Here is a 57,439-nt window from a genome sequence, read left to right on the forward strand (position 1 = left end):
TCGCTGACCGCGCGCAGACGCTCTGCCGCTTGTTCTGCTGTGAGATCGCGCTGGGTTTCGGCCAGCATTTCGTAACCGACCATAAATTTACGGACGGTCGCGGAGCGTAGCAGCGGCGGATAAAAGTGCGCGTGTAGCTGCCAGTGTTCGTTCTCTGCACCGTTAAACGGCGCGCCGTGCCAGCCCATTGAATAGGGGAAAGAGCACTGGAACAAGTTGTCGTAACGACTGGTCAGTTTTTTCAACGCCAGCGCAAGGTCTGCACGCTGTTCGTCGGTCAAATCAGTAATGCGCAGCACATGTGCTTTCGGCAGTAATAGCGTTTCGAAGGGCCAGGCTGCCCAGTAAGGGACGACAGCCAGCCAGTGATCGGTTTCTACTACCGTACGGCTGCCGTCAGCCAGTTCACGCTGCACATAGTCAACCAGCATCGGCGACCCCTGCTCAGCAAAATAAGTTCTTTGCAGGCGATCTTCGCGTTCAGCTTCGTTTGGCAGGAAACTGTTGGCCCAAATCTGGCCGTGGGGGTGGGGATTCGAGCAGCCCATCGCAGTGCCTTTGTTTTCAAAGACCTGTACCCAGGGATAACGTTTCCCAAGATCAGCGGTTTGCTCTTGCCAGGTTTTCACTATTTCGGTCAGGGCAGGAATGCTAAGCTCCGGCAGGGTTTTACTGTGATCCGGTGAAAAGCAAATAACGCGACTGGTGCCGCGTGCGCTCTGGCAGCGTATCAGCGGGTCGTGACTGTCCGGCGCGTCAGGCGTATCCGTCATCAGCGCGGCAAAGTCGTTGGTGAACACAAACGTCCCACTGTAATCCGGATTCTTATCACCGGTGACACGGGTATTGCCCGCGCACAGGAAACAGTCGGGATCGTGTGCTGGCAGTACGTCACTAGAGGGCGTTTCTTGCGCCCCTTGCCAGGGACGTTTGGCACGATGCGGCGACACCAGAATCCACTGTCCGGTGAGCGGATTAAAACGACGATGCGGATGATCGACGGGGTTGAATTGACTCATGATATTTCTTAATCCTCGTATCCCTGCGGATGACGCGACTGCCAGTGCCAGGTGTCCTGCGCCATCTCATCAAGCGTGCGCGTGACACGCCAGTCCAGTTCGCGGTCGGCTTTGCTGGCATCTGCCCAGTAGGCTGGCAGGTCGCCATCACGACGCGGAGCAAAATGATAATTCACCGGTTTTCCGCAGGCTTTGCTGAAGGCATTGACCACGTCCAGCACGCTGCTGCCGACGCCTGCGCCGAGGTTGTAAATATGGACGCCCTGTTTGCCCGCCAGTTTTTCCATCGCGGCAACGTGACCATCAGCCAGATCCATCACGTGGATGTAATCGCGGACACCGGTACCGTCTTCGGTCGGATAATCGTTGCCAAAAATGGCGAGGGAGTCGCGACGGCCCACTGCAACCTGGGCGATGTAAGGCATCAGGTTATTCGGGATGCCCTGCGGGTCTTCGCCCATGTCCCCTGATGGATGCGCGCCGACCGGGTTGAAATAGCGCAGCAGCGCGATGCTCCATTCCGGCTGGGCTTTTTGCAGATCGGTGAGGATTTGCTCAACCATCAGCTTACTTTTGCCATAAGGACTTTGCGGCGTGCCGGTCGGGAAGCTTTCAACGTAAGGGATTTTCGGCTGGTCGCCGTAGACGGTGGCGGATGAGCTGAAAATGAAGTTTTTGACGCCGGCGGCGCGCATGGCACTAATCAGTCGCAGCGTTCCGTTGACATTGTTGTCATAGTATTCCAGCGGCTTTGCAACGGATTCGCCGACGGCCTTCAGTCCGGCAAAATGGATGACGGTGTCAATGGCGTGATCGTGCAGGATCTCCGTCATCAGCGCTTCGTTACGGATATCGCCTTCAACAAACGTTGGATGTTTGCCGCTCAGACGTTCAATAACAGGCAGTACGCTACGCTTACTGTTGCAGAGGTTATCAAGGATGATGACGTCATGACCGTTTTTCAGCAATTGTACACAAGTATGACTTCCTATGTAACCGCTACCACCGGTGACCAGAACTCTCATAATTCGCTCCGTTAAGCTTATGGTATGGAATTACCATAGCATAACAAAGATGCGAAAAGTGTGACATGGAATAAAATAGTGGAATCGTTTACATTCACGATTTCTCACGCTGAGTCATCAATTAATCGATTATAAATCATTAACTTTAAGAATGATTGCGCCTTTTATCCGAAAAAAAAGGGCGCTTTCGCGCCCACGGATGAAAACTAACGCAGCCGCGTTTGCTGATAGGTATAGGTCTCGCCTTCTGGCACAAATTCCAGACGATGGGTAATGCAGGCAGGCGCATCTTCAGCGTGATGGGAGACAAACAGCAGTTGCGTGTCGCCCTCGCTAATCAACACATCGACAAAGCGACGAATAAGCAGGCGGTTCAGCGGATCCAGCCCCTGTAAGGGTTCGTCGAGGATCAGCAGGGTCGGATGCTTAACCAGCGCACGGGCGATCAGCGCCAGTCGCTGTTGTCCCCAGGAAAGACTGTGAAACGGCGCGTCAGCGGTACGTTTGTCGAGTCCCAGAATGTCCAGCCACTGCTGTGCGAGTTTTTGTTGACGATCCGACACGGCCTGATAAATCCCGATGGAATCGAAATAGCCCGACAGAATCACATTGCGCACCGTGGTGCTCACCCGGTAGTCGAGATGCAGACTGCTACTGACGTAGCCAATGTGCTTTTTGATATCCCAGATAGTTTCCCCACTGCCGCGACGACGACCAAACAGCGTCAGATCGTTGCTGTAACCCTGCGGATGGTCGCCGGTGATCAGGCTGAGCAGCGTCGATTTTCCTGCCCCGTTGGGGCCGACAATCTGCCAGTGTTCGCCGGGATCGACCTGCCAGCTCAGACGATCGAGAATAGGGCGATCGTTATACGACACGACGCCATCCCGGAGGATGATCCGCGGCGCATCGGTGGCCAGAGCAGGCTGGGCGGCGGGTTCGTCGGCTTCAGGTAATGCCACCCCTTCCAGTCGCTCGCTATGCGCAAGTTGAGCGATCAGCGCCTGCTGGAGTAAATCGGCTTTCGCGCCGGTTTCCGTTAAGGTGCAGTCGACCAGCACACCGGCATACTGAATAAATGCCGGGATTTCATCAAAGCGGTTCAACACCAGCACCAGCGTGATACCTGACTGATGGAGCGTTTCAAGCAGTCCTGCCAGTTGCTGGCGGGAGGCGACGTCGAGACCGTCAAACGGCTCGTCGAGAATCAACAGGTCCGGCTCAGCCATCAGCGCCTGGCAGAGCAACGTCTTACGCGTTTCGCCGGTAGAGAGATATTTAAAGCGGCGATCGAGCAGGTGAGTGATACCAAACTGCTGCGCCAGCGTCGCGCAGCGGGCCGGGTTGTTCACTTCGTCCTGAATGATTTCCGCCGTGGTGCGTCCGGTATCCTCTTCGCCAGGACTGAGCATATCGGTGTTATTACGCTGCCATTCATCGCTGACCAGTTTCTGCAGTTGCTCGAAGGAGAGGCGTGTTATCCGCGAGAATGCGCACTGGCGTTCACCTTTGAGCAGCGACAATTCGCCGGCCAGCGCGCGTGCCAGCGCTGATTTCCCGCTTCCGTTCGAACCGACAAACGCCCAACTCTCACCCGCGTTTAACGTCACGGAATCCAGGTGAAGCGTTTTTGTGTCGCTAAGACGAAACGTGCCTTGCGAAATTTGCAACGATGACATTTTGTATCCCATTTTATGCAGCAATGAATGACAGGGATACGTGTTCTGCGGAGGAATGTCAATGTGATTAGCACGACTGCGGATAAAAAACAGCGCTTAAATATCGATGTCGATATCTGTGCCGTGCGGCGGTTGCGGCGACAGAACTATCGCTGTTTTGTGAACAACTGCAAAAAAGGGTGATGCGTTATCCAGTATTTTTTCGCAGCCAGTTGAGATGTCATGGCGATGAATAATGGAGTGTTTTATGGATGTTTTTATCTCGAAAAAAATGCGTAATTTCATCCTGTTGGCGCAAACCAATAATATCGCCAGAGCGGCTGAGAAAATACACATGACGGCATCGCCATTTGGTAAAAGCATTTCTGCGCTGGAAGATCAAATTGGCTATACGCTGTTTACCCGTAAAGACAACAGCATAAGCCTGAACAAGGCCGGGCAGGAGTTGTACCAGAAACTGTTTCCGATTTATCAGTCCTTGTCGGCAATCGATAATGAAATTCATCACGCTGCACGTGGTTCGCGCAACATAGTCATTGGCGTCGACAACACCTACCCAACGATTATTTTCGACCAGTTGATTAGCCTGGGCGATAAGTATGACGGCGTGACCGTAAAGTCCGTTGAGTTCAGCGAGAATGAAGTCATTGATGACCTGTTTAGCCGCCAGCTCGATTTTATCATTTCTCCACAGTATGTTTCGGCTCGCGTGCAGGAGCTGGACAATCTGACCATCAGTGAGTTGAAGCCTTTGCGTCTGGGGTTTCTTGTTTCCCGTCGCTATGAGGATAAACAGCCGCAGACGCTTTTGCGTGAACTGCCCTGGCTGCAAATGCGCTTTCAGAATCGGGCCAATTTTGAAGCGATACTGGAAGCGCATATGCGGCCATGCGGTATTAACCCAACGATCATCTATCGTCCCTACAGCTTTATGGCGAAGATAAGCGCGGTAGAGCGCGGGCAGTTTCTGACCGTGATCCCCTGGTTTGCCTGGCGTCTGGTGAATCCGGCAACGTTGAAGTATTTCGATGCGCCCGGCGGTACGATGTATATGCAGGAGTACCTTTACTCCCTGAAAAACCACCGCTATACCGCCACGATGCTTCAGCATATTGCGGAAGATCGTGGCGCAGAGATGGCTTAGCCGAGCATCGAACCGCGTTCAATCAGATTGCGGTGCAGATCGAACGCGTGGTTGAGATCGTGATGAATGTGCCCGCCAGGCGCACTGGCGAGATAGCGATGTAGATAGTCCTGATAGAGAGGATGCGCACAGTTGTCGATGATCGTGTGCGCCCGTTGTAGCGGTGAGAGTCCCCGCAGATCGGCGATCCCCTGTTCGGTGATGATCACCTTCACGCTGTGCTCGCTGTGATCAACGTGACTGCACATGGGGACGATAGTGGAAATCTTGCCGCCTTTGGCGATGGATGGCGCCATAAAGATAGACAGGTAGGCGTTGCGCTCAAAATCACCGCTGCCGCCAATGCCGTTCATTAGATTCACGCCAGCCACGTGCGTTGAGTTGGCATGGCCGTAGATATCAAACTCCAGCCCGACATTAAGGGCTATTACGCCAAGACGGCGAATAATTTCCGGATTATTCGAGATCTCCTGTGGGCGAAGCACAATACGGCTGGCGAAGAAGTCCATATTGTCATAAATCTTTCGCAAGGAATCGGCGGATACCGTCAGACTGGAGGCGCTGGCTCCGGTGATTTTTCCCGTTTCCAGTAGATGCACGACAGACTCCTGTAATACCTCCGAATACATCATAAAAGACGGAATATCCGGATTTTCACCCAGTCGCGCCATCACGGCATTATTGATATTACCCACCCCGCTTTGTAGCGGCAGAAACTCCGCGGGGATCCGCCCATGCGCCATTTCTTCCAGCAGAAACGTTACGACGTTATCGGCGATTTGCTGGCAGACAGGATTGGCGTTATCCAGCACGTTTCCGCCGTCGGGGAGTTCTGTATCGACCACCGCAATAATCTTGGTGGGATCAATCTGCACATACCGGGCGCCCACGCGATCCATCGCATGAAAAATGGGGACGCTGTTGCGACGCGGTGGCGCGCCGGGAATGACGATATCAGCCAGTTCAGCGACGCGTGGGTTATGGTAGTGATTCAGCTCAATGATGACTTTCTTCGCCCGCAGTAGCCAGGTGGGTGCATTGCCGATCCCGCTGGTAAGCCAGACCCGTCCGTCAGGCGCGATCGCCGAGGCTTCAATCACCGCGACGTCAATATCACCAAAGAAACCATAGTTTACCATCTGCGCCACTTCACTCAGATGCAGGTCTACAAATCGAACCTGACCCTGATTGATTTTTTGCCGAAGGCTGCCTGACGTCTGATAGGGCGCACGCCATGAAATGGCGTCAGCCTCAGACAGCGCATCATCGGCGGCAGCGCCAATAGACGCTCCCGTCAATAACCGAATCTGAAACGGTTGTTGCGCCTGATGCAGTTCGCTGGCGCGGCGGGCGATAGCCGCAGGGAGTGCTTTGGGCGAACCGGCGGGGGTAAAGCCGCTGAAAGCAACCATCGCATTGTGCTTAATGACCTGCGCGGCGTCGTCGGCGCTCATCCGTGTCCAGGGGTCTTTCATATCTTGTCCCTTCCTGGTATCAATGGCCCACAAAATTGGGTTTACGTTTATTCATAAACGCGTTCATCCCTTCCTGATAATCTTCGCTGTCGTAAACGGCGCGGCGCATCCCCTGAATACGTTCGAACTCATCGGAATTCATGGTGTGCGCTTCGCCAAGCACGCGTAGCTCTTCCTTGATCACGGCAATGGCCAGCGGCGCTTTTTCCGAGATATGGTGCGCCATCTGCAACGTGAAATCCTCCAGCTCTTCGGCGGCGACGACATGGTTGAGAATGCCGACCGCCATCGCGCGCTGTGCGGTGATAGGGGACGCGGTGAAGATCAGCTCTTTGACGATATGGAAACCCGCATCGCGGGTCAGGTTGTGGATCCCGACCAGATTGTATGGAACGCCAAGGTTGACCGGGGTCATGGAGAACGTGGAGGTACTGGCGGCGATGATCAGATCGGAGCTCATGATCATCTCAAACGCCCCTCCCCAGACGCTGCCTTCGACCATGGAGATCACCGGTTTGGGGTACTTCTGAATCATGCGGGTGATCTGGCGCAGCGGATCGTCATAAGAGAGCGGATCGCGACGTCCGGAGGGAAGTTCATGAATGTCATGACCGGCGGAGAAGACCTTCGCGCCGCTGGGCGCACGCAGGATAATACAGCGAATATCCGGGCGATTGAGATCGCTGAGCGCCAGCATGAGATCGTCAATAAAGACTTTGCTCAGGGCGTTCAGTTTGCGGGCATAGTTGAACTCAATGACCGCCACTTTACGGATGATAACAACATTAACGTATTGATAAGACATATTTTTCTCTTTATGCAAAGTAATGATTCTGAAGGTATTCGCTGATTCGCTGAAGGCCAGCGCGCGGCGAGAGACGGTTGTTTTTGACGGCCTGCTGCGTCAGGTGGTAGTAGCGGTCGAAGTCGTCACGGGAGAACAGCAATCGCAACGCCTCGGCTTCCGTCTGCTTTTTCAACCAGGCAATTTCCTGCAACTGGCGCACCTGTTGCAGCCGTCCGCTGGAGGTCATCTGTGTTCTGAAATCGCAGATGGTCTGCCAGACCTCGTCAATCCCGCGTTTTTCCAGCGCGCTACAGGTCAATACCTGCGGCTGCCACTCGGCATATTTATGCCGCACAATATGTAGTGCGCTTTTGTACATATGGCGGGCGATGGCGACACGGTTATGGTTTTCCCCGTCATCCTTGTTGATGACAATCACGTCCGCCATTTCCATGATCCCTTTTTTGATGCCCTGCAGGTCGTCGCCGCCGCCGGCTATCTGTAACGACACAAAGCAGTCCACGATCTGGGCAATTTCTGTTTCCGATTGTCCAACGCCGACGGTTTCGATAATCACAACGTCGAAGCCCGCCGCTTCGCACAACAGCCCCAGCTCTCGTGCATGCAGACAGGCTCCACCCAGATGCCCGCGGGAGGGGGCCGGACGGATGAAGGCGGCATCCGATCGCGCCAGTTCGGTCATCCGCGTTTTGTCGCCAAGGATGCTGCCACCGCTGATCGGACTGCTGGGGTCGACGGCAATCACCGCCACGCGCAGTCCGTCGCGGATCAGTCGCGTACCGAAAGCCTCCAGAAAGGTGCTTTTCCCGGCCCCCGGCGTACCCGTGATTCCCAGACGCAGCGCGTTGCCGGTGAAAGGCATTATGGCATCCAGCAGTTGTGTGCTCAGCGTCTGGTGACGAGGGTGCTGACTTTCAATCAGCGTCATGGCCTGGGCGAGCGTTGCCCGCTCGGCTTGGCGTAATCGCCGAACGGTGTCAGCCAGCGTGGATTCGCTAATCATGATGCTGACTTATCCGTTTCAGTACGTCGCGTACGCTTTCCAGCATTGGTGTGCCGGGTCCATAAATGGCCGCCACGCCGCGCTCCTCCAGGAAGGCATAATCCTGGGGAGGGATCACGCCGCCGGCGACCACGCAGATATCGTCGCGTCCCCATTTTTTCAACGCGTCGACCAGTTCCGGGATGAGTGTTTTATGACCGGCCGCGAGCGATGAGGCGCCGACGACGTGTACATCGTTTTCTACCGCCAGGCGGGCGATCTCTTCCGGAGTGGAGAACATCGGGCTGAGATCGACGTCGAAGCCGAGATCGGAATAGGCGCTGGCGATCACTTTTGCGCCGCGATCGTGACCATCCTGACCCATTTTGGCGATCAAAATGCGCGGACGACGACCGCGGTCTGCCAGGAACTGCTCTGTTTGCGCAACAATGGCGTCAAACTCGCAGGCCGATTGGTTGGACTGATGGTAGCTCTGCGCAATCACCCCAGTGACGCACTGGCTAGGCACCAGATAACGGTCAAACGCCGACTCCAGCGCGTCGGAGATCTCACCCAGCGTGGCGCGGACGCGTGCGGCGTTCACGGCGGCGGCCAACAGGTTTTCATGATGCAATGCGGCGTGAGTCAACGACGCCAGCGCCGCGTGAACGGCGGCATCATCGCGGGTCGCGCGGATCCGCGTCAGAGAGGCGATCTGCTCGTTGCGCACCTTGACGTTGTCGATCTCCAGGACGGTCGTGTCGTCCTCTTTTTCCAGCTTGTATTTGTTGACGCCGACAATGACGCGTTTGCCCTGGTCGATCAGTGATTGCTCGCGGGCAGACGCTTCTTCAATCATCCGTTTCGGTAACCCGGCTTCGATAGCCTTTGCCATCCCGCCCGCGTCGTCGATCTGCTGGATGATGGCCCGCGCCTGTTTAACAATGTGATCGGTCAACGACTCCACATAGTAAGAGCCAGCCAGCGGATCCACGGTGCGGCAGATTTCTGATTCCTCTTGCAGGATGATTTGCGTGTTACGCGCGATGCGGGCAGAAAAGTCGGTGGGTAGACCGAGTGCTTCGTCAAAGGCGTTGGTATGGAGTGACTGGGTGCCGCCAAGCGTGGCGCCGAGCGCTTCGATAGTGGTACGGATCACGTTGTTATAGGGATCCTGTTCGGTCAGGCTCCAGCCGGAAGTCTGGCAGTGGGTACGAAGGGCTAACGATTTCGGGTCTGCTGCGCCGAAGCCGCTCACCGCTTCGCTCCACAGATAACGCGCCGCGCGCAGCATGGCGACGTTCATGAACAGATCCATGCCGATGCCAAAGAAGAACGAAAGGCGGGGCGCAAAGTCATCAATGTTCAGCCCGGCTGAAAGGGCGGCTTTGATGTATTCAATACCATCCGCCAGGGTAAAAGCGACCTGTTGCACGCAGTTGGCGCCTGCTTCGCCCATATGGTAGCCGCTGATGCTGATGGTATTAAAGCGTGGCATGTTGCCCGAACACCAGGCGATGATGTCGGCGATAATGCGCATGGAGGGTTTCGGCGGGTAAATGTAAGTGTTACGGCACAGGTACTCTTTCAGAATATCGTTCTGAATGGTGCCGGTAAGCTGTTCCGGCGAAACGCCTTGCTCTTCCGCGGCCACGATATAAAAAGCCATTACTGGCAGCACCGCGCCGTTCATGGTCATTGATACCGACATCTTATCCAGCGGGATCTGGTCGAACAGTATCTTCATGTCTTCAACGGTATCGATAGCCACACCGGCCTTCCCGACATCGCCTGCGACGCGTGGATTATCGGAATCATAGCCGCGGTGGGTGGCGAGATCGAAGGCGACAGAAAGGCCTTTTTGCCCGGCGGCAAGGTTGCGACGATAGAAGGCGTTAGATTCTTTGGCGGTAGAGAAGCCAGCGTACTGACGAATGGTCCACGGTTGCGCGGTATACATGGTAGCGCGTGGGCCGCGAACGTAAGGCGGCAGGCCGGGAAGGGTGCCGGTAACCTCCAGTTTATCGAGGTCGGCTTCGGTGTACAGCGGCTTGATGGCAATGCCTTCCGCTGTCTGTGTGACCAGCGACTCGACGGTTTTATTCCGCCGGCTGAGCTCCTTGTTGGCGAGTGTCTGCCACTCTGATAAGTCTGACATATTTTGCTCCGTATTCCGCAATAAAAAGAGGGGATTGCGAGTACGATGAGCTTTTTACTGTTCTCTGTCGCCAGCAAAAAATAGCCAACGATGCGTCGTTTTTTGCCGGGTGGAATTATTCATCCTGTAATGAATTTCAAAGAAAAATTTACGGCGGGTAACATCCCGCCGTAATCACCGTGGTGGCGATACTTAGCACAATGTTGCGATAATTACCCTGTCGGCGTTGAAATACGCCGTCACGTTCGTGCCTTCCGTCAGCGTGGCGGCGGCGTCCAGCGGCACGGTGGCGCACAACGTCTGACCGTCCGGTAGCGCCATCAGTACTTCACACTGCTCTGTGCCGCGTTCAATATGATTGATAATGCCCTGGAGCTGGTTATCCGCCGCCTGGGCGATGGCGTCGTCCTGGGTAATCCCCACCCACGGCGCTTTCAGCAGCACGAGAACCTCTTTGCCTTCATCAAGCCCTAAACGCTCGCCGCTCTGGGCGGTAATGGCCACTTTCAGTCGTGTTTCACCATCGGCTAACAGCACGTCGACATGCTGCTGCACCTGATCGCGATCGCGGGCGGTAATGGTGCCAAACCACTGGTTGCGCGCACTGGTCTGCAGAGAAAAACGCGAGATGGCCGCCAGCAGGCTGTTGAGCGGCAGCGCGTCATCGTCGCTTAAAACATCGAAGGCTTTTTGCTGAATCTGTGCCAGTAGATCGTAGAGCTGGATCAGACGCTGACCGTAGCGGGTTAACACCGCTCCGCCGCCGCCTTTACCGCCTGTCGCACGCTCGACCAGCGTTTGCTCGCTGAGAAGATTCATTTCATTAATGGCGTCCCAGGCGCTCTTATAGCTGATGCCTGCGTCTTTCGCGCCCTGACTAATGGAACCGGAAAGCGCAATGTGCTTGAGCAAAGAGATGCGTCGGGGATCGGCGAACAGTTTTTGCTGAAGTTTCAGGGTAAGAAGGATTTCGGCTTGCATAACAAGATCCTGGCAAAAAGGGTATTGTGACGGAAAACTGCAGAGACGCAAAGCCGACCGCACAAAAGGGGAGTGCTTTTCTCAGTGATGCGGTTAGAATACTACAAGGACTATATCAGGAGTTGACCATGTTAGAGTTATTGAAAAGTCTGGTATTCGCCGTAATCATGGTACCTGTGGTGATGGCCATCATCCTGGGTCTGATTTACGGTCTCGGTGAAGTGTTCAACATTTTCTCCGGTATCGGTCAGAAAAACCAGTCCAGACAGAATCATTGATTTCCCAAACGCCCGCTCAGTCGGGCGTTTTTGTTTTCTCATCTTTCAAACCGTATCTTTGTTGGTCGCGCCTCAATGCAGTGCGCACCCCATTGGGATTGTTTCTCAAGTTCTCCTTATTCCTGCCGATATTTTCTTTGCGTAACCTCTTAGTGGTATCAATAACTTCTGGGAAAATCGTTGCTTTATCGTTATATTCATAAATACATAACGATATGCAAAGGAGTTACAAATGGCTCGTACCTGGTTACGCCTGTTTGCTGGGGCAACCTTATCATTGTCGGTTGCTGGACAAACGCTGGCGGATGAAGGGAAAATCACCGTGTTTGCCGCAGCGTCATTGACTAATGCGATGCAGGATATCGCGGCAGAGTATAAAAAAGAGAAGAATGTCGACGTGGTCTCCTCTTTTGCGTCGTCTTCCACGCTGGCTCGCCAGATAGAAGCCGGTGCGCCAGCAGATCTGTTCATTTCTGCCGATCAGAAATGGATGGATTACGCGGTAGATAAGAAAGCGATTGATACCGCAACGCGTCAGACGCTGCTGGGCAACAGCCTTGTGGTGGTGGCGCCAAAAGCCAGTGAGCAGAAAGCGTTTACGATTGACAATAATACCCGCTGGACGACGCTGCTGAACGGTGGACGTCTGGCGGTAGGCGACCCGGAACACGTTCCGGCGGGGATCTACGCGAAAGAAGCACTGCAGAAACTGGGGGCCTGGGAGACGCTGTCACCGAAACTGGCTCCGGCGGAAGATGTGCGCGGCGCGCTGGCGCTGGTCGAGCGTAACGAAGCGCCGTTGGGCATTGTTTACGGCTCTGATGCGGTTGCCAGTAAAGGCGTTAACGTCGTGGCCACCTTCCCGGAAGATTCGCACAAAAAAGTGGAGTACCCCATCGCGATTGTTGATGGACATAAAAACGCCACGGTCAGCGCGTTCTATGATTACCTGAAAGGACCGCAGGCTGCTGAAATCTTTAAACGTTACGGATTTACGACCAAGTAATGATATTGACCGATCCTGAATGGCAGGCCGTGCTTCTGAGCCTGAAAGTGTCTTCCCTGGCCGTGTTGTTTAGTTTGCCGTTTGGGATCTTCTTTGCCTGGCTGCTGGTGCGCTGCACTTTCCCAGGCAAAGCCCTGCTGGACAGCGTACTGCATCTGCCGCTGGTATTACCGCCGGTGGTGGTCGGTTATTTGCTGCTGATTTCGATGGGACGGCGCGGATTTATCGGCCAGTGGCTATACGACTGGTTCGGCATAACCTTTGCCTTCAGCTGGCGCGGCGCGGTACTGGCGGCGGCAGTGATGTCTTTTCCGCTGATGGTGCGGGCTATCCGACTTGCGCTGGAAGGGGTGGATCTTAAGCTTGAGCAGGCCGCCCGGACGCTAGGGGCGGGACGCTGGCGCGTCTTCTTCACCATTACCCTTCCGCTGACGCTGCCTGGCATTATCGTCGGGACGGTACTGGCATTTGCCCGTTCGCTCGGCGAGTTTGGCGCGACGATTACCTTCGTTTCCAATATTCCCGGCGAAACCCGCACCATTCCTTCGGCGATGTATACCCTGATTCAGACGCCGGGCGGTGAAAGCGCTGCGGCAAGGCTGTGTCTTATTTCCATCGTACTGGCGCTGATTTCGCTGTTAATTTCTGAATGGCTGGCGCGACTCAGCCGTGAGCGGACGGGGCGATAATTATGCTGGAACTCAATTTCTCTCAGACGCTGGGGACCCACTGCGTCTCGCTCAACGAAACGCTGCCCGCCAGCGGTATCACCGCGATATTTGGCGTCTCTGGTTCTGGAAAAACCTCGCTGATCAATGCCATCAGTGGCCTGACGCGACCGCAGAAAGGGCGCATTGTACTCAACGGACGGGTGCTGAATGACACGGAAAACCACATCTGTCTGACCCCGGAAAAACGCCGGATAGGCTACGTTTTTCAGGATGCGCGCCTGTTTCCCCATTATAAAGTGCGCGGCAACCTGCGTTACGGCATGGCGAAAAGTATGGCCGGCCAGTTCGATAAGCTGGTGGCGCTATTGGGTATTGAGCCTCTGCTCGACAGACTGCCGGGCGGCCTCTCCGGCGGTGAAAAACAACGTGTGGCGATTGGCCGGGCGCTGTTGACCGCGCCGGAACTGTTACTCCTGGATGAACCGCTCGCCTCGCTGGATATTCCGCGTAAGCGTGAACTGTTGCCCTATCTGCAACGGCTGGCGCGGGAGATCAATATTCCCATGCTCTATGTCAGTCACTCGCTCGATGAAATTCTCCATCTGGCCGATAACGTAATGGTGCTGGAAGACGGTCAGGTGAAGGCGTTTGGCGCGCTGGAAGAGGTCTGGGGGAGCAGCGTGATGCATCCATGGCTGCCGAAAGAACAGCAGAGCAGCATCCTGAAAGTGAGCGTACTGGAGCATCATCCGCATTACGCGATGACGGCGCTGGCGCTGGGTGATCAGCATCTATGGGTCAATAAGCTCAATGAGCCGCTGCAGGCCTCGCTGCGCATTCGCATTCAGGCGTCGGATGTCTCGCTGGTGCTACAGCCGCCGCAGCAGACCAGCATTCGTAATATCCTGCGCGCGAAGGTGATCCACTGCTACGACGATAACGGGCAAGTGGAAGTTCAGCTTGAGGTGGGAGGTAAAACGCTGTGGGCGCGCATTAGCCCATGGGCCAGGGATGAATTGGGGATCAAAGCTGGCCTCTGGCTGTATGCGCAGATTAAGAGTGTATCGATAACCGCCTGATTACAGCAGCTGGCTATAGATGAACTTCGCGATGCTGTCGGTGGTGTTATCGCCGATGACGACGTTGGCGCGTGCTTTGATTGCGTCGTCAGCATTGCCCATCGCCACGCCGGTACCAGCCGCTTCCAGCATACTGATGTCGTTGTAGTTATCCCCGAAGGCAATTACGTTTTCCATCGACCCGCCCTGAGATTCAACCCACTGGGTCAGGCGTTTGCCTTTGCTGTTACCCTGACGAGCGATATCGACCTGATCGTGCCAGGACCATTCGCACTCAAGGCCCAACAGCTCTTCGACATGCTTGCCAAATTGCTGCAGCTTAGGGATATCGTCGTCTGTCAGAGCGAACTTCCACACCGCGTTGACATCGTGCGCCGCCTGCGCCAGTGAAGGCACCTTGGTGAAGATCGGGCGCTGTTCGGGTGGCAACGTCTGCGCCCAGTTTGAGGTGCGAATGACATGGCCGGTCGGGTGCTCATACAGCATGGCGTCATCGACATACATCAGGCCGTGAATCTGATGCGCTTCCAGCAGCGTAATAAGCTGTAGCGCCTGGTTAACCGGCAAGGGATCGGCTGCGAGAACATTTTTTGCGTGATAATCATACAAATAGGTGCCATTACAGCAAATTGCAGGTGTATCCAGTGCCAGTGCCTGATAAAAAGGATGAATTGCGACGTGATGACGCCCGGTGACGATGATAAGTTGGTAGCCTGCCTCCCTGGCGCGCGACAGTGCTTCGACAGACGAGGGGAGCAGGGTTTTTTGCGGGGTTAGCAAGGTTCCATCTAAATCAAGGGCAATCACGCGAGCGGTCATATCGTCATCCCGATTAACATTGAAGTTTTGTCTGCCTGAATGGTACACCGGGACGGGGAGCAGGCAAAATTTTGTGCGTATATTCAGCATTCACCGTTAAAAGCGACTACGTTAAGCTGTATTCCATTTTTGCAGCCAGTTGCCTAAAGCAGAGGAGCATTCATGAAGCAAACCGTTTATACCGCCAGCCCTGAAAGCCAACAGATCCATGTCTGGAGCCTGAATCATGATGGCGCATTGAAGCTGGTACAGGTGGTTGATGTGCCCGGGCAGGTTCAGCCGATGGTGGTCAGCCCGGATAAACGTTATCTCTACGTGGGCGTGCGTCCTGAATTCCGCGTACTGGCTTACCGGATTGCGCCGGATGATGGTGCGCTGACGTTTGCCGCAGAATCCGCGCTGCCGGGTAGCCCGACACACATTTCAACCGATCATCATGGCCGTTTTGTTTTTGTTGGCTCCTATAACGCGGGTAACGTCAGCGTCACCCGTCTGGAAGACGGCCTGCCGGTTGGGGTGGTGGATGTGGTGGAGGGAATGGATGGCTGTCACTCCGCCAATATCTCCCCGGACAACCGCACCCTGTGGGTGCCTGCGCTGAAGCAGGATCGTATCTGCCTGTTTACCCTCAGCGATGACGGTAAGCTGGTGGCGCAAGAGCCTGCGGAAGTGACCACCGTTGAAGGGGCCGGTCCGCGCCATATGGCGTTCCACCCGAATCGGCAATACGCGTACTGCGTCAACGAGCTCAACAGCTCTGTGGACGTCTGGGAACTGAAAGATCCGCACGGTGATATCGAATGCGTGCAAACGCTGGACATGATGCCGGCTGATTTCTCCGACACCCGCTGGGCGGCGGACATTCACATTACGCCGGATGGTCGTCATCTGTATGCCTGTGACCGTACCGCCAGCCTGATTACCGTGTTCAGCGTTTCAGAAGATGGCAGCGTGTTGACCAAAGAAGGCTTCCAGCCAACCGAAACGCAGCCGCGTGGTTTCAACGTTGACCATAGCGGGAAATACCTGATTGCTGCCGGACAGAAGTCACACCATATCGCGGTGTACGAGATTGCCGGTGAGCAGGGGCTGTTAACGGAGAAGGGACGTTATGCGGTAGGCCAGGGCCCGATGTGGGTGGTGGTTAACGCGTATTAATAGGGGCGCTTATTAGCCAACCGATAAATAAAAACCGGCATCCTGTGATGCCGGTTTTTTTATGCTTACTGCTTCGGCGCAGCCACGACTTTGCTGCCCACACCGCGGTTATTGTATTCCCACATGCGGTTAAAGTTGGTGTCGTTCAGGTTACGCTGGGTTTCGCCTTTATCATCCTTCGCCCCGGTATTGCCCGCGAATGGACGTTTAGAGATCACGGCGTCAGCCCACGGCTGTGCCATGTTAAAGCCCTCGTTAATCACGCTATCACGGATCACGACCTGACCGTTGGTGTTGCCGTCGACATCCAGTGCGCGACCCAACTGCGCCACGCCGTCACCGGCGGCGGTAAAGCGGCTGTTGGTGGCGAGGAAACCGTAATAAATGTTCGCAAGCGTTGCAGGCGCGAAGACGTACGCTTCCTGTTGAGTACGCGAGTTCACTACGCGGAAGTCGGTGTTATCGAACACCACCGCGCCGCGACCGGAAACGATATCCACATCACCTTCGATATAGCTGTTGGTCACCAGGGTACGCGGTTGGCGATTATTTTCCAGACGGTTCTGCACGCCGCTGTTGGTCACAAAGAAGGTGTTCTGGCGGCCCAGAATGTTCACATTATTGATTTGAACTTTGTCACCGTCGGTGCGCAGCGCAACGGCCGGGTGGTTACCCGCATCCACGCTATCGCCAAGATTGTTTTCAACGGTCAGATTCTGTAACTGCAGGCCATTATTCTGTGACCACAATACCGCTGAACACATCACGCCGATAGTCGCGCCGCGTTTGCTCTGGCAGTTGTCAAACATGTACCAGGCCGGTTTACCAGGCATATATTTCCCGCCCGGATTCACTGTATGACGCCAGTCAGCGGTGCTCATTTCACCGTCAATTGCCGCGCCAATTTTCACGTCCAGCGGTTTCTCACCCGTTCCGTACAGCGTCAGGCTGCCTGGTGCCGCAGGGATATAGACAGTCCCCTGATACTCACCCGGCATAATCGCAATGTACTGACGTTTGTTGGTGCGCGTAGTGATCGCCGCATCCACCGCCGCCTGAATGGTGGTGTGGGTAACGCCTTGCGTACCGGCCGGGCCGACCACAAAGTCAGGCTGCGCAGGCAGAGAAATTGAAGATGGCGTCCACGGCGCGGTGTTCGGCGTCAGGGAAGAAAAATAGTTTTTAGCGACAAAATTCTGCGCTTCATTCGCCGATAAAATCGGGCGCGAGGAGGTTCCTGGCGCGGTTTGATCGGAAGGAATTTGATCCGGCGGGGTAGAGCTACAGGCGGTCAGCGTCACGCCAAAAGCCAGTGCCAGCGCCAGACGGGAAACTGATGATGTGTTCACGAGTTGCTCCGGGCTATAAAAGTATCCATTGAAGCCTGCTTTTTTATACTAAGTTGAGCAAAACAGAAAGGTGAAAAGCTAAAAAGTTGTTTTTAAACCCCTCCTCGCGGATTCGGGTACCGTCAAAGTCACAATTAAATAACATATTTGCCTGGGATGATTGACTTCCCGCGTGCGATCTCAAATAAATGTCTATACAACCTAAGACAAGCTGGAGAAAGCATGGAACCCCTGTTACCTGATGATACGCTCTGGCGAAACCTGCGCCTGGCGACGCTCGATCCGGCGCAGACGGCACCGTATGGCATGCTGGACCATCATGCGCTGATTATCCGTAAGGGAAGGGTGCTGGCGATTGTGCCAGAGGCTTCACTCCCGACTGCGCATGCCAATACGCATGACCTGCAAGGACGTCTGGTGACGCCTGGGTTGATTGATTGTCACACTCATCTGGTGTTTGGCGGCAATCGCGCCAGCGAGTGGGAGCAACGGTTGAACGGCGTTTCTTATCAGCAGATTAGTGCGCAGGGCGGCGGGATTAACGCCACCGTGACGGCGACGCGTGCCGCGACGGAGGAGGCGCTTTTAGCCTCTGCTCAGGCGCGGATCGCGCGTCTGATGCGCGAGGGCGTGACGCTACTGGAAGTGAAATCCGGCTATGGCCTGAATGCGACAGCCGAAGAAAAGATGCTGCGCGTCGCGGCCCGCCTGGCCGAAGAGAATCTTATCGAAATCAGCCCCACGCTGCTGGCGGCCCATGCCGTGCCGGTTGAGTATCGTGACAATCCTGACGGCTATATCACCCACGTCTGCGAAACGATACTGCCGCAGCTATGGGAAAAGGGGCTGTTTGAAGCGGTCGATCTGTTCTGTGAGAGCGTGGGCTTTACCCTGGCGCAAAGCGAGCGGGTATTGCGCGCGGCGCAGGCGGCGGGCATTCCGGTCAAAGGGCATGTCGAGCAGTTGTCTCTGCTGGGTGGAGCGCAACTGGTCAGTCGCTATCATGGGCTTTCTGCGGATCACATTGAATATCTTGATGAAGCGGGCGTGGCCGCGATGCGTCACAGCGGCACCGTTGGCGTACTGCTGCCGGGGGCGTTCTATTTCCTTAAAGAGACGCAGCATCCGCCCGTTGAGTTGCTGCGCCGTTACCAGATACCTATGGCGGTGGCGACCGATTTCAACCCCGGCACCAGTCCCTTTATCAGCTTGCATCTGGCGATGAACATGGCCTGCGTTCAGTTCGGACTGACGCCGGAAGAGGCATGGGCGGGCGTCACCCGTCATGCCGCTCAGGCGCTGGGCCGCCAGGCGACGCACGGACAGCTAAAGGCGGGTTACGTTGCCGATTTTAACGTCTGGGATGCGCAAAACCCGGTGGAGATCCTCTATGAGCCTGGGCGCAACCCGCTGTATCTACGCATATTTCGAGGACAAATCACATGACGCAATGGGAAGCGGCTGCCCCTGACCTGTGGCGGGGGCGAGATGACAGCGGCGAAGCCGCGAACGCGCTGCGCCTGTTTCAGACGATCGATCGCAGCCTGACGTTTTCGCCAGAGCGATACCGCGACAGGATAGCGCTGCTCGGCTTTGCCTGCGATGAGGGGGTCAAGCGTAATCATGGGCGTCCTGGTGCCGCCGGTGCGCCGGACGCGCTGCGTTCAGCGCTGGCTAACCTGGCGAGTCACGCGGGACACGAGCGACTGGTGGATATGGGGAATCTGCTGGCCCCGACAGCGGATCTGGAAGGGGCGCAGCAAGCACTACGTGATGCGGTCTGTCAATGTCAGCAGGCGGGGATGCGCACCTTCGTTCTTGGCGGCGGGCACGAAACGGCATTCGGTCATGGAGCGGGCATTTTCGATGCATTCCCTGGCGAGCGGGTAGGGATCATTAATCTCGACGCGCATCTGGATCTGCGTAACGCTGGGCGGGCAACCTCAGGCACGCCGTTTCGTCAACTGGCGCAGCTTTGCGACCAGCAGCAGCGTGAGTTCCGCTATGCGTGCATCGGCGTTAGCCGGGCGGCAAACACCCAGGCGCTGTGGGATGAGGCGCACAAGCGCAACGTGCTGGTGGTGGAAGATTTGCAGAGTAATGACGCCCACGCTCAACTGGCGGCGTTTATCAGCGAGGTGGATAAACTCTATCTGACTGTCGATCTCGACGTCCTGCCCGTTGGAGAGATGCCAGCCGTATCGGCGCCTGCGGCGCTGGGCGTACCGTTGGCGACCCTGCTGAAATTGATTGAACCTGTTTGCCGCAGCGGTAAGCTCCAGGCGGTGGATGTGGTTGAATTTAATCCGCGCTTTGATAATGATGGCAGGTCGGCACGCGTGGCGGCGCGGCTTGGCTGGCAAATCGCCCACTGGTGGCAGTAATCGATTGATAAGGTAAACATTCCCATGACACTTTCTCGCCCTCGTTCTGCTCCCGCGCCGTTTTATGAGACGGTTAAACGCGAGATTAGCGAAAAGATCGCCAGCGGCGTCTGGCAGCCGCACGATCGTATTCCGTCGGAAGCGGAGCTGGTGGCGCAGTACGGCTTCAGCCGGATGACCATCAACCGGGCGCTGCGTGAACTGACTGACGAAGGGATGCTGGTGCGCCTGCAGGGGGTGGGAACCTTTGTCGCGGAGCCGAAAGGCCAGTCCGCGCTGTTTGAAATTCGCAGTATTGCCGACGAAATTGCCGCACGGGCGCATCGGCATCACTGCGAGGTGCTGATTCTGGAAAAGAAACCGGCCAATGCGCGGCAGGCAGCGGCGCTGAAGGTGACGGAAGGTACGGCGATTTTTCATTCTGTGATAGTACATTTTGAAAACGACCAGCCGGTACAGATTGAAGATCGCTGTGTGAATGCCGACATTGTGCCGGAATATCTGGCGCAGGATTACAGCCAGACCACGCCGCATGCATATTTGTCGCTGATTGCCCCGTTGACGGAAGGGGAGCACATTGTTGAAGCGGTGCGCGCCACGACGCAAGAGTGCGCGTTACTCGACATCGGCGAGACCGATCCTTGCCTGCTCATTCGTCGTACCACATGGTCCGCCTCGCAGATCGTTTCTCACGCGCGGTTACTCTTTCCGGGCTCTCGTTACCGCTTGCAGGGCCACTTCTCCTCCTGACGCACGCGGACTGAAAGCGTGATTGCTGACGCAATATAACAAAAATGTATCTTATTTGTTAAATTGCATCTTGTTATGTCTTGTATAGACAAGTATATCTTTACCTCACACCCGATCATTCCCTTTGCCGGATAAACCTTTTCCGGCATGTCCGTGAGGAGTCGTTGTTATGTCTCATAGCAAGTTTCGTCAGCAAGATATCCGCGCCCCGCGAGGGACAACGCTGACGGCCAAATCCTGGCTGACCGAAGCGCCATTGCGCATGTTAATGAACAACCTGGACCCCGACGTCGCCGAGAACCCACATGAGCTGGTGGTGTATGGCGGTATAGGCCGCGCGGCCCGTAACTGGGAATGCTATGACGCGATTGTCAACGCCCTGACCCAACTGGAAGAGGACGAAACGCTGCTGGTCCAGTCTGGTAAACCGGTTGGTGTGTTCAGAACTCACCAGAACGCTCCGCGCGTGCTGATTGCCAACTCCAACCTCGTGCCTCACTGGGCGACCTGGGAGCATTTCAATGAACTGGATGCGAAAGGGTTGGCGATGTACGGACAGATGACGGCCGGAAGCTGGATCTATATCGGCAGTCAGGGAATTGTGCAGGGCACTTATGAAACATTTGTTGAAGCGGGACGGCAGCACTACGACGGCGACCTGCGCGGGCGTTGGGTGTTAACCGCCGGGCTCGGCGGCATGGGCGGCGCGCAGCCACTGGCGGCGACGCTGGCAGGCGCCTGTTCCCTGAACATTGAATGTCAGCAGAGTCGTATCGATTTTCGTCTGCGCACTCGTTATGTCGATGAACAGGCGACATCTCTTGATGATGCGCTGGCGCGTATCGAAAAATACACCCGCGAAGGTCAAGCCGTATCGATTGCTCTGTGCGCCAATGCGGCGGATGTGGTGCCCGAACTGGTGAAGCGCGGTGTGCGTCCGGACATGGTTACCGACCAGACCAGCGCTCATGACCCGCTGCACGGTTATCTGCCTTCCGGCTGGGACTGGGAAACCTATCAGCAAAAAGCGCTCGCCGATCCACAGGGTACGGTAGAGGCAGCGAAGCGCTCGATGGCAAAACACGTGGAGGCGATGCTGGCGTTCAACGACATGGGCGTACCGACGTTCGATTACGGCAACAACATTCGTCAGATGGCTAAAGAGATGGGCGTGGAAAACGCCTTCGCCTTTCCTGGCTTCGTACCGGCCTATATTCGCCCGCTGTTCTGCCGCGGCATTGGGCCGTTTCGCTGGGTGGCGCTTTCCGGCGATCCGCAGGATATTTATAAAACCGACGCCAAAGTGAAAGCGATCGTGGCGGATGACGAACATCTCCACCGCTGGCTGGACATGGCGCGGGAGCGCATTAATTTTCAGGGGCTGCCAGCGCGTATCTGCTGGGTGGGGCTCGAATGGCGGCAAAAACTGGGTCTGGCATTCAACGAAATGGTGCGCAGGGGGGAAGTGTCTGCGCCAATTGTGATCGGTCGCGACCACCTGGATTCCGGCTCTGTCGCCAGCCCCAACCGCGAAACCGAAGCGATGCGCGACGGTTCTGACGCCGTCTCCGACTGGCCGCTGCTCAATGCGCTACTCAACACGGCCAGCGGGGCGACCTGGGTATCGCTGCATCACGGCGGCGGTGTGGGAATGGGCTTCTCACAGCATGCCGGGATGGTCATTGTCTGTGACGGTAGCGATGAAGCCGCCGAGCGCATTGCCCGGGTTTTGCATAACGATCCGGCGACCGGCGTAATGCGTCATGCGGATGCGGGCTACGATATTGCCGTGGCGTGCGCTGTGGAACAAGGGCTGAATCTGCCGATGGTTGCGGCAACGCAGGGGAAACGCTGATATGAATACCATGACCTTAACGCCGGGCCATCTGAGTTTTTCACAACTACGCGAAGTCTGGCAGCAGCCGGTTAAACTGCGCCTCGATGCCAGCGCTATTGACGGCATTAACGCCAGCGTGGCCTGCGTCAACACCATTGTCGCTGAGGGCCGCACGGCCTACGGCATTAACACCGGCTTTGGTCTGCTGGCGCAGACGCGCATCGCCAATGAGGATCTGCAAAACCTGCAACGTTCGCTGGTGCTGTCCCATGCGGCAGGCGTGGGTGATGCCTTAGATGACGCACTGGTGCGCCTGATCATGGTGCTGAAGATAAACAGCCTTGCGCGCGGCTTCTCTGGTATTCGCCTTAGCGTGATAGAAGCGCTGATTGCGCTGGTGAACGCCGAAGTCTGGCCGCACATCCCGGCGAAAGGATCGGTAGGCGCCTCCGGTGATTTAGCGCCACTGGCCCATATGTCGCTCACGCTGCTGGGGGAAGGAAAGGCGCGTTGGCAGGGGGAATGGTTACCGGCGACGGAAGCGTTAAAAAAAGCCGGCCTGGAGCCGATTACGCTGGCGGCGAAAGAAGGGCTGGCGTTACTTAACGGCACACAGGCATCGACGGCGTTTGCGTTACGCGGACTGTTTGAAGCACAAGAGCTGTTCGCGTCGGCTGTCATGTGCGGATCGTTAACCACCGAAGCGGTGTTAGGGTCTCGCCGTCCGTTTGATGCGCGTATACACGCCGCGCGGGGGCAGCGTGGACAGATCGACGCGGCGGCGCTGTATCGCCATGTATTGACGGAGACCAGCGCGCTGTCTCAGTCGCACCACAATTGCGAAAAGGTGCAGGACCCGTATTCTCTGCGCTGTCAGCCGCAGGTGATGGGCGCATGTCTGACACAGATGCGTCAGGTGATGGACGTACTGCTGGCGGAAGCCAATGCGGTCTCCGATAATCCGCTGGTTTTTGCTGAGCAGGGAGACGTTATCTCAGGCGGTAATTTCCATGCTGAACCGGTGGCGATGGCGGCAGATAATCTGGCGCTGGCGATTGCTGAAATTGGCGCGTTGTCCGAACGCCGTATTGCGCTGATGATGGATAAGCATATGTCGCAGTTGCCGCCTTTCCTCGTCAAAAACGGGGGCGTGAACTCCGGCTTTATGATTGCCCAGGTGACGGCGGCGGCGCTTGCCAGCGAGAACAAAGCGCTGGCGCATCCGCACAGCGTGGACAGCCTGCCAACGTCGGCGAATCAGGAAGATCATGTCTCGATGGCACCGGCGGCAGGGCGCAGGTTGTGGGAAATGGCGGCGAATACTCGCGGCGTGCTGGCCGTCGAATGGCTGGCCGCGTGTCAGGGGATCGATTTGCGTGAAGGATTAACGTCAAGCCCGCTGCTGGAGCAGGCGCGAACGGTATTACGTGAGCAGGTTGCGCATTACACCCAGGACCGCTTCTTCGCCCCGGATATTGAGCGTGCGACAGAATTGCTTGCACAGGGGGCGTTGCGGCAGCTCGTGCCGGAATTTCTTTGAACCGCGCCGGATGGCGCTAACGCTTATCCGGTCTGTGAATCCCTCCCGTAGGCCGGATAAGACGCGTGAGCGTCGTCATCCGGCACAACAGCGATCAACTGAACATCGCGGTAATTGAGGCGCTGGCAAGCGAGTGGAAATGGACGTTAAATCCGACCATCGCCCCGCTGGCACCTTCATCGACGTCAATCCTGTCCACATCCAGCGCGTGAACGGTAAAGATATAGCGGTGGGTTTCGCCTTTTGGCGGCGCCGCGCCGCCATAGCCCGCTTTACCGAAATCGGTTCGTGTCTGGATAACGCCGTCTGGCACGGCGACCAGCCCGGAGCCATAGCCCTGGGTAAGAACACGGGTATCGGCCGGTAAATTAGCCACCACCCAGTGCCACCAGCCAGAGCCGGTCGGTGCATCGGGGTCGAAACAGGTCACCACGAAACTCTTCGTTCCGGCAGGCACTTCATCCCAGGCCAGATGCGGGGAAATATTATCCCCTTCATAACCCATACCGTTGAAGACATGGCGCAGGGGGAGTTTTTCCCCGTCGCGAAAATCGTTGCTGATTACTTTCATGCACTCTCCTTAATTCTCGCCAAAAAGTGTAGCCAGAAACCGCACAGCTTACCGCCAGTTACCCGTTAAAAAATGTTTCGTCGCGCACAGCGTCGTTCACGGACTGCGTCAGGCGGCGCAGTTGCTCTGGCTGGATGAGATACGGCGGCATCAGGTAGATGAGTTTGCCAAACGGGCGGATCCACACACCCTGTCGCACAAAGAATTTCTGCAGGGCCGCCATATTAACCGGATGCGTCGTCTCCACCACGCCAATCGCTCCCAGCACGCGGACATCAGCCACCCATGGCGATGTCTGCGCCGGGGCGAGTTCCTGGCGTAGCTGGGTTTCAATGGACGAGACCTGCGCCTGCCAGTCGCCGGATTCGAGTAGTGACAGGCTGGCGATCGCCACCGCGCAAGCCAGCGGATTGCCCATAAACGTCGGACCATGCATAAAACAGCCCGCCTCGCCGTTGCTGATGGTTTCCGCCACCTGGCGGGTGGTCAGGGTGGCTGAAAGGGTCATCGTTCCGCCGGTCAGCGCTTTTCCCAGACACAGAATGTCGGGCGCGATCCCGGCGTGTTCGCAGGCAAACAGTTTGCCCGTGCGGCCAAATCCGGTGGCGATTTCATCCGCAATCAGCAGAATGCCTTCACGGTCGCACATTTTGCGGATACGGCGCAGCCACTCCGGATGGTACATCCGCATTCCGCCCGCGCCCTGAACAATCGGCTCGAGAATCACTGCCGCAATGTCATGACGATGTGCGGCCATCAGGCGTGCAAAGGCCACCATATCGCGCTCATCCCACTCGCCGTCCATTCGACTTTGCGGCGCAGGGGCAAACAGGTTTTCAGGCAGATAGCCCTTCCACAGGCTGTGCATGGAGTTGTCCGGATCGCAGACCGACATCGCGCCGAAGGTATCGCCGTGATAGCCGTTACGGAACGTCAGGAAGCGCTGACGGGATTCCCCTTTGGCCTGCCAGTATTGCAGCGCCATTTTCATCGCCACTTCCACCGCGACGGAACCGGAATCGGCGAGGAACACGCATTCCAGCGACGCGGGCGTCATGGCGACCAGTTTACGGCACAGGTTGACGGCGGGGGCATGCGTGATCCCGCCAAACATCACATGCGACATGGCGTCTATCTGCGTTTTCATCGCCGCATTGAGCTGCGGATGGTTGTAGCCGTGAATCGCGGCCCACCACGACGACATGCCATCAATCAGGCGTTCACCGCTGGATAAAATCAGTTCGCAGCCCTCGGCCCGTTCAACAGGATAGACCGGTAGCGGGGAGGTCATAGAGGTGTAGGGGTGCCAGATGTGGCGCTGATCAAACGTGAGATCGTCCGTTGTCATAATCGACTTGTAAACCAAATTAAAAAGATTTAGGTTTACAAGTCTACACCCTTATCACCACAAAACGTATAAAATTATGACCACTCATTCTCGCTGGACGCTGTCGCAAGTCACCGAATTATTTGAAAAACCGCTGCTGGATCTGCTTTTCGAGGCGCAGCAAATCCACCGTCAGCATTTCGATCCTCGTCAGGTGCAGGTCAGCACACTGTTGTCGATCAAAACCGGCGCCTGCCCGGAAGACTGCAAATATTGTCCGCAAAGTTCGCGCTATAAAACCGGCCTTGAAGCTGAGCGGCTAATGGAAGTTGAGCAGGTGCTGGAGTCGGCGCGCCAGGCGAAGAACGCCGGTTCCACTCGTTTCTGCATGGGTGCGGCGTGGAAGAACCCGCACGAGCGCGACATGCCATATTTGCAGCAGATGGTTCAGGGGGTGAAAGCGCTGGGACTGGAAGCCTGCATGACGCTTGGCACACTTGATGAATCACAGGCGCAACGGCTGGCGGAGGCGGGGCTGGACTATTACAACCACAACCTCGACACCTCGCCGGAATTTTACGGCAACATCATCACCACCCGTTCCTACCAGGAGCGACTCGACACGCTGGACAAAGTACGCGAGGCCGGGATCAAGGTCTGTTCCGGCGGCATCGTCGGCCTGGGCGAAACGGTGACCGATCGCGCCGGGTTGCTCCTGCAACTGGCAAACCTGCCGACCCCGCCGGAAAGTGTGCCGATCAACATGCTGGTGAAGGTGAAAGGTACGCCGCTGGCAGATAACGATGACGTCGACGCATTTGATTTTATTCGCACCATTGCCGTGGCGCGCATCATGATGCCGACCTCGTATGTGCGCCTGTCTGCCGGTCGCGAGCAGATGAATGAACAAACGCAGGCCATGTGCTTTATGGCTGGCGCCAACTCTATTTTCTACGGCTGCAAACTGCTCACCACGCCAAACCCGGCAGAGGACAAAGATCTTCAGCTTTTCCATAAGCTGGGGCTGAATCCGCAGCAAACGGCGGTGCTCGCCGGGGATAACGAGCAGCGTGCGCGTCTGGAGCAGGCGCTGCTGACACCGGATACTGACGATTACTACAACGCGGCTGCCGTATGACCTGGCAACACAAAATCGACGATGCGCTGGCGGCGCGTCGTTCGGCGGATACGTTGCGCCGACGTTATGTGGTAGCGCAGGGAGCCGGTCGCTGGCTGGAGACGAATGACCAGCGCTATCTCAATTTTTCCAGCAATGATTATCTGGGGTTGAGTCACCATCCGCATATCCTTCGTGCCTGGCAGCAGGGGGCGGAGCGATTTGGCGTCGGCAGCGGCGGCTCGGGCCACGTCAGCGGTTATTCCATTGCCCATCAGCAACTGGAAGAGGAACTGGCCGACTGGCTGGGCTATCCGCGCGCGTTACTGTTTATTTCCGGTTTCGCCGCAAACCAGGCGGTGATTACCGCGCTGATGGAAAAGGATGACCGGATTGTCGCTGACCGTCTCAGCCATGCTTCGCTGCTGGAAGCGGCTAGTCTTTGCCCGGCGCAGCTTCGCCGTTTTACCCATAACGACGCCTCGCATCTCACGCGCCTGCTTGGCGCCCCCTGTTCCGGGCATCAACTGGTGGTGACCGAAGGCGTGTTCAGCATGGATGGCGACAATGCGCCGCTTGTGGACATTCAGCAGGCCGCACAGGCGCGTAATGCCTGGTTGCTGGTGGATGATGCCCACGGCATTGGCGTCAGTGGAGAAGCGGGTCGCGGGAGCTGCTGGCAGCAGCGGGTAAAACCTGAGCTATTGGTCGTAACATTCGGCAAAGGCTTTGGCGTCAGCGGTGCGGCGATTCTGTGCTCTGAAAACGTTGCCGATTATTTGCTGCAGTTCGCCCGTCATCTGATTTACAGCACCAGCATGCCGCCCGCGCAGGCGATGGCGTTACAGGCGTCGCTTTCGGTGATTCGCAGTCAGGAAGGTGACGCACGCAGGGAGAAACTGACTGCGCTGATCCAGCGCTTCCGCTCGGCTATCAACCATCCCGATTTCATGCTGGCGCAGTCGCACAGCGCCATCCAGCCGCTGATTGTCGGCGAAAATGCGCGCGCATTGCAGCTGGCGGACACCTTGCGCCGTCAGGGATGTTGGGTCACGGCGATCCGTCCGCCGACCGTGCCCGCCGGGACAGCCCGTCTGCGACTGACCTTAACTCAGGCGCATGAGCCTGAGGATATCGACCGATTGCTGGAGGTGCTGCATGGGGCAGGTAAATAAACAGGCAATCGCGGCGGCGTTTGGTCGTGCGGCAGCGCACTATGAGCAGCACGCCACATTGCAGCGCCTGAGCGCCGACGCGTTGCTGGCGCAACTGCCGGAACGCCCATTTTTACAGGTACTGGATGCCGGCTGCGGGCCGGGGCGTTTGAGTCGCTACTGGCGCGAGCTGGGGTGTCAGGTCACCGCGCTGGATCTCTCTGCCCGCATGCTGGACGAGGCGCGTCGCCAGGACGTGGCGCATCACTATCTCACCGGCGACATTGAGTCACTGCCGTTAGCCAGCGCAACGTTTGACCTGGCCTGGAGCAATCTGGCCGTGCAATGGTGTAACAGTCTGCATCAGGCGCTGAGCGAACTGTATCGGGTCGTGCGCCCCGGTGGCTGCGTGGCTTTCACCACGCTGGCCCAGGATTCGCTACCGGAGCTTCATCAGGCCTGGCGCGCGGTGGATGAGCGGGCGCACGGCAACCGGTTTTTATCCCGCGAGGCGCTGTGTGAAGCGATGCACGGCTGGCAAGGGCATCATCAATCAATCTCCCTGACGCTGGAGTTTGATGACGCCCTGAGCGCTATGCGCTCACTGAAAGGCATCGGCGCGACCCATTTGCACGAGGGGCGCGAGCCGCGCGTCTTAACCCGCTCGCAGTTGCAGCAGCTTCAACTGGCCTGGCCGCAGCGGCAGGGGAAATATCTGCTGACCTACCATCTTTTTGCAGGAGTGATTGCACGTGACTAAACGTTATTTTGTCACCGGTACCGATACGGAAGTTGGTAAAACCGTCGCCAGCTGTGCGCTGCTCCAGGCGGCGCGCAGTCTGGGTTATCGGACGGCCGGGTATAAACCTGTCGCATCAGGTAGTGACATGACGCCAGAGGGACTGCGCAACAGCGACGCCCTGGCGCTTCAGCGCAACAGCAGTCTGGCGCTGGACTACGCGGCGGTGAATCCTTACACCTTCGCGGAACCCACCTCGCCGCATATCATCAGCGCTGATGAGGGAAGGCCAATTCGTGCTGATGTGATGTCAGACGGCCTGCGCGCGCTGGACGCGCAGGCGGAGTGGCTGCTGGTGGAAGGTGCTGGCGGCTGGTTTACCCCGCTTGCGGAGGATTTTACCTTCGCTGATTGGGTGCAGATCGAGCGCCTGCCGGTGGTCCTGGTCGTCGGCGTGAAGCTGGGGTGTATAAACCATGCGATGCTGACCGCGCAGGCGGTACAGCAGGCAGGACTTCCGCTTGTCGGGTGGGTGGCGAATGACGTCACGCCGCCGGGAAAACGCCATCATGAGTATCTGGCGACGCTTAAACGGGTCATCCCTGCGCCATTGTTAGGCGAAATCCCGTGGCTGGCGGCGGGAGCCGAAAATGCGGCCACAGGACAATATCTGGATCTCGCTTTACTCGCGGGTGAGTAAAAGGCGAAATTGCGAGCAAGATCTCGCCTGCCAGGGACACTTCTTTAGCTGATAAAAATCAAAATTTAGCGATAATTTTTTTTTATGTGCTGCCTGGTGGGTTGGACCGGGAATTTGCCAGGCGGCAGACCATATGGCCTGCAGGCAGTTATCCACCATTCCTGTGGATAACCTTGTGTATTAGAGTTAGAAAACACAAGGCAAGCGAGAGATTACGCGGCTTCCAGCCGAATTGGTGCGAAAGGCGTCTTTATAAAATATCCTTTAATTTACAGCGCGTTAGATAAAATCAATGGCTGTCATATTGTGGTCATTGAATGCAATAAAACTTTCATCACGCATCTTGACAATGTTAACGAAGTCAATGGTCTGGGGATAAACCCGCTTCATAGTGTAATATCTTGCCAGCGGTGAAATTATAGCCATCTCCGATCCGCTTTTATCATGCGTAACACAAATTTTATGAGGCGTTACTGTTTTTTCATCCAGTATATTTTACTGGCAATATTATCTTCTGCGAGTAAAATTACACACCTGCCCGCTCATTCCTTCAGGTAGCTGCTCATGAGTAAACCGTTCAAACTGAATTCCGCATTTAAACCTTCCGGCGATCAGCCTGAGGCGATACGCCGTCTGGAAGAGGGACTGGAGGACGGCCTGGCGCATCAGACGCTACTTGGCGTAACGGGGTCGGGGAAAACGTTCACCATTGCGAATGTGATCGCGGATTTGCAGCGACCGACGATGGTGCTGGCACCCAACAAAACGCTGGCGGCGCAGCTGTATGGTGAAATGAAAGAGTTTTTCCCGGATAACGCCGTCGAGTATTTCGTCTCCTACTACGACTACTATCAGCCGGAAGCGTATGTTCCCAGCTCAGACACCTTCATCGAAAAAGATGCCTCGGTGAATGAACACATCGAGCAGATGCGTCTGTCGGCCACCAAAGCGTTGCTGGAGCGTCGTGACGTGATCGTCGTGGCCTCCGTTTCTGCCATCTATGGTCTGGGCGATCCCGATTTATATCTGAAGATGATGCTGCACCTGACGGTGGGCATGATTATCGATCAGCGCGCCATTCTGCGGCGACTGGCTGAACTGCAATATACCCGTAACGATCAGGCGTTCCAGCGCGGGACTTTCCGCGTGCGCGGTGAGGTGATTGACATCTTCCCGGCGGAGTCTGACGACATCGCGCTGCGTGTGGAGCTGTTTGATGAAGAGGTGGAGCGTCTGTCGCTGTTTGACCCGCTGACCGGGCAGGTGGAATCCACTATTTCGCGCTACACCATCTACCCCAAAACGCACTACGTGACCCCCCGTGAGCGCATTGTGCAGGCGATGGAAGAGATCAAAGTCGAACTGGCTGAACGTCGCAAAATCCTGCTCGCCAACGACAAACTGCTGGAAGAGCAACGCCTGAGTCAGCGTACCCAGTTTGATCTGGAAATGATGAACGAGCTGGGTTACTGCTCGGGGATCGAAAACTACTCGCGCTTTCTGTCAGGACGCGGGCCGGGTGAGCCGCCGCCGACCCTGTTTGACTATCTGCCCGCTGACGGTTTGCTGGTGGTGGATGAATCCCACGTCACCATCCCGCAGATTGGCGGGATGTATCGTGGCGATCGGGCGCGTAAAGAGACGCTGGTGGAGTACGGTTTCCGTTTGCCATCGGCGCTGGATAACCGTCCGTTAAAGTTCGAAGAGTTTGAAGCGCTGGCTCCGCAGACCATATATGTGTCTGCGACGCCGGGCAATTACGAGCTGGAGAAATCGGGCGGAGAAGTGGTTGATCAAGTGGTGCGTCCGACAGGGTTGCTGGATCCGGTCATTGAAGTGCGACCGGTGGCAACGCAGGTGGACGATCTGCTCTCTGAAATCCGCAAGCGCGCAGAGATCAACGAGCGCGTGCTGGTTACCACGCTCACCAAGCGTATGGCGGAAGATCTCACCGAGTATCTGGAAGAACACGGTGAGCGGGTGCGTTACCTGCACTCGGACATCGATACCGTCGAGCGTATGGAGATCATTCGTGACCTGCGTCTGGGCGAGTTTGATGTGCTGGTGGGGATCAACCTGTTGCGCGAAGGTCTCGACATGCCTGAGGTGTCGCTGGTGGCGATTCTCGACGCCGACAAGGAAGGGTTCCTGCGTTCCGAACGTTCGCTGATACAGACCATCGGTCGTGCGGCGCGTAACATCAACGGGAAGGCGATTCTTTACGGTGACAAAATTACGGCCTCAATGGCGAAGGCGATTGGCGAAACCGAGCGTCGTCGCGAGAAACAGCAGCAGTACAATGAAGAACACGGCATTACTCCGCAGGGCCTGAATAAAAAAGTGGTCGATATTCTGGCGCTGGGGCAGAACATTGCGAAAACCAAAGCGAAGGGCCGAGGCAAATCGCGTTCCGCAGTGCAATCGGATGTGGTGGAACTGGACATGACGCCAAAAGCGCTGCAACAGAAGATTCACGAGCTCGAAGGGCAGATGATGCAGCATGCGCAGAACCTGGAATTCGAAGAGGCCGCGCAGATCCGCGATCAACTGCATCAGCTGCGTGAACTGTTTATCGCTGCGTCGTGAGAGATTGCCGGATGGCGGTGTAACCACCTTATCCGGCCTGTTCGCTGGTAGTTTGCAGAGTAGATAAGTTGGCCTGATGAGCGTAGCGCCATCAGGCAATAAACCCTTTACCGCAGCGCCTGTACGGCTTTCTCCAGCGCGCTGTGCAATAACTGGCGGTCATGGCGATAGGGAATATCGCTGGCCTCCAGCACTTCCTGAATCACCACCCGGTCGCTGACCGCAGAGACATCCACCTTCGGCCCCACGATAACCGCATCAACGACTCTCTTGCCGACATACTGCTCCATAATGGTTAGCTTATCGATAAGCGTCAGGCTTGCGGCGGGGATGCTCAATTCCCGGCCCAGATTGCCGATGTAGACCATCGGCGCCTGCGTACGGCGCAGCGCCTGTGCGAGATCCTCCAGCAGCAGGATTGGCATCAGGCTGGTGTAAAAACTGCCCGGACCGATAATAATCAGGTCGGCATCGTTAATCGCCTGCACCGCTTCCCGGGTGGTGGGGACCTTCGGTGACAGCATCAGTTCCTGCAAGGGCGAGGTGAGCTGATCAATATTCACTTCGCCGTACACTTCATGCCCCTGATCGTCGATCGCCATCAGGTCAACTGGCAGCTCTGACATGGGGATTAAATGTGCGTCCACTTTCAGCAGATTACGAATTAAGTTGATGGCTTCCAGAGGCCGCACGCTCAGGTGGTCGAGCGCCTTTAACATCAGATTTCCGAGGTTATGGCCTGAAAGTTCACCATTACCGCCAAAACGGTATTCAAACATCGCGGAAGCGACGCTCGGTTCGGTAATCAACTGATTGAGACAGTTGCGCATATCGCCCCAGGCGATTCCCCCTTCCGAGCGGCGAATACGCCCCGTCGAACCGCCGTTATCGGTGGTGGTCACGATACCGGTGAGGCGTGAACCCAGGGAGGAGAGGGAAGAGAGAACGCGTCCTAATCCATGCCCTCCGCCGAGAGCGACGACACGATCCAGGTCAGCCAGCGTACGATTGCGCATAAAAGTTCCTGAAGTCAGATTTACCGCGCTACAGTAGCGCAAACAGGGGCTTTTCAGCAATTCGCTAACGGCAAGTTGAGAAAATAAATTCTGCCGCACTACTCCTTTAGGGGGGCGAATGCCTGACAGCGAAATGATATACATCAATGCAAAAGTGCTATTTTTGCTTATTCTGTAACGAAATGGCACGATCATGGCGCTATATATATGATTATACATCGTTAAGTGTAAATAGCATTATGTTCGTTTACACGCTAGTATCGCCATAACCACAGTTAACACTCTAGCCTCTGCACCTGGGTCAAATGATACGGTGCTTTGGCCGTGACAACGCAAACGCATTGCCACCAGGGCGCAGGAAGAAATGACTTCGCCTCCCGTATTTGGAAAGGTGTACATGGCCACACAACTGACCGATGCTTTCGCGCGCAAGTTTTACTATTTGCGTCTGTCGATTACCGATGTGTGTAACTTTCGTTGCACATACTGTCTGCCGGATGGCTACAAGCCCGGCGGCGTCACCAATAAAGGTTTTCTCTCCGTCGATGAAATTCGTCGGGTGACTCGCGCCTTTGCTAACCTGGGCACCGAAAAAGTGCGCCTGACCGGTGGCGAACCTTCTCTGCGTCGTGATTTTACCGACATCATTGCCGCCGTGCGTGAAAACGAGGCGATTCGTCAACTGGCGGTGACCACCAACGGCTACCGTCTGGCGCGTGATGCCGCCCACTGGCGCGATGCGGGTTTGACCGGCATTAACGTCAGCGTTGATAGCCTTGATGCGCGTCAGTTCCACGCGATTACCGGGCAGGATAAATTCCAGCAGGTGATGGCGGGCATCGACGCCGCGTTTGATGCCGGTTTTGCAAAAGTTAAAGTCAACACCGTGCTGATGCGCGATGTGAATCATCATCAGCTCGATACTTTTCTTGGCTGGATCCAGACGCGCCCCATTCAACTGCGTTTCATCGAACTGATGGAGACGGGTGAGGGCAGCGAACTGTTCCGTAAACACCACATCTCCGGTCAGGTGTTGCGTGACGAACTGTTGCGTCGCGGCTGGATCCACCAGCTACGCCAGCGCAGTGACGGCCCGGCGCAGGTGTTCTGTCACCCCGATTATGAGGGTGAAATCGGCCTCATCATGCCGTACGAAAAAGATTTCTGTGCCACCTGCAACCGTCTGCGCGTCTCCTCCGTGGGTAAACTTCATCTCTGCCTGTTCGGCGAGGGTGGCGTCAGCCTGCGTGATTTGCTGGAAGACGATGGGCAACAAGACGCGCTCGAAGCGCGTATCTCGCTTGCGTTGCGTGAGAAAAAGCAGACCCATTTCCTGCACCAGAACAACACCGGTATTACCCAGAACCTCTCATACATCGGCGGTTAACGCCGCTTGAACAAGGAGTATTCCATGAGTCAGGTAAGCGCTGAATTTATCCCGACCCGCATTGCTATTCTGACGGTATCGAATCGCCGTGGCGAAGAGGACGATACCTCTGGTCATTTTCTGCGGGATTCCGCGCAGGAAGCGGGACATCAGGTTATCGATAAAGCAATTGTCAAAGAGAACCGTTACGCCATTCGCGCGCAGGTGTCAGCATGGATTGCCAGTGATGAGGTGCAGGTGGTGTTGATCACCGGCGGCACGGGCCTGACTGAAGGCGACCAGGCACCGGAAGCGCTGCTGCCGCTGTTTGATCGCGAAGTGGAAGGCTTTGGTGAAGTGTTTCGTATGCTGTCATTTGAAGAGATCGGCACGGCCACGCTGCAGTCGCGCGCAGTGGCGGGCGTGGCCAACAAAACGCTAATTTTTGCGATGCCGGGTTCCACCAAAGCCTGCCGCACGGCGTGGGACAATATCATCGCGCCGCAGCTTGATGCCCGTACGCGTCCTTGTAATTTTCACCCACATCTGAAGAAATAATAAGTATGTCGCAACTGACTCACATAAACGCCGCCGGTGAAGCGCACATGGTGGATGTCTCCACAAAAGCGGAGACCGTGCGCGAAGCGCGCGCCGAAGCCTTTGTCACCATGCGCAGCGAAACACTGGCCATGATTATCGACGGCAGCCACCATAAGGGCGATGTGTTCGCCACCGCGCGTATCGCCGGGATTCAGGCAGCAAAGCGCACCTGGGAGCTCATCCCGCTGTGCCATCCGTTGCTGTTGAGCAAAGTGGAAGTCCAGCTCCAGGCACAGCCGGAACACAACCGTGTCCGTGTTGAATCGTTGTGTCGTCTTACCGGCAAAACCGGGGTGGAAATGGAAGCGCTGACGGCGGCGTCCGTCGCCGCGTTGACCATTTACGACATGTGCAAAGCGGTGCAAAAAGACATGGTGATTGGCCCGGTGCGCCTGCTGGCGAAAAGCGGCGGCAAGTCTGGCGATTTTAAGGCGGATTCGAATGATTAAGGTTTTGTTCTTTGCTCAGGTTCGCGAACTGGTTGGTACGGATACGCTGGACGTCGCGGCAGATTTCCCGACAGTGGAAGCGCTGCGTCAGCATCTGGCGACTAACAGCAACCGTTGGGCGCTGGCGCTGGAAGACGGCAAGCTGCTGGCGGCGGTAAACCAGACGCTGGTGAGCTTTGATCATCCGCTGACGGCGGGTGATGAAGTGGCTTTCTTTCCCCCGGTGACGGGAGGCTGAGATGGCTGAAACGAAAATTGTGGTCGGGCCTGCGCCGTTCAGCGTGGGGGACGAGTATCCCTGGCTGGCGGCACGCGACGAAGACGGTGCGGTGGTGACCTTTACTGGTAAAGTGCGCAACCATAATCTCGGCGACAGCGTGAAGGCGCTGACGCTGGAGCACTATCCGGGGATGACGGAAAAAGCGCTGGCGGAGATTGTCGATGAGGCGCGGGCGCGCTGGCCGCTGGGACGCATCACGGTGATTCACCGGATTGGCGAACTGTGGCCGGGCGATGAAATCGTCTTTGTTGGCGTCACCAGTTCGCACCGCAGCAGTGCATTTGAGGCCGGTCAGTTCATCATGGACTATCTAAAGACGCGTGCGCCGTTCTGGAAGCGTGAAGCCACGCCGGAAGGCGAGCGCTGGGTGGAAGCCCGTGACAGCGATCGGCAGGCGGCTAAACGCTGGTAGCACGAAATTGTGATACGCTTATCCAGAGTGGTCACTTTCAATCAGGAGATTATCATGGACCGATTTCCACGATCCGAATCAATCGTGCAGGCGCGTTCCGGCCTGCAAACCTATATGGCGCAGGTATACGGCTGGATGACGGTCGGGTTGCTGCTTACCGCGTTTATTGCGTGGTATGCGGCGAATACGCCAGCCGTCATGATGTTCGTTTTTTCCAGCAAAATTACGTTCTTCGGTTTAATCATCGCCCAACTGGCGCTGGTCTTTGTGCTGTCTGGGTTGGTGCATAAACTCAGTGCAGGTATGGCGACGACGCTGTTTATGCTCTATTCGGCGCTAACCGGGCTCACACTTTCCAGTATTTTTATCGTCTACACCTACTCCTCCATCGCCAGCACCTTCGTGGTGACCGGCGGGATGTTTGGAGTGATGAGCCTGTGGGGATACACTACGAAGCGCGATCTGAGCGGCTGGGGCAACATGCTGTTTATGGCGCTGATTGGCATCATCCTGGCCTCACTGGTGAACTTCTGGCTGAAAAGCGAGGCGCTGATGTGGGCGGTGACCTATATTGGTGTGGTGGTGTTTGTTGGGCTGACCGCCTATGACACCCAGAAGCTGAAGAACATTGGCGAGCAAATCGATGTGCGCGACAGTTCTAACCTGCGTAAATATTCGATTCTCGGTGCGCTGACGCTGTATCTGGACTTTATCAACCTGTTCCTGATGCTGCTGCGTATTTTAGGCAATCGCCGTTGAGTTCGTTGTGCCGGATGGCGGCTACGCCTTATCCGGCCTACGAAATGATGCCGAGGGCGGTGACGAGGTATTACTTCGCCATCGCCTTCTCGTTCTTCGCCCGCAGCTTCTTCGCCCGACTCTCCAGCACCAGATAGCAGATCAGCGCCAGCAATAAGGGAATAAAGTAATACAGCACGCGGTAGGCGAGCAGGGCGGCAATAATCGCACCTTGCGACGTGTCTTCCCCCGCCAGCAGCGCGATAAACACCGCTTCCAGAACGCCAATTCCCGCCGGAATGTGGACAATCACTCCCGCGATACTGCTGACCAGCAGCACGCCCAGCACGAAGAAATAATTCACCTCCTGGCCCAGTAGCAACCAGATAATCGCCCCCATCACCATCCAGTTGGCGCTGGAGATGGCCATCTGGGCCAGCGCAAATTTCCACGACGGTAGCACCAGTTTCTGCCCTTTGATCGTCATATGACGGTGTTTTGCGAAAGCGCAGAACCACAGATAAATAGCGATGATTAACAGCAGCACCACGCCGAGAATACGCAGCGTGCCCTCGTCGATATACCAGTGGGCAGGCAGTTGCACCACGCCAAAGGTGAAGATGATCCCGCCAAGCAAAATATAGCCCAGCCAGTTGGTGGTGATGCTAAGAGAGAAGATACGGGTGATGGTGCCACCCGGCAGGCCGAGGCGGGAATAAAGCCGGTAGCGCATACCGATGCCGCCGACCCAGGTACTGAGCGTCAGGTTAAAGGCATAGCAAATAAACGACACCAGCATCACTTGCCGCTTTGCCAGCTTGTGACCGCAATAGGCGCGGCCCAACAGGTCATAGCAGCCATAGAGCAGATAGCTGAGGATCACCAGCCCGACGGCGCTCAGCAACGCAACCCGGTTGTAGTCACGGATCACCGTCCAGACGTCTTCCCAGTTCACCTTTTTGGCGTAGACCACCAGCAGCACAATCACGGCGATAAAAAACAGCCAGGTGAGGATCTTTTTTGCCAGCCGCCAGCGCGGATGTGATTTTGCCATCAGGGTTTGGCTCCTGTGTTCTGTACTTCTACCCGATCCTGCGTTTCCATCTCGGGCTGGGCTGGTGGATCAACCTGCGCGAGATGGGGAGTATGCGCCGGAAGCCAGCCGACCAGCGCCGGGAAGTGACGTAAGAAGTGGAACGCCAGCACGCTTTTGGTCAGGTTCCACCAGGTGCGTCTCGGCAGCATCGACTCATCGACCTGCTTACAGTCTTCGGCAATGATCGCGTTAAGGTTGTCGCGCAGCGTCTGGTTGAACTGGCGATCGTGCACGATCAGGTTGGCTTCCAGATTAAGCGACAGGCTGAGCGGGTCGAGATTGCTGGAGCCGACCGTCGCCCAGTGGTCATCCATCAGCGCCACTTTGCCATGCAGTGGCTTGCGGCGATATTCGTAAACCTGGACATCGCCTTTCACCAGATAGTTGTACAGCAGACGGGCTCCGACCTTCACAATTGGCATATCCGGCTCCCCCTGCACGATCAGTTTGACGCGCACGCCGCGGCGGGCGGCTTTGCGCATGGCGTGCAGTAACCGGTAACCGGGAAAGAAGTAGGCATTGGCGATAATCACTTCCCGCCTTGCCTGGGTGAGCATTTTCAGGTAGTGACGTTCGATATCGTCGCGGTGCTCGTCGTTGTCGCGCCAGACGAACAGCGCCTGCGCCTCGCCGGGCTGGCGGTTCTCTTCAGCACGGTGATGACGGCGCCACCAGCGGCGTACTGCACTCTGCCCGGGAAGGTTTTCCACTTCAAACTGCAGTATATCGGCGACGACAGGTCCTTCCACGCGCACCGCGTAGTCCTGCTTGGCTTCCGGGCCATAGTCGGACATATGTTCATCGGAATAGTTGATCCCGCCGATAAACGCCACCCGGTCGTCTATCACCACAATCTTGCGATGCATACGGCGAAAGACGTTGGTGCGCATACCAAAGATCCGGGGACGCGGATCGTAATAACGAAACACCACGCCTGCCGAGGTCAGTTCGCCAACGAATGCATCGCTCAGGTCCGGTGAGCCGTAGCCGTCCAGCAGTACTTCCGCCTTCACGCCGCGTTTTGCTGCGGCCAGCAGAGCCGCATGAAGCTGTTTTCCTACCTCATCTTCAAACCAGATGAAAGTTTCGAGAATAATTCTTTGCTGCGCATCGGCTATTGCCGCAAACACAGCGGGATAATACTGGTCGCCGTTTTCCAGTAACTGGATCTGATTACCTTCACGCCAGCCACATTTCATAGATGGATCTCCGCGCTAAGGGGGGCATGGTCAGAGAGATGCCGCCAGTTGCGCAGCGGTAGCGCTGTCGGCGAACTGGCATTGGCATTTTTCACGTAAATACGATCAAGGCGCAGCAGCGGCAGGCTGACAGGAAAGGTCCGTGCCGGGCGGCCGCGGGCGCGGGTGAAAATTTCCTCCAGGCCCGCGGCTTTTAAGGAATGGTTTGCCTTTTGCCGCCAGTCGTTGAAATCACCGGCCACCACCACCGGTTCACCGTCGGGCAGGGCGTTGACCCAGTCTGTCAGCAGGGTAAGTTGCGCCTGCCGGTGAGCTTCACGTAGGCCGAGGTGAACACTCATCACATGAATCGGTTTCCCGAGTTGCGGCGGAACAATACGGCAATAGAGCACGCCGCGCTTTTCACTGCTGCCGACCGAAACATCACGATTTTCATAATGTTCAATGGGATAGCGTGACAGCACCGCGTTGCCATGATGCCCTTGCGGGTAGACGGCATTACGCCCGTAAGCGTAGTCACTCCACATCGTGTCGGCGAGAAATTCGTAGTGCGTGGTATCCGGCCAGTTTTCGACGTGCAGTGGATGCACTTCGTGCGCGCCCATCACCTCCTGCAGGCAGACAATGTCGGCGCCAACCGTACGAACGGCATCACGCAGTTCCGGTAAAATGAAGCGCTTGTTAAAGGCGGTAAAGCCTTTATGCGTATTGATGGTGAGCACGGTGAATGAAAAATTTCGTGTCGATTGAGTCATTTTTCTCCTGTTGGCGTCACTCTTCTGATTGAAATAGTGTAGTCGTCGTCACAAAAAGGTGCGGTGTTACGGAATTTTCCGTAAAGTGCGGTACTCTGAGTCATTAGAGAAAAATCCTTCAGGAGAAAAGCCATGAGGTGGCAACAACGAGTTCGTGTCGCAACGGGGTTAAGTTGCTGGCAGATTATGTTGCATTTACTGGTCGTGGCGTTGTTGGTCTTAGGCTGGATGAGTGGCACGCTGGTGCACGTCGGCCTGGGATTATGTGTAGTTTATGGCGTGACCGTATTACTGATGCTGGCGTTACAGCGTCATCACGAGCAGCGCTGGCGTGAAGTCGCCGACGTGCTGGAAGAACTCACCACCACCTGGTATTTCGGCGCGGCGCTGATTGTGCTGTGGCTGCTGTCCCGGGTTTTACAAAACAACGTCCTGCTGGCGTTAGCGGGACTGGCAATCCTGGCCGGACCCGCTGTGGTTTCGCTGCTGGCGAAAGACAAAAAGTTACATGATTTTGCGTCTAAACATCGCATACGCCGCTGATCCCGTCGTGGCCGCTATCACCAGTAGCGGCCACAAGCTTCCCCAGACAATCTGCAAACTCGCATCTTTCAAATAGATCTGTTTGGTGATATCCGTGAAATGACGGATCGGGTTTATCCATGTCAGATTCTGTAACCAGACCGGCATGTTCTCGACCGGAGAGACGTAGCCCGACAGTAAAATCGCCGGCATCATAAAGACGAATACGCCGATAAACGCCTGCTGCTGCGTGGAGCAGAGTGAGGAGATCAACAGGCCAAATCCCACCAGCGACAGCCCGTAAATCACCATCGTGAAGTAAAACAGCGCCAGCGACCCGGCAAACGGGATCTGATACGCCCAGATACCGATTGCCAGCACGATAGAGGCCTGGCCGGTGGCGACAATCAGTGCAGGAACCGCTTTACCGATAAATATTTGCCAGGTGGTGAGCGGGGAGACCAACAGCTGATCCAGCGTGCCCTGTTCGCGCTCGCGCGCGACGGACAGCGAGGTGACGATCATCACGCCAATGGTGGTGATCATCGCGATCAGTGACGGCACCACAAACCATTTGTAGTCGAGGTTAGGGTTGTACCAGTTGCGCACCACCAGCTCGCTGTTGTTCGGCTTCGGCTTGCCCTCCATCAACTCCTGCTGATAGTTCTTCACGATTTGCTGGAGATAGTTGGCGGCGATCTGCGCGCTGTTCGAGTTACGACCATCAAGTATTAACTGCATGGGCGCAGACTGAAAGGTATCCAGATTGCGCGAGAAATCCGCCGGAAAGCGCACCAGCAGCAGCGCTTTTTGCGTATCGATTGTGGGCTGAATTTCCTGCGGGCTTTTCAGTAGCAGGATGTGGGTAAAGGCTTTAGCACGGGCAAAGCGCTGGGTCAGCTCCACCGAATGCTTGCCGTTGTCTTCGTTATAGATGGCGATGGTGGCGTTAGTCACTTCCAGCGTTGCGGCAAAGGGAAACAAAAGCACCTGAATCAGTACCGGCAAAATTAAAATCGCGCGGGTCTGCGGCTCGCGTAGCAGCGACTGCAATTCTTTGCGGATTAACGTCCATAAACGATGAAACATGCGCGTCTCCCTAATCCAGCCGACGTTTGGTTTTCAGCCACGTCAGGCCAATAAACATCACCGCTGAGGCGATCAAAAACAGCACGTTGACCACCAGCACCACCGGAATATTACCGGCGAGAAACAGGCTTTGCAGGGTGCTGACGAAGTAGCGCGCCGGAATAATATAGGTCACCGCGCGGATCACCGCAGGCATACTGTCTATTTGAAAAATAAAGCCAGACAGCATAATCGACGGCAAAAAGGCGGCGTTAAGCGCCACCTGGGCGGCATTAAACTGGTTGCGGGTGATGGTGGAGATCAGAAGTCCCATCCCCAGCGTGCTGAGCAAAAACAGGCTGGTGATGAAAAACAGCAGCAGAAGCGATCCGCGATACGGGACGCCGAGAATAAACACCGACACCAGCATACACAGCAGCATCGCCAGCATGCCGAGGAAGTAGTAGGGGATGAGCTTGCACAGCAGCAGTTCTGCGCGCGTCACTTCCGTGGAGAGCAACGCTTCCATGGTCCCGCGTTCCCATTCGCGCGCCACCACCAGCGAGGTGAGGATCGCGCCGATCACCGTCATGATGATGGTCACTGCGCCCGGGATAATAAAATGCTGGCTGATTGCCGCAGGGTTAAACCAGTAGCGGGTTTGCACCTCAATCAGTGGTTCAAACGTTTCCCCGCGATCTTCCGCTCGCTGCATCTGCCAGATTTGCCAGATCCCTTCCACATAGCCCTGCACGAAGTTGGCGGTATTGGGTTCACTGCCGTCGGTGATTACCTGAATGGGTGCGGTGTCGTTGGCGCGCGCCATCTGCTGGGCGAAATCGACCGGAATGACCACCAGACCGCGAATACGTCCTGCCTGCATCTTTTCAATCAGCGCCTGGCGGTTATCGCTGATGGTGGCGTCGATGTACGGTGAGCCGGTCATCGCATGGGTAAAGTCCAGCGCCTCTTCGCTTTGCTGCTCAAGCAGGATCCCCACCCGCAACTTGCTGGAGTCAAGGTTAATGCCGTAGCCAAAAATAAACAGCAGCAGCAGTGGGATCACCACGGCGATCAGCCAGCTACTGGGATCGCGGACAATCTGCCGCGTCTCTTTGACGCACAGCGCCCGTACGCGACGCCAGGAGAGAAGGCGGTTACGCATTGGCATGCTCCTTATCCCAGTCGTTAATTAACCGGATAAAAGCCTGCTCCATGGTCGGGTCCGGCGTGTCGTCATCGGCGGCCTGCGCTTTCAGATCGTCCGGCGTACCGCTGGCAATCAGTTTCCCGCGATAGACCAGTCCGATGCGGTCGCAGTATTCCGCTTCGTCCATAAAGTGGGTCGTCACCATCACCGTCACGCCTTTTTCCACCATGCTGTTGATATGCAGCCAGAACTCTCGGCGGGTGAGGGGATCGACACCAGAAGTGGGCTCGTCAAGAAACAGAATGTCCGGTTCATGCATCAGCGAACAGGCCAGCGCCAGACGCTGCTTAAAGCCCAGCGGCAGTTCGTCGGTGGCATGCGAAGCGATGCTCTTCAGACCAAACGCCTCGCTCATGCGGGCGATTTTTTCGTTCTGCGCGCGTCCCCGCAGACCATAAACGCCGGAGAAAAAGCGCAGGTTTTGCTCCACCGTCAGGTTGCCGTAGAGCGAGAACTTTTGCGCCATATAGCCAAGATGCTGGCGAGCTTTGCCGGAGCTGACCTTCAGATCCATGTCCAACACCAACGCTTTCCCGGACGTGGGCACCAGCAGGCCGCACATCATTTTAAAGGTTGTCGATTTTCCCGCGCCGTTGGGGCCCAGCAGGCCAAAAATTTCTCCGCGCTGGACGGCAAAATCAACGTGGTCAGTGGCGGCAAAATCGCCGAATTTCTTGGTCAGCGCTTTCGCTTCAATCACCGTTTCGCCTGGCGTTCCCTCTACGGTATGCAAAATGGCGCCCAGCGGCGATTCAGAGGTCGCGGCACCGCCCAGCAGATCGATAAACGCATCTTCGAAGCGTGGCGCAGTCTCGCTGATGTCGAGTTCCGGCATGCCGTTGCCATGGCGAATGTCGTCCGCTGTGGCCTCTTTTTTCAGGATCAGACGCACCGATTTCCCCTGAATCATGCCGTCGCTAACCTGCGGCAGTTTTAACGCCCGCTGGAGCAGTTTCCGGTTGTTTTCCTGCGGGCTGTGCATCAAAAAACTGCGTCCCGCCATGGTTTGCGTCAGTTGGGTCGGTTCCCCCTGATACAGCAGTTCGCCTTCGTTCATCAGCAGCACGTCCCGACACTGTTCGGCTTCATCCAGATAGGAGGTGCTCCACAGGATCAGCATCCCGTCGCCCGCCAGTTCGTGCACCATCTGCCACAGTTCGCGACGTGAGATGGGGTCGACGCCGACGCCAGGTTCATCCAGCAGCAGCACTTTGGGTTCGCCGACCAGCGTACAGGCCAGCCCCAGCTTTTGTTTCATCCCGCCGGACAGTTTTCCCGCCAGACGTCCGGTAAACGGGCCGAGCGAGGTAAATTCCAGCAGGCGGGCAAAGGTTTTTTCCCGCACCTCGCCCGTCACGCTGCGTAAATCCGCATACAGATTGAGGTTCTCCATTACGGTGAGATCCTCATACAGACCGAATTTCTGCGGCATGTAACCGAGCACAGCATGCAGTGCGCTGTCGTTTTTGATTGGATCAAAGCCAATCACCGTTGCGCTACCGCCATCCGGCTTCAGCAAGCCCGCCAGCATTCGCATCAGCGTGGTTTTCCCGGCGCCATCCGGCCCCACCAGACCGGTTACATACCCGGCGTGAATCGTACAGTCGAGTGGGGCGACCGCCGGCTTTTCCAGTCCGGCAAAACGCTTAGTCAGCCCGCTCAGCGTGATGACGGCATCATTCATGTCCAGCCTCGTTGCCGAACTTCACCGTCACCGGCATGCCCTGGCGCAGCGCGTCGTCGGCATCGGTGACCACAATGCGCAGACGGTAAACCAGATCGGTACGCAGGTCCGGTGTCTCTACCGTTTTCGGAGTAAATTCTGCCGTCGGAGAGACAAAACCGATTTTACCGTGATAAGGCTTGTCGGGACGTCCATCGGTATACAACAGGATTTCGCGTCCCGGCTGTGCCTGAGAAAGATGACGTTCGTCGACGTAGGCGCGCACCCAGACTGGTCGGGTGAGAGAGAGCGTCAGCACGGTGCCTCCTGCGCTGAGCATGCTGCCAGGCTCGACCGCACGAGTTAGCAGCGTGCCGTTCGAGGGGGCGACAAGCGTGGTGTCATGGAGATCGAGTTCCGCCTGTGCCAACTGCGCTTGTGCCTGTTCAAGGCTGGCTTTCGCCTGGGCGATATCCTGTTCGCGATTACCGGAACGGTACTGACTCAGTTTGTCCTGCGCGGATTTCAACGTGGCCAGCGCCTGGTCGCGGGAAGAACGGGCGTTTTCCAGATCGTTAGCGGAAATAGTGCGGCTTTTCCACAATCCCTGCTGTCGGTTGTAGAAATTCTGTGCGTAATCATAGGCAGCCTGGGCCTGTTTCACCGCTGCCGCCGCCTGCGCAATCTCTTCCTGACGATAGCCCGCCAGCATCAAATCGTACTGGGCCTGGGCGACGGAAACGCCTGCTTTTGCCTGCATCAGGGCGTTCTCATAGGGAGCATGATCCAGTTCACCCAGCACCTGTCCCGTTTTAATGGTATCCCCTTCATCCACCGCCAGCGACGCGAGTCGGCCTCCGACGCGAAAGCTGAGGTTAACGGTACGGATGTCCACGTTGCCGTAGAGCGTCAGTCCGTTATCCTGTCGGCTTTGATACCACCATGTACCACCCGCAATCACGGCGAGCAGTGCCGCAATCACCAGCCCGATAACGACAGGTTTTTTCATCACTCCAGACTCCTTTGCGATAACCCTTGCAGAATAAGATCGATATGACAGGTCACGGTCTGCGTAATCAGTGCAGTTTTTTCTTCATCAAACTGCGACCAGCCGGTACGTAACAAAATGGTTTCTTTACCAAGACGGAATGCCAGCACTTCGCCGAGCAGCGCGTGGGTATGCAGAATCATGCGCGTATCGCTGGCGTCGCAGCCGGTATACGCGGCGATAAGACGAGTGAGATGACTGTGCAGAGGCTCAATAACCTGCTCGTGCACCCGTTGATAAGCTGCGGTAGGGGAGAGCTGTTCACGCGAGATAAATTTGCTCAGATTGACGGTGTCCTCCTGGGTCAACAGCATGATCATGTTTTTGCAGGCACGCAGAATCAGTTCGCGCATGGCCGCACGGTCGGGATGAGGCTCGGCGAATAAGCGTTCGGCTTCTTCCGCGTGTGGCCGAAACTGCCCGCCAATAAAATCGGCAATCCACTGGGCGCAGGCGAGGTATAAATCCTCTTTTGAGCCAAAATAGTAGGTAATGGCGGCAATATTTTGTCCGGCCTGCGCGGCAATGTCGCGGGTGGTGGCATGCAGGCCATACTCGCCAAACTGTGCCAGTGCGGCGGCAATCAGCTGGCTTTTGGCCTGTTCACCTTTCGTGGTCATGGTGGGTGTATTCATCACGCGATCTAATTCTTAATCAATCGATTGATTAAGATTATGACTGAATATTCTCCTTGTCCAGTCTGGCCGTTTATTTTGTCTTTTCCAGTGACCGGGATAATTTATGCGGTGTGTCACAAAAACTGCTACACTCCGCCCCTTCATGACATTGTGGTTTTTGTCATTCCCAAATTGTATGCATCTCCCTGAAAACGACACCGGGAACGGTCGGGGCGGTTCGGAGTAGTTATGTCTTTTGATTCCCTGGGTTTAAATCCTGATATTCTGCGCGCCATTGCCGAGCAGGGTTACCGTGAACCTACCCCTATTCAGCAACAGGCGATCCCTGCCGTGCTGGAAGGTCGCGACCTGATGGCGAGTGCGCAGACCGGTACCGGTAAAACGGCGGGCTTTACGCTGCCGCTGTTACAGCACCTTATTACCAAACAGCCGCATGGCAAAGGGCGTCGTCCGGTGCGTGCGCTGATCCTGACGCCGACGCGTGAGCTGGCGGCGCAGATTGGTGAAAACGTCCGTGATTACAGCAAGTATCTGAACATTCGCTCGCTGGTGGTTTTTGGCGGCGTGAGTATTAACCCGCAGATGATGAAACTGCGCGGTGGCGTCGATGTGTTGGTGGCAACGCCGGGCCGCTTGCTGGACCTGGAACACCAGAACGCGGTGAAGCTTGACCAGATTGAGATTCTGGTGCTGGATGAAGCGGACCGTATGCTGGATATGGGCTTTATTCACGATATTCGCCGCGTGTTAGCGAAACTGCCGGCGAAGCGTCAGAACCTGCTGTTTTCCGCGACGTTCTCTGATGAGATCAAAGCGCTGGCCGAAAAGCTTTTGCATAACCCGCTGGAAATTGAAGTGGCGCGTCGCAACACGGCGTCTGAGCAGGTGACGCAGCACGTCCATTTTGTCGATAAGAAACGCAAGCGCGAACTGTTGTCGCAGATGATCGGTCAGGGCAACTGGCAGCAGGTACTGGTCTTTACCCGCACCAAACACGGCGCCAATCACCTGGCGGAACAGCTCAACAAAGATGGTATCCGCAGCGCAGCGATCCACGGTAACAAGAGCCAGGGGGCGCGCACCCGTGCGCTGGCGGATTTTAAATCAGGCGATATCCGCGTGCTGGTGGCGACTGACATTGCGGCGCGTGGTCTGGACATCGAAGAACTGCCGCACGTGGTGAACTACGAGCTGCCGAACGTTCCGGAAGATTATGTGCATCGTATCGGTCGTACCGGTCGTGCTGCGGCGACGGGGGAAGCGCTGTCGCTGGTTTGTGTTGATGAACACAAACTGCTGCGTGACATTGAAAAACTGCTGAAAAAAGAGATCCCACGTATTACCACGCCGGGCTATGAGCCAGATCCCTCGATCAAAGCTGAGCCGATCCAGAATGGTCGTCAGCAGCGTAGCGGTGGTGGCGGTCGGGGCCGTGGTCAGGGACAAGGGCAGGGCGCGGGTCGCGCTCAGCAGCCGCGTCGTCAGGACGGTGGCGCGTCGAAGGGTAAACCGCGTGGCGCAGAAGGCAAACCGGCGGGTGAAAAGCCACGTCCACCGCGTCGCCCGCGCAGAATTACACCCGTGCAGTAAGGGGGTCAGGAAGGTCTGATACTCTGAGAAATGTTACGTTCACTTTGTATTCAGTGATTCTCTGAAACCGCAGTACACGTGAACGTGCAAGGGCGGCTCACCGCCGCCTCCCTTGCAACCCTGGCTCCCGGCAAGGAAAATCGCCACTTCGTGGTTCATTCGTCTTATGCCGTCTGCCTGTCGGGTCGGGGTCGAGCCTGCATCCATGCAGGCCGTCCCCTCCGCCCGCTTCCCTGCGGGCGGCCCCGGTCAGCCGCCAACGCCTCATCGATTTTCATGCCGGACCAATGCCATCGCTTCAATTCTCTGCCTTTCAGCTAAATTCACTTCGCTGTAAAAAAAAGCAAACCGTGGAGATGGTCAGGTATGGATAGGTCCGGCTGAAAATTGCCGACGCGTTTCCGTAAGGCCGGGAGAACCCGCAGGGATGCGGGTTCAGGGCGCGCGAAGCAGGGATGCTGAGTCGTGCCCGGCCCGGTAGCCTGAAGGAATAAGCGGAGGGTATCGCGAAGCGACAATTTTCCAGCCGGGAGCCAGGATTGTTAAGGAGGCGGCGACGAGCCTCCTTAACCCGTTCACAGGTACTGGTGTACCAGATTGGCTGCGAACATGAGGTGAACGGTACTCGTCCCACAGGGGCATATGCTTCTCAAAGCGTATACGCCCCCTCACTCCCCCGCATTCTGCGATTTCAACACAATAGAACAGGTATACCGTCCCGCCGGGTGAATTGAAATCGTGGTCTCGAACACTTTCCCGTCACGATCCCGATAGCGCCGTACGATGCGCATCCCCGGAGAGTCGGGCTCGACATTCAGTATCTTGGCGATTTTCTTCGGTACGCCAACGGCGGTGATCGTCTGATGCACTTCGTGACTCTTAATTCCGTAGTGCGTTTCGATCAGATCGCTAATCAGCGAGTGCGGATCGTCGCGGATGAACGCGCGTAGCCTGGAATAATCGGTGCTGGCGTAACTGTCCGTCCAGCAAATAGGCGCATCCGGGTTTTGCGCATCCTCACGAATACTGGCGATATGTAGCCAGCGTGAACCGGGCGGGCAATCTATCAATTGGGAAAGCTCAATATCCGCTACAATCTCATCGATCTTCTTAATCACCCGCAGGTTGTTTTTCGCCAACAGCAGCAGATCTTCCAGATGTGACAACGGATGGTTAACCCCGCTCGCCTGCGGTTCGCATACGCGCGTGCCAGCGCCTTTACGTCGCGAAATCAACCCCTGTTCCGTTAATTCCCTCAGCGCTTCGCGCATGGTGTGACGACTCACTTGCCAGGTTTCGCACAGTTCCATTTCTGTCGGAAACAGTGAACCGGGCGGGTAAGTTCCCGTTGAGATTTGATGAGCCAGTTCACGGGCTATCCGTTTGTACAGAGATTCTTTCATCGCAGTTTCGTCAAAAAATTAATGATCACAGTCACAGAAATGACTACGGGCTATTCCCTGGATTCGTCATGATTATTATAAATGTCCGTACATTTTAAATGTACGGACATTTATATATGTTCGGACATTTTTGTTGGCCCGGTTGCGTCGTAAACCGGGTCAGACGCTCATCTTATCATTATCAGATTGAACCGGGGGATTTATGGCTTCGAATGTAATGGATTCTGTTTTATTTAGAGATTCTTTTGGTACACCCGCAATGCGCGCCGTGTTTGATGACTACGAACTTATTCGCAAGTATGTCGAAGTGGAGGTGGCGCTCGCCAAAGCGCAGGCGCGTTGCGGAGTGATCCCGGAAGCGGCAGCCAAAGAGATCGCTGAGAAGTGCAATGCCGATACGCTGGATTTCGATTTGTTACGTCATGAGACGGAAATCGTCGGTTATCCGATCCTGCCGCTTGTGCACCAGATTTCAAAGCAAGCCGGAGAGTCTGGCGGCTATGTGCACTGGGGGGCGACGACGCAGGATATTATGGACACGGCGGTGGTACTGCAAATCCGTGATGCCTTTGAACTGATCGAGGCGGACATGAACCGGTTACGTGCAACGCTGGCTGACCTGGCGCTGCGCTATCGGGATACGCCAATGGCCGGTCGCACCCATTTACAGCAGGCGCTACCGGTGACGTTTGGTTATAAAGCCGCTATCTGGCTGGACATGTTTGAACGCCACGCCGAACGTTTGCAACAGGCGCGTCCGCGCGTGCTGGTCGGTGAATTTGCCGGGGCCGCCGGAACGCTGGCATCGCTGGGCGACAAAGGATTGCCGGTACAAAAAGCGCTGATGGAAGAGTTAGGTCTTAACGTCCCGACCTCCACCTGGCACGTAGCGCGCGACGGCTTCGCAGAGGCGGTGAACCTGCTGGCGGTCATCACCGGTTCGCTAGGGAAGATTGCTTATGACGTGATGCTGATGGCATCGAACGAGTTTGGCGAACTGTATGAACCGTTCGTTAAAGGCCGTGGTGCCAGCAGCACTATGCCGCAAAAACGCAATCCTATCTCCAGCGAACTCATGCTGGCCTGTGCAAAAGGCGTTCGTCAACAGGCCGGGCTGATGTTGGATGCGATGGTTCAGGATCTGGAACGCGCCACCGGACCGTGGCACGCGGAGTGGATTGCGATCCCGGAAAGTTTCGTCCTGAGCGCAGGGGCGCTGCATCAGGCCAACTTTATGCTGGCAGGACTGGAGGTCGATGAAGCGGCAATGTTGCGCAATCTTGGGATGACCAACGGCCTGATTGTGGCAGAAGCGGTGATGATGGGGCTGGCTCCGTACATCGGCCGCCAGGATGCTCACGATGTGGTGTATGACGCCTGTCGCATCGTTAATGAGAAGGGCGGTCACTTGGCCGACGTACTGAACGCCATGCCGACAGTGGCACAACGACTGGATCCGCAACTGATTAACCAACTGACCGATCCGGCAAATTATCTGGGAATGGCGCCGGAAATGGTCGATCAGGTGCTGGCCAAATATCAGTCACGGAAATGAACATGATTGTGCTAACGCAATAAGGATAGCGCTATGTCTACGAATTTTGTCATGGGCAAGAAATTTCTCTCATTTCTGATCCCGCTGGTAATCGGTGCCGTCATTTGGTTTATTCCCGTTCCTGAAGGGTTAACCCCGGCGGCCTGGCATATGTTTGCGATTTTTGCCGCCACCATTGCGGCAATCCTGACCCAGCCGCTCCCTTCGGGGGCGGTTATGCTGATTGCGCTTTGCGTGGTGATCTTCAGCAAAACGTTGACTGAGGCGAAGGCACTGTCAGGCTTTGCCTCTGGCACGGTATGGCTGATTTTCTGCGCCTACGTGCTCTCGCTGGGGTTTGTGACCTCCGGACTGGGAAAACGTATTGCCTATAAAATGCTGTCGCTGTTTGGCGGAAGCAGTCTGGGAATTGCCTATTCGCTCGGTGTTTCTGACCTGATTATGGCCCCGGCGATGCCGTCGGTGACGGCGCGGTCTGGCGGGATTATTTTCCCGATCGCTCGCTCAATCAACGACGTACTCGGTTCGGCTCCTGGCGCGACTGGCAAGCGGATTGGCGATTTCTTGACGATGGTTTGCTTTCAGTTTACGCCGATCACCGGGGCGATATTTTTAACCGGTATGGCGGCGAACCCGCTGGTGGCAAGCCTGGCAAAATCCACGCTGGGTCTGGAGATCACCTGGGGCGGCTGGTTTATTTCTGCCGTCGTTCCAGCGATGGTCTGTTTTTGCCTGATGCCGCTGCTGGTCTATAAGCTGCTGGATCCGGAACTGAAGCATACACCGGAAGCCAAAGCGATGGGTAAACAGTCGCTGGGCGAACTGGGTGTCATGAGCAGTAATGAGAAAAAAGTGGCCGTAGGGTTTGTGCTGGCGCTGGTGGGCTGGGGAACCAGTCTGATTACCGGGATCTCGGCGACATCGGTCGGGCTGGGGCTAGCCGCTTATTTGTTTGCGACCGGGGCCGTCAGTTGGAAAAGTCTCCTCAATGACCATGCGGCGTGGGACACGGTGATCTGGTTCAGCGTGATCATCAGCCTGGCGACGGGTCTGGCGGATCTGGGATTCATCAAATGGATGACGGTGAAGTTGGGTAGCGGGATTCAGGGATTCGGTGCGATGGAAGCCTTTATCGTGCTCGGTGTCTTGTACATCTACGTCCACTATCTGTTTGCCACTGCCACGGGGCACGTTGCCGCGTTGTACGCACCATTTGCCGCCACGGCGATTGCCGCCGGCGCACCGCCGATGATGGTGGCTATCTGCTTCGGTATCTTCAGTAACCTGATGTGGGGGAACACCGAGTACGGTGGAGGACCCGGCCCTATCTACTTTGCGCAAGGTTATTTCGAGCGACCACGGTTTTATCGAATCAACCTGTGTGTGGTGACCTTCAACGTCATTATCATTTTCGCGGTTGGCATGCTGTGGTGGAAGCTGCTGGGTTACTATTAAGTCACAGCGCAGTTGCCTGATGGCGCTGCGCTTATCAGGCCTGTGAGCACATTTTCAAAGCATGATATAAGAGGGGCTTTTAAAACATTACCAGAAATGTTTATTTTACTGAAAATAAGAAAGATATTATTAATCCGCATGTAAATAAAGCAGAAGTAAAAAAATATGATAGATATGATTATATCGTTAAACGCGTGAGGCAACATAAAAATGAGAGAAAACAATACAAATTTTGCTAACAAATGATAGTGTGACTGAGATTAGATCGAAAATTGAAAGGAACAAGAGTATTGACTCACTGAATAAATAAATTATTCGCTTCACATTCACATCCTGAATCTTCTATGTGAGGATTCAGGTTTTTTGTTGGAATTTGCAAGTTACATCACAATAAAATCAATAAAAATAGTCTGATATTAAACTTTGCCATTTAATGCGAGGAACTTAATTATGAGAACCTTTAATAAGCGCTCTGAAGGGTTTTTATTAGCACCAGGAGATCGAACGAGTTGTGGTGGTTATATATTAAAGAGTAAAGAATACTATATGCTTGATGGCATGGAAATAGTATATGAAATGGATGAATATATATGCGGGATGAATGGCCAAAAATATGAGATTAAAGGTGGTGTACCTAAAGGCTCATGGATTGAAAGAGGGGAAAATTTATTTCGTCGGACTAACGCAAGTTCCTGGGATAGTAGTATAGATTCGGAAGGGCGAAAAGTAGAACCTCCATCAGTATCGATAAAGCGGCTCAATGAGGAAAAATTTTTGTACCGGAGAAACCCCGATTCTCTTCGGAATTTTGAAAACGGATTTGGCTTTGAACATAACAGATTTCTCGGAAGAGCGGGGGGAACGATAAACCTTAAGAAAAAAATAATTGTTAATGATGAAAAAGAAGATGGTTTTTCACATCGAACATCTGGTTTCCCATTCCGAACCAGAATAAGTCATGAATTATATAATCATTACTTAACAATGGGGCATGATATGTCTCAATACGAGACAGAAATTATATGTTTACTAGCTGGTTCAGCGCATAGCAGAGGTACATGTTCATGCCATTGTCGATTTATTCCCCATTTAAATATTACATACAGATATGATAATTATATTTTAGCAAGTTATGAATCAGCAAACAGGTCTCAAAATTCCACGCCTCTGGCTCCCGCAACAAGAAACATTTCAGAGTCGAGACAATCAGTTGAACCGGGCTTTTGCGTAGTACCAGAATTGACGACACCCAAATCATATGAATATGAGTTAATGGTTAATCCACCATCTGGAGTAAAAGAGTTATATCATCAGTTGAATCCAGAAAAAAAGAAAAAGCCCGGTTCAATCTTAGTTGTTGCTGACCCACTATCCAGGTCATCTGAAAAAATTGCGCAAGTACAAACAGCAAGGGACAAAATTGATAAAGCACTTGAGCCGCTGACTAATGAGGAAGCTAAATTATTGTATGAAAACAGAACCTCGATAGATATTTTCTCATCTAATTTATATAGTGATGCTTTAGGACAAAGCGGAGATATCTTAGGTTACATAAAGGATGCTGGCGGGGGTTATTATGAAGAAATAAATAAAATACTAAACGAAATTCAGGAGCTTTATAAAAAAACATATCGCCAAAATTCCGGTCTCATTTCTGGAGAGGAGTTTTTCGGTCAACGAGAAAGATTATTTAAAAAGTTAGATATTCTTTTGAATCAATTTTCAAAAGAACAATTGGATTTAAAACAATACGAACAAATAAAACAAGCATTGGGTTTATCCACAAAATCCATTATGCATAAGTGGGATCAAACCGGGGTAAAAGATATTGAGGGATATGCAAGCTATATAGAAAAATCCGCAAAACTAATCAAAATAATGAGAACAACAGGCTATGTCGGTATTGGTCTTGATTTTGCGAGTTATACAACTAACGTTTATGAGGCCTGCGCAAAGGGGCGAGAGAGCGAATGTAGAAAAGCAGCGATAACTGAGTATAGTAAATTCGGGGGTAAGCAGGGAGTGGGTATTACTGCGGGAGGTATCGCTGGGCCTGCAGCAAGGAGTGTATGTCTGTGGGCGCTGGGGCTTCTCACATCAGAAGCAGGCGCGGTCGGAGCGGGACTATGCCTGGTGACAGGTATCGGTACGGGAATTGTAGCTGGAAAAATGGCAGAGAAAACAGGTGAAAGATTAGGGGGGCGTTTGGGAGGCGCTATTAATGACGCGATAAATAATAATCCAGATAAATTAACCCATTCACCCGATACGTTTAATGAAGAATCAGGTTTATTAATATATGAAAAACTTTTTGATAGAAAACTTCGATAATATACAGTTGTTATTTAGTGTGGCTTTTTTTTTCAGTTTTGTTGTATTAGTATTTGTTTCATATGTAATTAATAAAGATAGTTATGGAAAAATCGTGGAATTATATGAGGAAAAATTTGGCCATTTACCTATGACAGCGCGTATGGCAAGGGGGGCAAGTTTGATTGGTTCCCCGGCAGCATATCATGCAAAAATTGGTTTTATAATGGGTAGCTTGGTATTTCCATATAATCGTGTTACAAATCATGATATGAGCATAGAAGGATATAGATTTATTCGCAGTTTACCTGGTTATCTGATTACAGGTTTTAGAGTGGAAGCTGCCATTTGGTTCATATTGACTATACTATTATCTGGTTATATTTGCATTGAAACTATAGTGTAAATTGCAAGAAGGGACGTTATCAGAGTCCCTTCTTTAATTTTATTTCAATGCGCCATATATCTGGTCAACAATCCAGCCATATGTGGCCGCAGGTAATAACCCGCTCACAGAAGCATTCGAATTTATTTTAGGACCGGCTACTGGTGAATGTGGCCAGATAAGGCGTTTACGCCGCCCTATCGGGCCATCAGATTACTCCTCCATCGCCTGGCGGATTTGCTGCAGCGCCGCCGGATCGTCAAGCGTGGTGAGATCTCCCGGATCGCGGCCTTCGCAAATGGCCTGGATCGTGCGGCGGAGCATTTTGCCGGATCGGGTTTTCGGCAGTTGCGAAACAAACCAGACGTGGGCAGGACGACCAAAGTTGCCAATCTGGCTGTCCACCAGCGCCATGATCGCTTTCTCTTCCGAATGCGCCACATCGCGGTCTTCCAGACTGTCGCTCTGTTTGGGAATGACAAACGCTACCGCCACCTGCCCCTTCAGCGCATCTTTTACCCCGACCACCGCCACTTCCGCCACGTTCGGATAGCTGGAGATACTCTCCTCAATTTCCCGCGTGCCCAACCGGTGCCCGGCGACGTTAATCACATCATCCGTGCGCCCCAGAATGAAGTAGTAACCGTCGGCGTCACGAATACCCCAGTCAAACGTGGCGTATACCTGACGATTGAACAGCGACCAGTAGGTATTCACAAACCGTTCATCGTCGCCCCAAATGGTCTGAATACAGCCGGGTGGCAGCGGCCCTTCGATCACCACCATCCCCTTCTCGTTGGCGCCGCAGGGTTCGCCGGTCATCTCATTGAGCAACTGCACGTTATAGCCATACATGGGCACGCCGGGACTGCCGAGGCGCGACGGCCGGTCATCCAGTGCCCGGGCCAGCGCCATAATCGGCCAGCCGGATTCGGTCTGCCAGTAATTATCAACAACCGGCACGCCCAGTGTTTCCGTTACCCAGCTTGCGGTCGGTTCGTCCAGCGGCTCGCCTGCCAGATAGAGCACCTCCAGCGAGGAGAGATCGTGATTGCGGATCTGCGCGGTCGGGAATTTTTTCAGCACGCGAATGGCGGTCGGTGCCGAGAACATCCGGTTGACCTGATATTTCTCGACGATCTTCCACCACACGCCGCAGTCCGGATACGTCGGCAGTCCTTCATACACAATGGTTGCCATCCCTGCCAGGAGCGGCGCGTAGACAATATAGGAATGCCCGACAACCCAACCGATATCCGACGCGCAGAAGAACACGCCCCCCGCTTTGCCGCCAAAAATGGTCGCCATTGAGGTCGCCAGCGCCACGGCATAGCCGCCGACATCGCGCTGCACGCCTTTGGGTTTTCCGGTGGTGCCGGAGGTATAAAGAATGCAGGACGTTTCATTGGATTCCAGCCACGTCACCGGCACCGTGGCGCCGAGATGCTGCTGGCGCAACGTCGCAAAGTCGAGATCGCGACCGGCCACACGCGCCATTTTCGCCAGCCCGCGATCCACCAGTAACACCTGTTTCGGCTGATGTTGCGCCTGCTCGATCGCATCATCGAGCAGCTTTTTATAGGGCAACACTTTACCGCCGCGCGCCCCCGCATCGGCGGAGACAATCAGCACCGGCTTCGCGTCATCGATGCGCGCCGCCACGCTGTGCGAAGCAAAACCGCCGAACACTACCGAGTGGATCGCGCCAATCCGTGCGCAGGCCAGCAGCGTGATATGCGCCTCAGCGATCATCGGCATGTATACCAGAACCCGATCGCCGCGCTGCACGCCGAGCGATTGCAGCATTGACGCCACCACGTTCACTTCGTCATAGAGCTGACGGAAGGTAAAGGTGCGCTCCTCTTCGGTCTCGGATGAGACAGCGATCAGCGCCAGCGCATCCGGTTGTTTCTCCAGCCAGCGGTCAATGGCGTTATGACACAGATTGGTGGTACCGCCGCAAAACCAACGGGCAAACGGCGGATGGCTGTGATCCAGCGTGCGGATAAACGGCTGCTGCCAGTCAATCCGCCGGGCCTGTTCGGCCCAGAATGATTCCGGTTGCGTAACAGAACGCTGATAAAATTCGCTAAAAGACATAACGCTCTCCTGTTGAACTTACGCCTGATGAAGCGGGTTCTAGATGACATAAAGGTCCATGTACTCATTGACCGGCATCTGCTCCAGGCGAGTTCTGTCCAGGGAGACCTCCAGGATGCGCTGCTGTTGGCGAGTCGGGAACTGGCGCGCCAGGTTAATTTTGAATTTTTCGATCAGTTTCGGGATCCCGTCGGTACGGCGACGTGCATGGCCAATCGGGAACTCCACGACCACCTCGTCAAACT

The 57,439-nt window shown here is 55.4% G+C and carries 52 protein-coding genes, 1 pseudogene and 1 riboswitch (2 of these 54 cut by a window edge); of the genes and pseudogenes, 28 read left to right on the forward strand and 25 right to left on the reverse strand.

Annotation, left to right across the window (positions count from 1 at the left end):
- The 3 genes from galT to modF all read right to left on the reverse strand — a co-directional run.
- Positions 1-1,019: the 5' portion of a galactose-1-phosphate uridylyltransferase gene (gene galT / locus AOY24_RS03730; RefSeq protein ID WP_044327774.1), read on the reverse strand. The gene continues 28 nt to the left of window position 1, outside the view; only the first 1,019 of its 1,047 coding nucleotides appear in the window; it begins with the start codon at positions 1,017-1,019; its stop codon lies beyond the left edge, outside the window.
- A gap of 8 nt (positions 1,020-1,027) precedes the next feature.
- A complete protein-coding gene (gene galE, locus AOY24_RS03735) occupies positions 1,028-2,044 on the reverse strand; it encodes a UDP-glucose 4-epimerase GalE (protein ID WP_054176163.1) in 1,017 nt (338 codons plus the stop codon).
- A gap of 206 nt (positions 2,045-2,250) precedes the next feature.
- The gene (modF, locus tag AOY24_RS03740; protein ID WP_054176164.1) at positions 2,251-3,723 is read right to left on the reverse strand and encodes a molybdate ABC transporter ATP-binding protein ModF; all 1,473 of its coding nucleotides are present in this window, start codon (positions 3,721-3,723) and stop codon (positions 2,251-2,253) included.
- Between the two features lie 247 nt (positions 3,724-3,970).
- Between modF and AOY24_RS03745 the strand changes: the two genes are divergently transcribed.
- Entirely contained in the window at positions 3,971-4,867 is an 897-nt protein-coding gene (locus tag AOY24_RS03745) for a LysR family transcriptional regulator (protein WP_044256509.1), read from the forward strand.
- Here AOY24_RS03745 and AOY24_RS03750 read toward each other — a convergent pair.
- The 5 genes from AOY24_RS03750 to modE all read right to left on the reverse strand — a co-directional run bounded on the left by AOY24_RS03750 (position 4,864) and on the right by modE (position 11,271).
- A complete protein-coding gene (locus AOY24_RS03750; protein ID WP_054176165.1) occupies positions 4,864-6,342 on the reverse strand; it encodes an acetyl-CoA hydrolase/transferase family protein in 1,479 nt (492 codons plus the stop codon). The two genes, AOY24_RS03745 and AOY24_RS03750, sit on opposite strands and share 4 nt — an antisense overlap.
- A 19-nt stretch (positions 6,343-6,361) precedes the next feature.
- The gene (gene scpB / locus AOY24_RS03755) at positions 6,362-7,147 is read right to left on the reverse strand and encodes a methylmalonyl-CoA decarboxylase (RefSeq protein WP_044256718.1); all 786 of its coding nucleotides are present in this window, start codon (positions 7,145-7,147) and stop codon (positions 6,362-6,364) included.
- Between the two features lie 10 nt (positions 7,148-7,157).
- Complete coding sequence (gene meaB / locus AOY24_RS03760; protein WP_054176166.1) at positions 7,158-8,153, reverse strand: methylmalonyl Co-A mutase-associated GTPase MeaB; 996 nt, start codon at positions 8,151-8,153, stop codon at positions 7,158-7,160.
- Positions 8,146-10,290: a methylmalonyl-CoA mutase gene (gene scpA, locus AOY24_RS03765; RefSeq protein WP_044256503.1), complete on the reverse strand. Its 2,145-nt coding sequence runs from the start codon at positions 10,288-10,290 to the stop codon at positions 8,146-8,148. The genes meaB and scpA overlap by 8 nt, the downstream gene beginning before the upstream one ends.
- Before the next feature lie 192 nt (positions 10,291-10,482).
- Positions 10,483-11,271, reverse strand: coding sequence for a molybdenum-dependent transcriptional regulator (gene modE, locus AOY24_RS03770; protein ID WP_044328844.1), 789 nt, complete (start codon positions 11,269-11,271; stop codon positions 10,483-10,485).
- 128 nt (positions 11,272-11,399) lie between these two features.
- Between modE and AOY24_RS23450 the strand changes: the two genes are divergently transcribed.
- The 4 genes from AOY24_RS23450 (at position 11,400) to modC (ending at position 14,305) form a co-directional block, all read left to right on the forward strand.
- Positions 11,400-11,549: an AcrZ family multidrug efflux pump-associated protein gene (locus AOY24_RS23450; RefSeq protein WP_043001322.1), complete on the forward strand. Its 150-nt coding sequence runs from the start codon at positions 11,400-11,402 to the stop codon at positions 11,547-11,549.
- Positions 11,550-11,781: 232 nt separating this feature from the next.
- Positions 11,782-12,555 carry a molybdate ABC transporter substrate-binding protein gene (gene modA / locus AOY24_RS03775; RefSeq protein WP_043001321.1) on the forward strand — a complete coding sequence of 258 codons (774 nt, stop codon included), beginning with the start codon at positions 11,782-11,784 and terminating at the stop codon, positions 12,553-12,555.
- The gene (gene modB, locus AOY24_RS03780; RefSeq protein WP_044328845.1) at positions 12,555-13,244 is read left to right on the forward strand and encodes a molybdate ABC transporter permease subunit; all 690 of its coding nucleotides are present in this window, start codon (positions 12,555-12,557) and stop codon (positions 13,242-13,244) included. Before modA ends, modB begins: the two co-directional genes overlap by 1 nt.
- A 2-nt stretch (positions 13,245-13,246) precedes the next feature.
- Positions 13,247-14,305, forward strand: a complete 1,059-nt coding sequence (gene modC / locus AOY24_RS03785; RefSeq protein WP_043001319.1) for a molybdenum ABC transporter ATP-binding protein ModC — start codon at positions 13,247-13,249, stop codon at positions 14,303-14,305.
- Here modC and AOY24_RS03790 read toward each other — a convergent pair whose 3' ends face one another.
- Entirely contained in the window at positions 14,306-15,124 is an 819-nt protein-coding gene (locus AOY24_RS03790) for a pyridoxal phosphatase (RefSeq protein WP_054176167.1), read from the reverse strand.
- 162 nt (positions 15,125-15,286) lie between these two features.
- On the opposite strand from AOY24_RS03790, the gene pgl reads away from it, so the two are divergent.
- Positions 15,287-16,282 carry a 6-phosphogluconolactonase gene (gene pgl / locus AOY24_RS03795; protein ID WP_044328846.1) on the forward strand — a complete coding sequence of 332 codons (996 nt, stop codon included), beginning with the start codon at positions 15,287-15,289 and terminating at the stop codon, positions 16,280-16,282.
- Between the two features lie 65 nt (positions 16,283-16,347).
- On the opposite strand, the gene AOY24_RS03800 is transcribed toward pgl, so the two are convergent.
- The gene (locus AOY24_RS03800; protein WP_043001316.1) at positions 16,348-17,631 is read right to left on the reverse strand and encodes a putative acyl-CoA thioester hydrolase; all 1,284 of its coding nucleotides are present in this window, start codon (positions 17,629-17,631) and stop codon (positions 16,348-16,350) included.
- Positions 17,632-17,853: 222 nt separating this feature from the next.
- Here AOY24_RS03800 and hutI point away from each other — a divergent pair, with 222 nt between their 5' ends.
- The 5 genes from hutI to hutH all read left to right on the forward strand — a co-directional run bounded on the left by hutI (position 17,854) and on the right by hutH (position 24,142).
- Entirely contained in the window at positions 17,854-19,077 is a 1,224-nt protein-coding gene (gene hutI, locus AOY24_RS03805; protein WP_054176168.1) for an imidazolonepropionase, read from the forward strand.
- Positions 19,074-20,015 carry a formimidoylglutamase gene (gene hutG / locus AOY24_RS03810; RefSeq protein ID WP_054176169.1) on the forward strand — a complete coding sequence of 314 codons (942 nt, stop codon included), beginning with the start codon at positions 19,074-19,076 and terminating at the stop codon, positions 20,013-20,015. Before hutI ends, hutG begins: the two co-directional genes overlap by 4 nt.
- A 24-nt stretch (positions 20,016-20,039) precedes the next feature.
- On the forward strand, positions 20,040-20,765 hold the full coding sequence (locus AOY24_RS03815) for a histidine utilization repressor (RefSeq protein WP_054176170.1): 726 nt from the start codon (positions 20,040-20,042) through the stop codon (positions 20,763-20,765).
- A 169-nt stretch (positions 20,766-20,934) separates the two neighbouring features.
- Positions 20,935-22,620 (forward strand): urocanate hydratase, encoded by a 1,686-nt coding sequence (gene hutU / locus AOY24_RS03820; protein ID WP_043001312.1) that lies wholly within the window; start codon positions 20,935-20,937, stop codon positions 22,618-22,620.
- Between the two features lies 1 nt (position 22,621).
- Positions 22,622-24,142: a histidine ammonia-lyase gene (gene hutH, locus AOY24_RS03825; RefSeq protein ID WP_054176171.1), complete on the forward strand. Its 1,521-nt coding sequence runs from the start codon at positions 22,622-22,624 to the stop codon at positions 24,140-24,142.
- 94 nt (positions 24,143-24,236) lie between these two features.
- Here hutH and AOY24_RS03830 read toward each other — a convergent pair whose 3' ends face one another.
- Positions 24,237-24,713, reverse strand: a complete 477-nt coding sequence (locus AOY24_RS03830; RefSeq protein ID WP_043001310.1) for a kinase inhibitor — start codon at positions 24,711-24,713, stop codon at positions 24,237-24,239.
- 58 nt (positions 24,714-24,771) lie between these two features.
- Positions 24,772-26,061, reverse strand: a complete 1,290-nt coding sequence (gene bioA / locus AOY24_RS03835; protein WP_054176184.1) for an adenosylmethionine--8-amino-7-oxononanoate transaminase — start codon at positions 26,059-26,061, stop codon at positions 24,772-24,774.
- Between the two features lie 76 nt (positions 26,062-26,137).
- Here bioA and bioB point away from each other — a divergent pair, with 76 nt between their 5' ends.
- The 5 genes from bioB to uvrB all read left to right on the forward strand — a co-directional run bounded on the left by bioB (position 26,138) and on the right by uvrB (position 32,336).
- The gene (gene bioB, locus AOY24_RS03840; protein WP_043001309.1) at positions 26,138-27,178 is read left to right on the forward strand and encodes a biotin synthase BioB; all 1,041 of its coding nucleotides are present in this window, start codon (positions 26,138-26,140) and stop codon (positions 27,176-27,178) included.
- Positions 27,175-28,332, forward strand: a complete 1,158-nt coding sequence (gene bioF / locus AOY24_RS03845; RefSeq protein WP_044268012.1) for an 8-amino-7-oxononanoate synthase — start codon at positions 27,175-27,177, stop codon at positions 28,330-28,332. The genes bioB and bioF overlap by 4 nt, the downstream gene beginning before the upstream one ends.
- Positions 28,316-29,071, forward strand: coding sequence for a malonyl-ACP O-methyltransferase BioC (gene bioC / locus AOY24_RS03850; protein WP_054176172.1), 756 nt, complete (start codon positions 28,316-28,318; stop codon positions 29,069-29,071). Before bioF ends, bioC begins: the two co-directional genes overlap by 17 nt.
- Complete coding sequence (gene bioD / locus AOY24_RS03855; protein ID WP_046401466.1) at positions 29,064-29,750, forward strand: dethiobiotin synthase; 687 nt, start codon at positions 29,064-29,066, stop codon at positions 29,748-29,750. The genes bioC and bioD overlap by 8 nt, the downstream gene beginning before the upstream one ends.
- Positions 29,751-30,314: 564 nt before the next feature.
- Positions 30,315-32,336, forward strand: coding sequence for an excinuclease ABC subunit UvrB (uvrB, locus tag AOY24_RS03860; RefSeq protein ID WP_043001304.1), 2,022 nt, complete (start codon positions 30,315-30,317; stop codon positions 32,334-32,336).
- A gap of 107 nt (positions 32,337-32,443) precedes the next feature.
- Here uvrB and yvcK read toward each other — a convergent pair whose 3' ends face one another.
- On the reverse strand, positions 32,444-33,352 hold the full coding sequence (gene yvcK, locus AOY24_RS03865) for a uridine diphosphate-N-acetylglucosamine-binding protein YvcK (protein WP_043001303.1): 909 nt from the start codon (positions 33,350-33,352) through the stop codon (positions 32,444-32,446).
- A 267-nt stretch (positions 33,353-33,619) separates the two neighbouring features.
- Positions 33,620-33,762, forward strand: a riboswitch (molybdenum cofactor riboswitch).
- Here yvcK and moaA point away from each other — a divergent pair.
- From moaA to AOY24_RS03895, 6 genes are all read left to right on the forward strand, one after another.
- On the forward strand, positions 33,750-34,739 hold the full coding sequence (gene moaA, locus AOY24_RS03870; RefSeq protein ID WP_043001302.1) for a GTP 3',8-cyclase MoaA: 990 nt from the start codon (positions 33,750-33,752) through the stop codon (positions 34,737-34,739). It overlaps the preceding riboswitch by 13 nt.
- Before the next feature lie 24 nt (positions 34,740-34,763).
- Positions 34,764-35,276 (forward strand): molybdenum cofactor biosynthesis protein B, encoded by a 513-nt coding sequence (moaB, locus tag AOY24_RS03875; protein WP_043001301.1) that lies wholly within the window; start codon positions 34,764-34,766, stop codon positions 35,274-35,276.
- Between the two features lie 5 nt (positions 35,277-35,281).
- Complete coding sequence (gene moaC, locus AOY24_RS03880) at positions 35,282-35,767, forward strand: cyclic pyranopterin monophosphate synthase MoaC (RefSeq protein WP_044256450.1); 486 nt, start codon at positions 35,282-35,284, stop codon at positions 35,765-35,767.
- A complete protein-coding gene (moaD, locus tag AOY24_RS03885) occupies positions 35,760-36,005 on the forward strand; it encodes a molybdopterin synthase sulfur carrier subunit (RefSeq protein ID WP_043001299.1) in 246 nt (81 codons plus the stop codon). The genes moaC and moaD overlap by 8 nt, the downstream gene beginning before the upstream one ends.
- Position 36,006: 1 nt before the next feature.
- A complete protein-coding gene (gene moaE, locus AOY24_RS03890) occupies positions 36,007-36,459 on the forward strand; it encodes a molybdopterin synthase catalytic subunit MoaE (RefSeq protein ID WP_054176173.1) in 453 nt (150 codons plus the stop codon).
- Between the two features lie 54 nt (positions 36,460-36,513).
- Positions 36,514-37,218 (forward strand): Bax inhibitor-1/YccA family protein, encoded by a 705-nt coding sequence (locus AOY24_RS03895; RefSeq protein WP_043001297.1) that lies wholly within the window; start codon positions 36,514-36,516, stop codon positions 37,216-37,218.
- A gap of 70 nt (positions 37,219-37,288) precedes the next feature.
- Here the strand turns inward: AOY24_RS03895 and AOY24_RS03900 are convergent, their stop codons facing one another.
- From AOY24_RS03900 to AOY24_RS03910, 3 genes are read right to left on the reverse strand one after another with little or no spacing between them, the layout of a single operon-like run.
- Positions 37,289-38,251 carry a lysylphosphatidylglycerol synthase domain-containing protein gene (locus AOY24_RS03900; RefSeq protein WP_043001296.1) on the reverse strand — a complete coding sequence of 321 codons (963 nt, stop codon included), beginning with the start codon at positions 38,249-38,251 and terminating at the stop codon, positions 37,289-37,291.
- Positions 38,251-39,492 (reverse strand): cardiolipin synthase ClsB, encoded by a 1,242-nt coding sequence (gene clsB / locus AOY24_RS03905; RefSeq protein WP_043001295.1) that lies wholly within the window; start codon positions 39,490-39,492, stop codon positions 38,251-38,253. The genes AOY24_RS03900 and clsB overlap by 1 nt, the downstream gene beginning before the upstream one ends.
- Positions 39,489-40,247 (reverse strand): endonuclease/exonuclease/phosphatase family protein, encoded by a 759-nt coding sequence (locus tag AOY24_RS03910; protein WP_043001294.1) that lies wholly within the window; start codon positions 40,245-40,247, stop codon positions 39,489-39,491. Before AOY24_RS03910 ends, clsB begins: the two co-directional genes overlap by 4 nt.
- A 132-nt stretch (positions 40,248-40,379) precedes the next feature.
- Between AOY24_RS03910 and AOY24_RS03915 the strand changes: the two genes are divergently transcribed.
- Positions 40,380-40,790, forward strand: a complete 411-nt coding sequence (locus AOY24_RS03915) for a YbhQ family protein (RefSeq protein WP_044327533.1) — start codon at positions 40,380-40,382, stop codon at positions 40,788-40,790.
- On the opposite strand, the gene AOY24_RS03920 is transcribed toward AOY24_RS03915, so the two are convergent.
- Genes AOY24_RS03920 through cecR form a run of 5 tightly spaced genes read right to left on the reverse strand, consistent with a single transcriptional unit; the run spans position 40,752 to position 46,393 of the window.
- Positions 40,752-41,858 carry an ABC transporter permease gene (locus tag AOY24_RS03920; protein ID WP_043001292.1) on the reverse strand — a complete coding sequence of 369 codons (1,107 nt, stop codon included), beginning with the start codon at positions 41,856-41,858 and terminating at the stop codon, positions 40,752-40,754. The genes AOY24_RS03915 and AOY24_RS03920 overlap by 39 nt on opposite strands.
- Before the next feature lie 10 nt (positions 41,859-41,868).
- Entirely contained in the window at positions 41,869-43,002 is a 1,134-nt protein-coding gene (locus tag AOY24_RS03925; protein ID WP_043001291.1) for an ABC transporter permease, read from the reverse strand.
- Positions 42,995-44,731 (reverse strand): ATP-binding cassette domain-containing protein, encoded by a 1,737-nt coding sequence (locus tag AOY24_RS03930; RefSeq protein WP_054176174.1) that lies wholly within the window; start codon positions 44,729-44,731, stop codon positions 42,995-42,997. The genes AOY24_RS03925 and AOY24_RS03930 overlap by 8 nt, the downstream gene beginning before the upstream one ends.
- Complete coding sequence (gene hlyD / locus AOY24_RS03935) at positions 44,724-45,719, reverse strand: secretion protein HlyD (protein ID WP_043001289.1); 996 nt, start codon at positions 45,717-45,719, stop codon at positions 44,724-44,726. Before hlyD ends, AOY24_RS03930 begins: the two co-directional genes overlap by 8 nt.
- Positions 45,719-46,393, reverse strand: a complete 675-nt coding sequence (gene cecR / locus AOY24_RS03940) for a transcriptional regulator CecR (RefSeq protein WP_054176175.1) — start codon at positions 46,391-46,393, stop codon at positions 45,719-45,721. Before cecR ends, hlyD begins: the two co-directional genes overlap by 1 nt.
- 231 nt (positions 46,394-46,624) lie before the next feature.
- Here cecR and rhlE point away from each other — a divergent pair, with 231 nt between their 5' ends.
- The gene (gene rhlE / locus AOY24_RS03945; protein WP_044256428.1) at positions 46,625-47,986 is read left to right on the forward strand and encodes an ATP-dependent RNA helicase RhlE; all 1,362 of its coding nucleotides are present in this window, start codon (positions 46,625-46,627) and stop codon (positions 47,984-47,986) included.
- Between the two features lie 668 nt (positions 47,987-48,654).
- On the opposite strand, the gene AOY24_RS03950 is transcribed toward rhlE, so the two are convergent.
- Complete coding sequence (locus AOY24_RS03950) at positions 48,655-49,389, reverse strand: GntR family transcriptional regulator (protein WP_044256426.1); 735 nt, start codon at positions 49,387-49,389, stop codon at positions 48,655-48,657.
- 202 nt (positions 49,390-49,591) lie between these two features.
- Here AOY24_RS03950 and pcaB point away from each other — a divergent pair, with 202 nt between their 5' ends.
- The 4 genes from pcaB (at position 49,592) to AOY24_RS03970 (ending at position 55,115) form a co-directional block, all read left to right on the forward strand.
- Positions 49,592-50,944, forward strand: coding sequence for a 3-carboxy-cis,cis-muconate cycloisomerase (gene pcaB / locus AOY24_RS03955; protein ID WP_044256425.1), 1,353 nt, complete (start codon positions 49,592-49,594; stop codon positions 50,942-50,944).
- A 33-nt stretch (positions 50,945-50,977) separates the two neighbouring features.
- Positions 50,978-52,399, forward strand: a complete 1,422-nt coding sequence (locus AOY24_RS03960) for a DASS family sodium-coupled anion symporter (protein ID WP_043001285.1) — start codon at positions 50,978-50,980, stop codon at positions 52,397-52,399.
- A 450-nt stretch (positions 52,400-52,849) separates the two neighbouring features.
- Positions 52,850-54,730, forward strand: coding sequence for a hypothetical protein (locus AOY24_RS03965; protein WP_054176176.1), 1,881 nt, complete (start codon positions 52,850-52,852; stop codon positions 54,728-54,730).
- Positions 54,699-55,115 carry a hypothetical protein gene (locus AOY24_RS03970; RefSeq protein ID WP_054176177.1) on the forward strand — a complete coding sequence of 139 codons (417 nt, stop codon included), beginning with the start codon at positions 54,699-54,701 and terminating at the stop codon, positions 55,113-55,115. Before AOY24_RS03965 ends, AOY24_RS03970 begins: the two co-directional genes overlap by 32 nt.
- Before the next feature lie 39 nt (positions 55,116-55,154).
- On the opposite strand, the pseudogene AOY24_RS25325 reads toward AOY24_RS03970, so the two are convergent.
- From AOY24_RS25325 to AOY24_RS03980, 3 genes and pseudogenes are all read right to left on the reverse strand, one after another.
- Positions 55,155-55,268 (reverse strand): annotated as a pseudogene (locus tag AOY24_RS25325) (hypothetical protein); the annotation flags it as partial.
- Between the two features lie 39 nt (positions 55,269-55,307).
- The gene (gene prpE / locus AOY24_RS03975; protein ID WP_054176049.1) at positions 55,308-57,194 is read right to left on the reverse strand and encodes a propionate--CoA ligase; all 1,887 of its coding nucleotides are present in this window, start codon (positions 57,192-57,194) and stop codon (positions 55,308-55,310) included.
- A gap of 39 nt (positions 57,195-57,233) precedes the next feature.
- A protein-coding gene (locus AOY24_RS03980; protein ID WP_044327221.1) for a bifunctional 2-methylcitrate dehydratase/aconitate hydratase crosses the window boundary here: on the reverse strand, positions 57,234-57,439 show its final stretch. 1,246 nt of this gene lie beyond the right edge of the window; 206 of the gene's 1,452 nt are visible here — the last part of the coding sequence; its start codon lies off the right edge, out of view — the gene reads right to left on this strand; its stop codon occupies positions 57,234-57,236.

It is taken from the genome of Citrobacter sp. CtB7.12 (assembly GCF_001297795.1).
Lineage (GTDB): Bacteria > Pseudomonadota > Gammaproteobacteria > Enterobacterales > Enterobacteriaceae > Citrobacter_A > Citrobacter_A amalonaticus.

Excerpts from the sequence above, each read along its gene's own strand:
- AOY24_RS23450 (WP_043001322.1), top strand. The coding sequence starts at position 11,400 with ATGTTAGAGTTATTGAAAAGTCTGGTATTCGCCGTAATCATGGTACCT.
- modE (WP_044328844.1), bottom strand. The coding sequence starts at position 11,271 with ATGCAAGCCGAAATCCTTCTTACCCTGAAACTTCAGCAAAAACTGTTC.
- galE (WP_054176163.1), bottom strand. The coding sequence starts at position 2,044 with ATGAGAGTTCTGGTCACCGGTGGTAGCGGTTACATAGGAAGTCATACT.
- modC (WP_043001319.1), top strand. The coding sequence starts at position 13,247 with ATGCTGGAACTCAATTTCTCTCAGACGCTGGGGACCCACTGCGTCTCG.
- prpE (WP_054176049.1), bottom strand. The coding sequence starts at position 57,194 with ATGTCTTTTAGCGAATTTTATCAGCGTTCTGTTACGCAACCGGAATCA.
- moaA (WP_043001302.1), top strand. The coding sequence starts at position 33,750 with ATGGCCACACAACTGACCGATGCTTTCGCGCGCAAGTTTTACTATTTG.
- AOY24_RS03965 (WP_054176176.1), top strand. The coding sequence starts at position 52,850 with ATGAGAACCTTTAATAAGCGCTCTGAAGGGTTTTTATTAGCACCAGGA.
- AOY24_RS03960 (WP_043001285.1), top strand. The coding sequence starts at position 50,978 with ATGTCTACGAATTTTGTCATGGGCAAGAAATTTCTCTCATTTCTGATC.
- AOY24_RS03915 (WP_044327533.1), top strand. The coding sequence starts at position 40,380 with ATGAGGTGGCAACAACGAGTTCGTGTCGCAACGGGGTTAAGTTGCTGG.
- modF (WP_054176164.1), bottom strand. The coding sequence starts at position 3,723 with ATGTCATCGTTGCAAATTTCGCAAGGCACGTTTCGTCTTAGCGACACA.
- bioA (WP_054176184.1), bottom strand. The coding sequence starts at position 26,061 with ATGACAACGGACGATCTCACGTTTGATCAGCGCCACATCTGGCACCCC.
- pcaB (WP_044256425.1), top strand. The coding sequence starts at position 49,592 with ATGGCTTCGAATGTAATGGATTCTGTTTTATTTAGAGATTCTTTTGGT.
- bioB (WP_043001309.1), top strand. The coding sequence starts at position 26,138 with ATGACCACTCATTCTCGCTGGACGCTGTCGCAAGTCACCGAATTATTT.
- AOY24_RS03950 (WP_044256426.1), bottom strand. The coding sequence starts at position 49,389 with ATGAAAGAATCTCTGTACAAACGGATAGCCCGTGAACTGGCTCATCAA.
- hutH (WP_054176171.1), top strand. The coding sequence starts at position 22,622 with ATGAATACCATGACCTTAACGCCGGGCCATCTGAGTTTTTCACAACTA.
- uvrB (WP_043001304.1), top strand. The coding sequence starts at position 30,315 with ATGAGTAAACCGTTCAAACTGAATTCCGCATTTAAACCTTCCGGCGAT.
- hutI (WP_054176168.1), top strand. The coding sequence starts at position 17,854 with ATGGAACCCCTGTTACCTGATGATACGCTCTGGCGAAACCTGCGCCTG.
- yvcK (WP_043001303.1), bottom strand. The coding sequence starts at position 33,352 with ATGCGCAATCGTACGCTGGCTGACCTGGATCGTGTCGTCGCTCTCGGC.
- meaB (WP_054176166.1), bottom strand. The coding sequence starts at position 8,153 with ATGATTAGCGAATCCACGCTGGCTGACACCGTTCGGCGATTACGCCAA.
- moaD (WP_043001299.1), top strand. The coding sequence starts at position 35,760 with ATGATTAAGGTTTTGTTCTTTGCTCAGGTTCGCGAACTGGTTGGTACG.
- bioF (WP_044268012.1), top strand. The coding sequence starts at position 27,175 with ATGACCTGGCAACACAAAATCGACGATGCGCTGGCGGCGCGTCGTTCG.
- AOY24_RS03970 (WP_054176177.1), top strand. The coding sequence starts at position 54,699 with ATGAAAAACTTTTTGATAGAAAACTTCGATAATATACAGTTGTTATTT.
- moaE (WP_054176173.1), top strand. The coding sequence starts at position 36,007 with ATGGCTGAAACGAAAATTGTGGTCGGGCCTGCGCCGTTCAGCGTGGGG.
- cecR (WP_054176175.1), bottom strand. The coding sequence starts at position 46,393 with ATGAATACACCCACCATGACCACGAAAGGTGAACAGGCCAAAAGCCAG.
- scpA (WP_044256503.1), bottom strand. The coding sequence starts at position 10,290 with ATGTCAGACTTATCAGAGTGGCAGACACTCGCCAACAAGGAGCTCAGC.
- hutU (WP_043001312.1), top strand. The coding sequence starts at position 20,935 with ATGTCTCATAGCAAGTTTCGTCAGCAAGATATCCGCGCCCCGCGAGGG.
- AOY24_RS03790 (WP_054176167.1), bottom strand. The coding sequence starts at position 15,124 with ATGACCGCTCGCGTGATTGCCCTTGATTTAGATGGAACCTTGCTAACC.
- bioC (WP_054176172.1), top strand. The coding sequence starts at position 28,316 with ATGGGGCAGGTAAATAAACAGGCAATCGCGGCGGCGTTTGGTCGTGCG.
- hutG (WP_054176169.1), top strand. The coding sequence starts at position 19,074 with ATGACGCAATGGGAAGCGGCTGCCCCTGACCTGTGGCGGGGGCGAGAT.
- AOY24_RS03920 (WP_043001292.1), bottom strand. The coding sequence starts at position 41,858 with ATGTTTCATCGTTTATGGACGTTAATCCGCAAAGAATTGCAGTCGCTG.
- AOY24_RS03930 (WP_054176174.1), bottom strand. The coding sequence starts at position 44,731 with ATGAATGATGCCGTCATCACGCTGAGCGGGCTGACTAAGCGTTTTGCC.
- moaC (WP_044256450.1), top strand. The coding sequence starts at position 35,282 with ATGTCGCAACTGACTCACATAAACGCCGCCGGTGAAGCGCACATGGTG.
- AOY24_RS03925 (WP_043001291.1), bottom strand. The coding sequence starts at position 43,002 with ATGCGTAACCGCCTTCTCTCCTGGCGTCGCGTACGGGCGCTGTGCGTC.
- AOY24_RS03745 (WP_044256509.1), top strand. The coding sequence starts at position 3,971 with ATGGATGTTTTTATCTCGAAAAAAATGCGTAATTTCATCCTGTTGGCG.
- AOY24_RS03910 (WP_043001294.1), bottom strand. The coding sequence starts at position 40,247 with ATGACTCAATCGACACGAAATTTTTCATTCACCGTGCTCACCATCAAT.
- AOY24_RS03900 (WP_043001296.1), bottom strand. The coding sequence starts at position 38,251 with ATGGCAAAATCACATCCGCGCTGGCGGCTGGCAAAAAAGATCCTCACC.
- moaB (WP_043001301.1), top strand. The coding sequence starts at position 34,764 with ATGAGTCAGGTAAGCGCTGAATTTATCCCGACCCGCATTGCTATTCTG.
- AOY24_RS03815 (WP_054176170.1), top strand. The coding sequence starts at position 20,040 with ATGACACTTTCTCGCCCTCGTTCTGCTCCCGCGCCGTTTTATGAGACG.
- rhlE (WP_044256428.1), top strand. The coding sequence starts at position 46,625 with ATGTCTTTTGATTCCCTGGGTTTAAATCCTGATATTCTGCGCGCCATT.
- modA (WP_043001321.1), top strand. The coding sequence starts at position 11,782 with ATGGCTCGTACCTGGTTACGCCTGTTTGCTGGGGCAACCTTATCATTG.
- AOY24_RS03750 (WP_054176165.1), bottom strand. The coding sequence starts at position 6,342 with ATGAAAGACCCCTGGACACGGATGAGCGCCGACGACGCCGCGCAGGTC.
- clsB (WP_043001295.1), bottom strand. The coding sequence starts at position 39,492 with ATGAAATGTGGCTGGCGTGAAGGTAATCAGATCCAGTTACTGGAAAAC.
- modB (WP_044328845.1), top strand. The coding sequence starts at position 12,555 with ATGATATTGACCGATCCTGAATGGCAGGCCGTGCTTCTGAGCCTGAAA.
- AOY24_RS03830 (WP_043001310.1), bottom strand. The coding sequence starts at position 24,713 with ATGAAAGTAATCAGCAACGATTTTCGCGACGGGGAAAAACTCCCCCTG.
- hlyD (WP_043001289.1), bottom strand. The coding sequence starts at position 45,719 with ATGAAAAAACCTGTCGTTATCGGGCTGGTGATTGCGGCACTGCTCGCC.
- scpB (WP_044256718.1), bottom strand. The coding sequence starts at position 7,147 with ATGTCTTATCAATACGTTAATGTTGTTATCATCCGTAAAGTGGCGGTC.
- pgl (WP_044328846.1), top strand. The coding sequence starts at position 15,287 with ATGAAGCAAACCGTTTATACCGCCAGCCCTGAAAGCCAACAGATCCAT.
- AOY24_RS03895 (WP_043001297.1), top strand. The coding sequence starts at position 36,514 with ATGGACCGATTTCCACGATCCGAATCAATCGTGCAGGCGCGTTCCGGC.